Source organism: Ktedonobacter racemifer DSM 44963 (genome assembly GCF_000178855.1).
GTDB classification, from domain to species: Bacteria; Chloroflexota; Ktedonobacteria; order Ktedonobacterales; family Ktedonobacteraceae; genus Ktedonobacter; species Ktedonobacter racemifer.
The window spans coordinates 286,968-344,638 of sequence record NZ_ADVG01000003.1 but is presented as its reverse complement, the minus strand read 5'-3'; the positions used below and the strand labels follow the sequence as shown (position 1 = coordinate 344,638).

Genomic DNA, 57,671 nt, shown 5'->3' with positions numbered 1-57,671 from the left:
GCTCTGTTCCATTGGCATCAGCGAGAATAAGGAAGGGCGACTGATCGCTCTCCTCAGCCACGGCGGACAGCAGGCGGGCAACCTTGAGCGCCTCGGCTTCCCCAACGGCATGCATACTCGCATCTTTCAGCGCCACCGGTACGAACGCACCCACCATACTCAGGTTGCGTTGCTTCAACTCTAATTGCAATTGTGCGGGAACAGTGGGCATAAAGCCCCAATCGCCAAGTTCGGTCCCAACGTAGCCTGTATCACACAGTTCATCAAGCATTCGCCCGTAGGTGATACCTTGGCCCTTCACATCGTCAAATTCGAGTGCTCCCCACGAACAGGGGGCGTTAGCAATACGCATCTTCGTCCCTCTCACGTTTCTAGAACTCTAGAACTTGCGTGACCACTCGCGAGGCCAGCGCTCAACCACGACCTTCTTCTCGGTATAGAACTCAATGGCATCGCGCCCCTGAGCGTGCATATCGCCGAAAAAGCTATCCTTCCAACCCGTGAAGGGGAAGAAAGCCATTGGGGCCGCTACGCCCACATTGATACCGATATTGCCCACACGCGCCTCATAGCGGAACTTACGGGCCGCGGCGCCGCTACTCGTAAACAGGCAGGCCATGTTTCCAAACGGAGAGGCATTGATCAGCTCGATGGCGGCATCGATATCCTGAACATGTATCAGGCTGAGGACTGGCCCAAATATCTCGGTACGCGCAAGCTCACTTTGCGGCGCGAGATTATCAAGTAGTGTCGGGCGCACGAAATACCCGCGCTCATAGCCTTTGACCTGTGCATTGCGCCCATCGACAAGCAGTTCCGCGCCCTCCCCAGCGCCCTTCGCGATAAGCGACTCGATACGTTGCTTGCTCTCAGGCGTAATGACTGGTCCCATCTCAATCTCTGAGTCCAGGCCAGATCCTACTTTGCGTTGCGCTGCCGCGTCAACCAGGCGCTCGCGAAACTCTCTGCGAGCTTCGCCTACCGTAATCGCGACCGAGGTAGCCAGGCAACGTTGCCCGGCACAGCCAAACGATGAGTCGGCAACGATACGTGTCGTCATCTCCATATCGGCATCGGGAAGCACAATAACGGTGTTCTTCGCGCCTCCCTGGCATTGAGCGCGTTTTCCATTGGCTGCCGCCCGGCTATAGACATACTTTGCCACAGGCGAGGAACCCACAAACGAAATAGCACGTACCAACGAATGATCGAGAAGCGCGTCAACGGCCTCTTTGCCGCCATTGACCAGGCTCACGACCCCCGTCGGCAGGCCAAGTTGGTCAATCAGTTCGAAGACGCGCGCCATCGTCAGCGGCACTTTCTCCGATGGTTTGAGGATAAAGCAGTTACCGCAGGCGATAGCATAGGGTAGGAACCAGAGCGGGATCATGCCGGGAAAATTGAAAGGCGTTATGGCGGCGACTACCCCGACTGGCTGGCGAAACATATGTTCATCGATGCCAGAGGCGATATCCTCAAGGTTATAGCCCATCATCAAAGAGGGAATACCTGTCGCGACCTCAACATTCTCAATGCCGCGCAAGAGTTCACCCTGAGCTTCCGCCAGCGTTTTACCACACTCCTGCGTGGTCAGGTGAGCAATCTCTTCGGAATGCTCTTCCAGAAGCCGCTTGAGCTTAAAGAGGTATTGGATACGTTCGGTTGGCGGCGTGCGTCGCCAGCCGTCAAAAGCGGCCTGGGCAGCCTGTACGGCTGTATCTACCTCGCTAGCAGGTGAAAGGGGCACATGTGCCAGGACCTCATCTGTTGCAGGATTGCGTACTGGGAGATATTCAGCGGCTCGCGAGTGTGTCCACTGGCCACCAATATAGTTCATGAGTTGCCGATACTGTGTCATACTTGTCCTCCATCCCGAGTAGGGTGCTGATGATGTAGGGTTTCAAGCCCCGCCTCAAATTCTTGCGCGGCCTCGGCTAGTTTTTCGCCAGCGCTGGCGTCGGTGCGCGCGAACTCGGCCAGTTCGTGATGTCATAGGAAGTAGCGCTCCTGTTGGCGCTTTTCCTCCCACTGGGCGCGGGCTACTTCTACTTGCGGCTTTGTACTGACTTCCGCAACTGGTACATCCCACCAACTTTCGTAGCCTGGGACTTCTTGATAGCGATCATTCTGCACGTAGATAACTGTTGTACGCTCAACTGCTTTGGCGGCTTCAAGCGCGGCGACAAAATCCGCGTGACTTTTGCACTCAATGACATGTGCTCCAAGGCTACGCGCATTCGTTGCCAGATCAACAGGCAGAGTACGAACCTCTGTGTCCTGCGCGTCTCCGGGCAAGACACCATTCTCCGGATAGGCATAGCGTGTACCGAAGCCTTCCTGGCCCAATGACCGGCTGAGGCTACCAATACTCTTGAAACCATGATTATCCAGTAACACAATGATCAATTTATAGTTTTCCTGAATGGAGGTAACAATCTCACTGTTCATCATGAGATATGAACCATCCCCTACCATCACGTACACATCGCGCTCGGGCGCGGCCATCTTAATGCCGAGGCCACCTGCGATCTCGTAGCCCATACAGCTATACCCATATTCGAGATGGTAATTCTTGGGATGACGCGTTCGCCAGAGCTTATGCAGGTCGCCGGGTAGACTACCCGCGGCGCAGACCATAATAGCGTCAGGTAAACTCAGTTCGTTGACTGCACCAATAAGTTCACCTTGAGATGGTAACGGCTCATTACGCAGTTCATAAATCCGCTTAACTTCACGATCCCAGGCACTATGAAGTCGCTCGGCCTGCTCCCGATAGTCATCCGCAACCGAATAGCCTCCCAGAAGTGCCTGAAGCTCTTCTAGCGTCGCTTGCGCATCCCCAACCAGGGGGCAAGCCCGGTGCTTGAAGGCATCGAATTCCGCGCAATTGATATTGATAAAGCGTACATTGGGATGCTGGAAAGCCGTCTTCGAGGCAGTAGTAAAGTCGCTGTAGCGCGTGCCGATGCCAATCACCAGGTCAGCTTCACGCGCAAGGCGGTTGGCGGCGAAGGTGCCGGTAACGCCTATCGCGCCAAGATTAAGCGGGTGATCATGGCGCAGGGCGCCCTTGCCAGCCATCGTTTCGCCGACGGGAATTCCCGAACTCTCGACGAAATCGCCCAGCAGTTCCGTCGCCCCCGCGTAAATCACTCCTCCTCCAGCGATAATCAGAGGCCGTTCACTGGCGCGAATCCAGGCGGCGGCTTGCTCTAATGCGCGGCGATCTGGCCGATTGCGCGCTATGTGCCATGTGCGGCGCTCGAAGAACTCCGAAGGGTATGCATATGCCTCGGTCTGCACATCTTGTGGGAGGGCCAGCGTTACCGCGCCGGTCTCTATGGGGCTGGTTAATACGCGCAGGGCCTCGGGCAGTGCCGTCAGGAGTTGCTCGGGGCGACTGATGCGATCCCAGTAACGGCTCACTGGCTTAAAGCAATCGTTGACTGATATGTCCTGTGAATGCTCAAACTCGAGTTGCTGGAGAACGGGCGCGACATTGCGGCGCGCGAAGATATCGCCGGGCAAGAGCAGCACTGGCAAGCGATTGATCGTGGCTGTGGCCGCTCCCGTGAGCATATTGGTGGCGCCCGGGCCAATCGATGACGTGCAGGTAAACGCTTGCAGCCGATTCTTCGTTTTGGCATACGCCACAGCGGCGTGTACCATCGCCTGCTCGTTACGCGATTGGTAGTAACGAAAATCGGGCATTTGTTGCAACGCCTGACCGATACCGCCGACATTTCCATGGCCGAAAATGCCGAAGCATCCAGCGAAAAAGGGGCTTTCCACACCATCGCGCTTGACGTACTGATTCTTGAGAAAGGCGATCAGAGCCTGGGCCATTGTCATCGTCGTCAACTTACTCATAACATCCTTCCCGTGAGCACTAGAATCCGCCGTGGTCCTGAATAAAAGCCATCACCTCATCGTAAGTAGGCATAAAGTTCGCGCAACCATGCCGGGTCACCAGAATAGCTCCGCAGGCATTTGCCAGGCGCACCGTCTTATACCAATCCCACCCATTGACCAGGCCATACAGCACACCAGAGGCAAAGGCATCGCCCGCACCCAGGATATTCTGTACCTCCACCGGAAAACCTGGCACTGATAGTGGCACGGCGAGGCGATCACTGGAGGTAGAGTGAACGAGAGAACTTTCAGCCCCCCGTTTCTGGATGACCCATTGTGGCCCCAGCGCCAGCATGGCCTGGATAGCGGCCTGGCTATCACCGCTCACCCGTGCATCCGAAATCTGAGAATGGGTGAGCCGTATCTGACTCACATCGGTCAGCATGACCGCGTTGATTTCATCTTCAGTGCCTAAAACGACATCCACCAGGCGTAGCACCGAACGCAGCGTCACTCCAAAGGCGCGCTGGTCGTGCCACTGGTCAGGGCGAAAGTCGATATCCAACAGCACGGTTACTCCCGCCTGATGTGCGACCTCAGCCGCGAACAAGGTTGCGCTCCTGCTCGGCTCCTGGCTCAGGCCTGTGCCACTGATCAATAGCGCGCGGCTGTCGGCGATGGGGGTTGCCAGCACATCATCGATAGTCAAGGCGATATCGGCGCAATTTTCGCGATAGTAGGTCAGCGGAAAGCGGTCCGGCGGCTCAATGCCCAGTACAACCGCGCTAGAGCGTCTCTCTGGTTTACGCGGAATGAAACGCGTCTCGACCCCTTCGCGCATGAGAAAATGTAGAATAAAGTCGCCTACCTGGTCTTCTCCTACCGCCGTGAGCAATGCGACGTTCAATCCCAGGCGGCGCGTGCCCACGCTGATATTCGTTGGACAGCCGCCAACGTAAGCGGCGAAACTCGTAATACCCACAAACGGGGCACCGATATCATTCGAGTAGAGGTCAATCGACGAGCGCCCCATTGTCACGACATCGTATTTCTTGCCCGTATTCATGCCTTTCTCCTGCACTATAGCCTATGCTTGATCTCGTAGAGCGGTATACGTTCGTCAAGCCCTTTGTAGTTTTCCTTGACCCATACGTAGCGCGGATCTTCGCTATTCGCCAGAGATTGGGCGCTACCAGCCAGGGCATTGAGGTAGTACGTCGTGTAGCCGGGCGGGCTCGCAACGGGATGGTACCCTTCTGGCACCAGCACTGCGTCATTATCACGCGCCATCAAGAGGGTATCGATGGGAAAGCCAGCCCGGTGCAAGGGCGACTCAGGATCGGTATAGATACGTTGATAGGCATACCCTTCAGGGCGGCTCAGTTTATAAAAATACACCTCTTCGAGATCAGCCTCCACAACTTGACCGTATATGTCCGTCTTATGGATATCGTGCTTATGCGGAGGATAACTCGACCAGTTACCGCCGGGCGTATACACCTCTACCACGACGAGCCGCTGGCAGGAGAAGCCGGGCGGGATGATATTGTTAATCTGCCGCGTGGCATTATCACCGCCCCGAATCTCGGTAGCGATATCGTGTGGCGTGATCAGGCGTGGTGTGTAATCCTGGTCTGCAGGAGCAGAAATAACGGCATATTCGCACTCCGTTTCGGCTCGAACATTCAGTGTTGTCTGGCGCGGCAGGTAGAGCGCGTGTGGTAGACCTGTAAAAACACTCTCGCGTTCCCCAATATGGGACCATTGACCGCGATTCGATTCAACCTGAATACGACCTCCCAGGACTACCAATGCCAGTTCACGCTCACCTGTGGCAAACGTCCATGTGTCCCGCACAGACAGGTGATGCGCCTGAAAATGGAGGTAATCCCAACCCGCCATCTCCGCTGTTACCTCGACGATAACATTGGCAGCATGGGCATTACCGGGATGAACGACCAGGTTACTTGCATCATATTGCCGCATACATTACTTCCTTTCTCTTATACGCTTGTCTGCTTATATGTATTACAGGTCGACAGGCAAGCCAGTCTGGTAAGATTGCATGGCCGCGATACTAACGATACTGCTCTCGCAATGGCGCGGTGCTGCCACGTAACACAAGAGATGGAGGCAGGCTATGACTTTTGCCTGGATGATCACTCAATAGGTCTAACATTACCTGAGTCGCAAGACGTCCTAGTTCTACTCTGGGCTGGTGAATAGTAGTCAATGGCGGCGCCATGCAACTGGCGATCTGGATATCATCAAAGCCGACGATGCTCAGATCTTGTGGCACCGCGATCCCTTTTTCGTGACATGCTGTCAGCATGCCGATAGCGATCATATCGTTATAACAGAAAACAGCAGTAACACCTGCGTCGAGCAAATCGAGCAGGGCGTTCTGCCCCACACTTATATCTTCATCTTGCGAGGCTTCATCACATGGAGGCTGGATCACCCATGCTGCTTGCCTCTGTATCCCAGCCTGATCAAGTGCGTCTATGTATCCCTGAAGCCGTTGTTGATTTGAACCTGGGCGACTCCTACTACCCAGATAGCCTATAGCGCGATGTCCGAGTTGCAGCAGGTGGTTGACGGCAAGCTGCGCGCCCTGGTGATCATCTACTGCAATCCAGTGCAACTGACTGGCCTGTAACTCGCCCTGAGCATTGATCAAGACAGTGGGAATGCGGATATGGGGAATCCGGTGACTGTAATTGGTAGCAATACGCGATGATGCGACCAGGATACCATCGACGCGCCGACGTTGATAGGTTTCGATGATATCTGTAGCCTTATGAGGGTCATTATAAGAGGCACTGAGCAAAACACTAAAATGCGCGGCACGCGCCACTTCCTCAACGCCTTTGACAACATCGCCAAAGAAGGGATCAGCAATCGAGGTCACGACCAGGCCGATAGTGCTGGATTGCTGTGTTTGCAGGCTTTGCGCGATAGCATTGGGTGTATAACCCATTTCATCGGCCAGCTTCTGGATGCGCTTGCGTGTACCCGCACTGATGAGCGGATTCTGTCTGAGCGCACGCGAGACGGTCGTGTGTGAGACGCCAGCAACGCGAGCGATATCGGCAATAGAAACTTCTTGTCGGCGCAACGCTTGCCCCCCTTTACGAGAGATCCTCACAAGAAATCTTTATGCACACGTGTGCATAAAAGAAAAAATAAAAGCGCCTGCATTCGGAGTAATTTTTGCACGATGGGGAATATATTCACTGATATAAAGCATAAGAATTAAATTCCCCTTTGTCAAGTGCTCGCGCTAACCTGATATGACAGAGAAGAAGCCGCCGCCTTACCGCTGGGCTGCAAGCCCCAGCGGTGAGGTGGGTTTTTCGTGTGCTTGAGCCCTTGCTTCCTGTTTTGGCCGCGCGTTCGCCTTGCGGGAGGTACTCGAATCAGGGATGGGATTGTGCGGTGGGTTAATCTTTTGTGCGCGGATCGAAAGCATCGCGCAGTCCGTCCCCCAGAAATGAGAAGGCCAGCACAATGCCTGCCAGCACTCCCGAAGGAAGCAAGGCTTCCCAGGGGTGTGTACTCAACAGGGTCGCGCCATCTGAGATCATCAGACCTATGCTCGCACCGGGAGGCTGAACCCCTAACCCCAGCAGGCTAATACCAGCTTCGCTAATAATGGTATTGGATATATTCAAGGTCGAGACGATAATAACCATGCTGAACAGGTTGGGAATGATATGTCGCACGATAATGCCAAAGTCGCTCGAACCCGCTGTTTTGGCTGCCTCAATAAACTGTTGTTGCTTGATTTGCATGGTTTGCCCACGCACATAGCGCGCCATGAGGGGCCAGGAGGTGAGGGCCAGCGCCATCGAAACCAGGATCAGACGCGCGTTACCGTTTGGCCCCAGGATAGGGACGCTCGACAACGCGACGTCGGCCTGCGTCCCAAAAATGCCAGTCAGCAGGATGACGAAGAGGAGGCCGGGAAAGGCAAATATCAGGTCGGCAAAGCGGGCCAGGAGAAAATCAGTCCAGCCCCCATAGTAACCAGCAAGGACGCCCACGATGAGGCCCAGTAGCACATTGACGACCTCGACCAGCACGGCGACCAGGATTGATATCAACAAACCTTGCATGAGCCGGGCAAAGAGATCCTGCCCGATACGATCAGTTCCCAGCCAGTACTGCGCCGATGGCCCCTCATCGAGGCGATTAAGCTCCTGGTGCGAGAAGCTATGATAGACCGTAGAAGGAACTTTCCCGTTAATAGGGCTGTTGTAGTCGCCACCAACGTGCTGATAGATAGGAGGCCCTACGATGGCAAGCAGCACGAAGAAGACGATGATCCCCAGGCAGATCATGGCCCGTCTATCGCGGCGTAAGTGCCTGAGTGAATCCTGTAGAGGCGTAGGAGGCTTCTGAAGCGGTGGTAACGTGATCTTCTCCGGCGTACCTTCACCTTCAACCTCCAGCAGATCGACAGAAGGCGGAGCCACAGTTTCAACAGATGGTGTTTCTTCCAGGCGTTGTGCGACCTGTTCTTCACGCTCCTCGCTGGCTTCCCTATTGTCCCTGGTATCCATGTCCAATTTCTTTACCTCGCGCTTCTATTCCGCTCTGATACGTGGATCGACGACCGTGTAGAGGATGTCTGAGATCAGATTGCCGAGGACCACACTACACGCCAGCATAACCGTTGTTGCCTGGAGAACTGGGTAATCCAACGAATCAATCGCCTCCAGGGTCAGATTCGCGATGCCGGGAAGGTTAAAGATTTTTTCGGTAAAGAAGGCCCCAGTTACCAGGAACCCAACCGAGACGCCAAGCACTGTCACCAGTGGTATTAACGCATTGCGAAAGGCGTGGCGATAGACAATGGCATTTTCCAACAGTCCTTTGGCGCGAGCCGCACGGATGTAGTCCTGGCGTAACACCTCGAGCATGCTGGTACGAGCGAGACGCGCATAGTAGGCCATGCCTGCCGCCGTATAGACCAGTATAGGGGCGAGCTTATACTGGATATCCTGCCAGGTGTATTGCCATGGCGTCCCCCATTGCGTAACGGGCCAGTGCAAACCAGTCTGCTTGTCCATCCAGATGATGAGCAATTGGAATAGCACACCAACGATAAACACTGGTATGGCGTACAGGACTAGTGCCAGGCCCATATTGAACGTGTCTATCCAGGTGTTTGCTCGCAGTGCGGAGGCCACCCCGAGGGGGATACCAAGCAGTAATTGCAGAAAGAGACCCCATAAGCCTAACTCAAGAGAAACTGGTACGCCATCTTTGAGAATATCCCAAACGGGGCGATTGATGCTCCGAAATGAAAGCCCAAAATCAAGCCTGATCAGGTGTCCCATATAGTTGAGATACTGCTGATATAAGGGAAGGTCCAGGCCATACTGATGTTTGAGCTGGGCCTCCAGCACCGCGTTCGGGTGGTCGCCAAGCAGGACGCGAATGGGGTCTCCGGGCGCGAAATGACCCATAAAGAAGGTGATAAGTGTGACCCCAACAACGACAAATAGCAGGCCAATGAGCCGTTTTAGTAGAAAGCGAATCATAAAACACTCCTGATACTTCTTCAGGGTCTGTTCGTACGCTGCGTCATGAGCGCTCCCTGGCGCTCGCGTGGAGGACGGCAGAATAGTCGTGCGCGTAAAAAGCGCATAGGTCGCGGTTGCCATTCGCAGTAGCCTAAGGGATGTGTTCTGCAAACAGCAACCGCCTGGTGACGCATCCTATGTGAGAGAGCTTTCCATCGAAAGTTCCAGTGCATAGAAACGCGAATGGTACCGGACCTGGTAAACGTTACTGGGTGATGTAGATTTTGCTCCAGTCATCTGGCGGAATCAATTGCTGCGAATTGAGCGAAAGATTCTGCACACTTGTTTTGACCAGATACTGGACCTTCTCCTGCCAGAGAGGAAGCCAGCCAACATCGTTTATTGCCTGCTGTTCGGCCTCGTTGTACAGTTGCATACGCTTGGTAACATCCTGCTCCTGGTCAGCCTGCTCCAACTTCTTCTGCGCTTCTAACTGAACGCTGGTATCTTGCACCTTATTCTGACCATAGTTGGACTGGTTGTAGTCCTGCCCCTTGTCGAAGAAGAGCGTTAGCCAGTCCTGAGGATCGGGATAGTCAGCGTTCCAACCAGCCTGCCACATCTGAAGGGAACCGTTGTTCTTGGTGGCGGTCGTCAGATCGAGTAGCTTAGGGCGCGTGACAATGTTGATGTTCACCTTGATGCCCAATGTCGTTTGCCACATTTGCGCAATCGCGGTGAGAGCATCCTTAAAGTTCTGGTTGCGTGGGTAGAACGTGAGCGTAATAGGTGGTAGCGCTGAGACACTGGCGTAGCCCGCATCTTTGAGCCCCTCAGCCAGGACCTGCTTTGCTTTATTCGCATCGCCCTGGGTACCCGTGCCAAGCGGCCCAGTAAGATTCTCGTTATAACCAGGCATGCCCTTGGGAATAACATGGTTTGAAGGCGTAAAGGCATTCTTCATGGCGCTCTGCACGATCAGATCTTTGTTAATGGCAAGCGCGAAAGCCTGGCGAATTTTGATATTATCGAAGGGCTTCACCAGGTAATTCATCGCAATATAACGAATGGTCAGGATAGGTGTCTCTTTAAAGCCAGGCGTGCTACGCTCCTGCTCCAGGTTTGTTGACGGAACAGGCGTGAAGTCGAGCTGCTGAGCCTGGAAGGCGCGGTACATTGAGTCCTGGTCCTTATAGAAGATCACTGAGAGTCTCTTCATCTGAGGTTTCGCCCCATAGTACGCATCATTACGTACCAGTTCGAGACCCTTGTTGTGGGTGTACTTTTCAACCTTCCAGGGGCCAGCGCCGCCACCTTCTTCAACATGGTCGGTCCACTGTGTGCCATATTTCTCGACCAGTTTCTTGTTGACCACATAGGAGGTCGGATAGGAAAGGGTCTGCAAGAAGTAAGCCGCCGGCTGGCTAATCTTAATGACCACTGTTTGAGGATCGGGGGCCAGCAAACTCGTGCCAATCAGGGTCTTCACCTTGCCGCCGCTGAAGTCCTTATAACCCTTGACAAGCTGAAGGTAACCAGAGACACTCGACTTCGTGGCGGGATCGATCGCGCGATTGATGCTATACACGACGTCCTCTGAAGTGAGCTTATCTCCATTGCTAAAGGTCAGATTGGGCTTGAGTTTGAAGGTCCAGGTCAGTCCTCCATCGGACTGCTGGTAGCTCTCGGCCAGTTGAGGTTTTACCTGTAGATTGGCGTCCAGGGTGACCAGGCCCGTAAAGACGGCCTGGATAGGGAAGTTGGAGTCAGTATCCTGAACGAGAGCCGGGTCAAAGGTGTTAATATCTGGATCACCTACAACTGGATAACGCAAGGTTTGCTTATCATCCGAAGCCTTTGTTGAGGAGGGTCCAGAGGAGCCACTACCGCATGCCGCTAACAACATCGTTAGCAAGCATAGACAGGTAATCAGGAACAAGACCGGTTTCTTTCCAGGTTCCAAGCTTTTTTCTCCTTGAAAAATAAAAACGCCTACAATGAACCAAAGCTTTAAAGGATGGGGCCAGTTCTTTGATTCGAGAGAAGCCTATCTATATTTTTATTCGCGTTACTACGGTAAAACCGAACAAAAATATAGTCACAGTAAGGGAGAAACAAGTAACCATATAAGATTACGCTTTGAATTATTCAAATCTCACAATATAAAAGGAGTATTTACGTTTGAATTATTCTTAATTGAGAACTGGGATCGTGGTAGGACTCCATTAACTGGTGAAAGTGGGAGAGGCTTGCAAAAATTAGGCTCCATTGACAAGATATGGATATGCAAAAGACCATATTTCCCTCAATGGAGCCATCGAAACAATTTTGCCCTCATTCGATGTGTTGCGCAAGAGGGCAAATCGGGGCAGGCAACATCGTCATTCATGATCGCAAGCGAGAGCGCTATCGCTGTACGCGTTGTCGCAAAACCTTCAGCGCGCGCCGAGGAACCATGCTTGAGGGACTGCGCAAGCCAACCGAGCTCATTGTCATTGTGGTGACGCTGCTCTCGTATGGCTGTCCGCTTCAAGCCATCGTTCATGCCTTCGGCCTCGATGAACGCACCGTGGCCAGTTGGCGAGATCGAGCCGGAATCCATTGCCAACAGGTCCATCAAGACATCGTTGAGACCGCCCAATTGGATCTGCAACATGTGCAGGCCGATGAGATCCGCGTCAAAGGCTGCAAGATGGTCGCTTGGATGGGTCTGGCCATCATGGTCAAGACACGTCTGTGGGTGGCCGGGACCGTCTCACGTACCCGTGATCGCGCCCTGGCTGATCGGCTCTTGCAACAGGTACGACGCTGTGCAGAGCCCTTGAAAGCGCTGCTGGTCTTGACTGATGGCTGGTGCGCGTATCCGGGCAGTATCAAGCGAGCCTTTCGTGAAAAGGTGAAAGCGATGCCAGGGCGAGGACGCGCTCGCTTGGTCGTTTGGTCAGAGTTGCATATTGGGACGGTCATCAAGCGGACGCAGAAGAAACGGGTGGTCGAGGTCACGCGTAAGATGTCGCATGGCTCACAAGAGGAGGCCGAGCGGCTCCTCCAGCAGTCACAAGGAGGCAATGTGCTCAACACGGCTTTTATTGAGCGCTTGAATGCCACCATGCGCCAGCGGCTTGCCACCTTGACGCGCAAATGTCGTCAAAGCGCTCGCCACCTGCGTCCACTGGAAACGGGAATGTACCTGCTTGGGACGACCTATAACTTCTGTTGGCCGCATCATGAGCTCGGCAAGCCAGTCCATGAGGGCAGAGCCTGCACGCCTGCCATGGCGGCTGGGCTGACTGATCATATCTGGAGCATAAGCGAACTCTTGCACTACAAAGTGGCTCCTCCTGCATGGGTTGAACCCAAGCAACGAGGACGGCGAAAGAAACAGGCACGTGAGCCGCTTTCTGTAGCCGAGCCTGCTCGCCTTCGGCCGCTGGTTCGGCTACGCAAGGGGGTCCTGTGCTCAGCCACCGGTTAGCGGGGTTCTACCACTTAAGCCTAAACACGTAAGAAAAAAGTGGATCATTCAGGCGTGCGAAGTCTCCATCTAAGGTTGACAATCAGATCACAAGGAAGGGGATTGCGTTTTTGCCGTCTGTCCTAAGCGTTCGGTAGTTTTGAGGTATGCAATGAATCGCTTGCGTACACCTTTCTTACTATGTGCTATCGTCTTGATTTGTATCGTCGTACTCATTGAAACGAGTATGGCCCTCCCGGGCGTGCTTCGCAGCAACCCGGTTCCAATCACAGCCTTCCAACTGCCTCCACAGCTCTCTGCAGCTACTACCGGCCTCAACCGTGACCAGCAAAATATGGTGGCACAGCTTAGCAGTCAGGGGTATCCACCAGGTCTTGGTCTCCCCGACCTGGCCCTCCTTGACAGCATCATGCTTTTCACCGTTACCCTTATGGGTGTTGCCTTATTCATTCCAGCGCGCCTGCATGGCAGAGTACAGGGAATTGCCACCCTCATCTTCTCACTCCTGCTCATGGGCTTCGCTCTGCGCCAGATCTTCATCGCCCTTAGCCTGCTTATGCTGATGATCTCGCTGCTCCTATCCATTCCTTTCGGCACGCTTATCTACCTCATTGTATACGGATCCTTTAACCGGGCAGGCGCATATGTGGTATTGAGCGTCATCATGTTACTCAAGTTCGGTTTCTCCGGTAGCCTGTTCTTCGCTCAACAGCGCTTCCTTGAAAGCAAAGGACTTCTTCTGCTTCTTCTTACTTCTCTTCTTGGCACTGTTCTTGTTAGCTTTCTTCTTGGTATCGTTCCGGCATTCCTCGTCAGTATTACTGACGCGATCGCCGCTTTATGCATTGGTATCATTACCATCATCTGGGGCATCACTTTGCTCATCGGCTCCATCACGTCCATTATTAAAACTGTTCGGCTTAATCGTGCACTCACTGCTTGATTCAGGCATGTTTCAAGAGCAGAAATTCGCTACTTGCATTACACATCAACCAGCGCCTCAGACACTATGCTGAAAGTTGGCTCATGTGGCGACTCCCCACGCCTAAAGGCTGACTGGCCTTGACCCACTTCTGTGGAATAATCAAAGTGGAAAGCATGTTCTCCTGATAGGCTTTGAATGTGTTAACCACTTTGTTTTCTGATTTGCACTCTCTTTTGCACTCTCTATAGAAGCGAGCCAAGGTCAGCTCTTTTGAAGATGCTCCTACTTTGGTAGAATTGTTGGGGTGGCGTTTGTGGGAATGGGAGGTGTGCCACCAAGCTCGTAGGTGAAGACGCCATTAAGCTTTTGCTGGGTCTTGTTCTTGAAATCATGCATCATGATACTGGCCTCATCCTGACTCATCTGGTTGGTACTGGTCAGTTTATCTATCCCAGTCTGAAGCGCGTTGATTTCGATGGTATGCAGCTGGTCTACCGAAATGCCATGCTGGGCAGCCACGTCTTCTATTTGCAGGCCGGATTGGACTTGTTTTGATAGTTGATCAAGGGACAGGTTGAATTTCTCAGCCAGATGGCCGAGAACAGTTGAGACGAACTCCTGGTTGCTCCAAGGCGAGGAGGTTTTCTGGCCTAGATTGCTCGAATCCCCTGTGCTGTTGTCTCCGGGTATCGTTGGCGTCACAGCATCCTCTGTAGCTGGGGAAAGCGAGGGAGTTGCTGTTGTGTTCAGGCTCGAGAAGAAGCGAAAGCCGAAGACAGCCATTAAGCCGACGAGCACGATACCCACTCCAGTAAGCAGGATGCTCCACCAGGAGGTCTTTTGACGGTATCTACGCTGTCCCCTAGCAGGTTTATTCGATTGTGGTGTTAGACGTTCTTGTGTGGTGGATGTGGACTTGTGTGGATGCTTGTTCCGTCGAGACATATGTGCCTCTTTCTATGTTCTCAATTTCTGGATAATGTAGATAGTGTAGGCTGATTTATTCATAGCGCAGGGCCTCACTGGGATAGAGCCGCGCTGCCTGATTGGCTGGTACCCAGGTGGCAATAAGGGCTACGAGATAGCAGCCGAGGAAAATGAGAATGATCATTGTTATAGGAATGGGGAAGGTTGGGCCATAGGAAGCCGTGATCTGGTAGGCAGACCATAGAGCGAGGGCAGTGCCAATGAGCAGGCTCAGCGTAATGATAAAGCCAGCTTCCATCAAGAACGAGAGCGCAACAAGTGTGCGTGAGAAGCCGAATGCGCGCAGCATCCCGATATGTTGTCGTCGTTCGACAACGGCCCGGCTCATGATGACTGCTAGGGCTAGCGCTCCGAAGGCCAGTCCTAATCCCAGGTAGCAACTATAGAAGATAGTAAGGGTCGCCTGGGTGGTCGCGCCAGCACTTGACGTAAGCGATTGTACTTGTAGAGTATATTGCGCTCCGAAGGCTTTCATGAGATCGCGCGTGGTCTGCTCTTCGCTCACTTCAGGGTTGAGGCGTACCAGTTCCATCACGTGGCTGCTCTGTGGCGCAGCTCCATAAATGGTCGCAAATGTGCGCTCCGATGTATACAGGTAGGACCAGGCAGTCGTGCTCGCAGTGAAGCCGATGACCGTGAGTGGATGCACATGCCCGGTGTCATCCAACGCATGAACAGTGAAGGGCTGGAAGCCGTTTTGAGTGGAATTGATGCCGCGCATTGTCATTTCATAGCGCAGAACTGTGTATTCTGGATGTGTGCGTACCATCTCCCACACTGCCTGGTCTGAGTTATACCCGCGCGCACGAGTTTGCAAGGCCATGGTATTCTCGCGGAAGAAATTATCGCTCATAGCTGCGATGATTGCGGAGAGCGTTTGCGGGCGCTGACCTGGGACGAGCAGTTGTCGCGGATGCGCCGAGGATCTTCCGACTGTATGAACAGTTGCCATTGTCGCTATGTCTTGGCGTAGCGTCGCATTGGTCTGGATGCGCTGGAGAAAATCCTGTGGGAGTGCCTGAGCGCTTACTGTCAGATCATAGCCCCCAACTACAGTATCACGATGTGCCTCTTGTGCCGAGCCGAGGTTGAGCGTGACGACAAGCATAATGAGAAAGACAATCGCACCTAACAGCGAGATCGTCATGGTCGTGCGAAAGCGATAGGTGAGTGGGTAGGACAGACTCATGCGGCTGATTGAGGCTATACCGCGTATACGTGAGAAGAGCGCCGTGAGCAGGATTACGAGCACGTCGCAGTTCGCGATAATGAACACGACGGCCCCAGAAATCAGGAAAAGGTCAGTCAGGACAATGGTAAGCGCGTTCATATTCAGGCCCCCAGATCCAGCGACCCGTATCAAGATCCCATTGTTTGCAGATGGTGGTTGAAAAATGCTGAATAAGGCCCCGCCCGGTTGTATGCTGGACGCCAGCCAGCCGATCCCTATCAGACTAAAGCCCAGACGGCTTGCCAGCGTTGTCGATGGGGCTTTCAGTGTGGTGAGAACGATCCGTCCAAGCCAGCGTACACACAAGCCGATGGCTGCGATAGTTAGCGCCAGGCTGATCTGATGAAGCCAGGTTTGAGCTGAAAACCTGGCAAATTGGAACAAGAGGAATACCAATAGAAGCAGAAGGGGGCCGCGTGTGTTGAGGCCACATATCAGGCTCCAGATTGCGGAGATGCGGCGCATGAGCTGATGTCTTTCGCAGGTAGAGACAGGCGACTGGTCGATATTGGGCGCGATGACAGCTCTCATCAGGGAGAGGAGCGACTGGTGTGCTTTCCCTGACTCATTCAAGTTGCGGATGGCGGCGACAATGTTGAGACGGCTAATCCAAATGGCGGTACAGAGCACGATCAGAAAGGTTGTGAGTATACTCAGGCAGAGCGAGGTGAGCAGGCTATGCCAGTTGAGCCAGACGTGCAACGAAAGGTGCATCAATGCCGATGATTTAGGGCCAGCTTGTAAGGGTATGAAGGAGAGTACAAACAATTCCAGCGCGACCAGTCCGACGCCAACAAGCAGTCCCGGAATGGCCGCGATAATACCATAGCCTGTCCCCTCGATGAGCAGAGACTGTATCACATGCGAGCGTTGGAAACCAATCGCGCGACTGACGCCCAGTTCCACACGACGTTCTGTTGCCAACAGGATCAGGAGCAAGGCGAGCAGAAGCATACCTATGCCAACAAGTAATATCGTAAGGGCCGGAACCAGTTCAGTGAATTGGAGCGCCCCTTGCGCCCCAAGGCCATTGGTGAATGATTGTGGCCCCAGGTAGTAGATGAGATCGGGATTGATGACATGGACTTGCCGGGCGACATAGGAAGGTGAACTGGAAAGCTTCTTCCATCCATCGGCGCGAGCGTTGAAGAGTTGTTGTAGGAAACGTGAGACTGTCGGGCTATCGTCCTGCTGTCCAACGTTTCTAACGGCGATGGTGTTCATTACTCCTTGCTGTTGCGTGACTTGCTGATAGTACGGCAGCGAGAGCGCCAGAAGTTCGGAGTTATCAAAGAGAATATCACTCGCATTCGTCGATATATTCGTGGCAAGGATGGCGCGAACCGTTCCCGTGACACGTCTTCCTGAGAGCGTGAGCGTGAGTTGATCGCCAACATGGGCTGAGAAGTTTTGGGCCAACGTGGCTCCCAGGTAGAGGTCCCCGGCATGCAGGTTCGCGAAGCGCACACGCTTTCCATCACTATCCCTGGCTGGACCAAATACCTCGTCGAAGTCCGCTGGTACGGCGACGACATTGAGCCGGTCTCGTGAAAAGCCCGTCCGTTGTGAGGTAATAGAGGCTGTTTGATAGCTCTGTAGCAGACCAGTGGCGGCCTGTATGTGTTCATTACGCCTGATGTCCGAGAGATAGGTCGTGGCCTGTTCGGCTGTGAACGTGCCGGTTACCGTTTCGTCAATAGTGCCGATGTTGCCGAGAAGTTGTGTGTTTGCTGCGTATTGCAGGCTGTCATTGAGCACAAAGGACGCGGTGATGAACGCCGACGAAAGGGCGAGTCCCCCGAGTAGCAGCAACATTTGGCCACGTCTCCTCAGCATGTTTCGCAGTCCGATGCGTAAGAGAGTCCGTTGGGTAAACCCGATACCTGCTATGAACAACAGGATCAGAATGGTAAGTGAGATGAGGAACAGCTCTATGCTCTGCTCCTGTCCAAAAAAGAGGCTTTTCATAGCTACACTGTGTTTCCCTTTTTGCGATGAACAATAGTATGCCATTTAGGTGTATAGTGAGTCTGAAGTGCAAAAGCATAGAAAGCGTTAGTAGCTTGTCTATCCCTTGAGCAGGGCGAGGTCTTCAGTGATAAGCCCATCGCTCATTGTGATGAGACGGCTGGCTTGTTGTGCCACCTCGCGCGCATGTGTGACCCAGACGAAGGTAAGTTGCTGCTCTTGATTCAAGCGAAGCATCAAGTCGATGACTTCCTGACTGCTTTTACTGTCAAGCGCTCCTGTTGGTTCATCTGCCCAGACAATAGAGGGGTGGGTGGAGAGAGCACGTGCGATAGCGACACGCTGCTGCTGTCCGCCTGAGAGTTCCGCCGGACGGTGGTTGGCCCGTGCTTCTAGTCCAACCTGCGCGAGTCTCTCTAGTGCTTGCTCACGCGCTTTCTTTGGCCGCTCACCACTGACCAGCAGAGGGAGCTCAACGTTTTCGACAGCAGTTAATACTGGTAGCAGGTTGTAAGATTGGAATATAAAGCCCATTTCTCGAGCACGCAGGGCAGTCAATTGCCTGTCTGAGAGGCACTGGATATCTCGTCCAGCTATTTTGATCGTCCCTGATTTGATCGTATCCAGGCTACTGAGGCAGTTGAGCAGGGTCGTTTTGCCGCAGCCGCTTGGCCCCATAATCGCGACCACTTCTCCAGTGTGAATAGTGAGATTCACCCCTTGAAGCGCCTGTACCTTGACCGTGCCAGTGTTGTACTCTTTGCATACATTCGTTGCGACGATGACGGCATTGCTAGTTTGTGTTGTCTCTAGTGTGAGTATTTGCTGCAAAATGCACTCCTTCCTTGATCTCATAATCTTGCGAGCATACGCAGTGACTCTTGTAGACTTGTAGTACGTTCGCAGTATAACCAGGCTAGAGCGGCATTACATCGTCCAACTGGTGGGCGAAGCGGTGGATGGAGAGAGCGTATTGCAATTGGTCGAAGAGCGACAACCAGATGTGGTGCTGATGGATCTGCGCATGCCCAAGATGGATGGTCTGGAAGCGCTCAAACGTCTCCATACGGCATGGCCGCAGGTCGCGGTGATTATGTTGACGACCTACAATGAAGATGATTTGATGATGAGCCGCTTACGTGCAGGGGCGCGAGGCTATCTTCTCAAGGACGCGGATTTATCTGTGGTGCTGAATACAATTCATGCGGCAGCGCGTGGAGAAATGCTTATGCAGCCAGAAATGATGGAGAGGATTCTTACTCGTGCGGAACGAACGCTCTCTCCACCTGTGGCTTCCAAATCGCACCGCTTGAGCCTGACAGCGCGCGAGCGAGATATTCTGGCAGCAGTAGCCAGGGGGGGAGCGGAGTAAAGAGATTGCAGTTCGCTTTGCGGTTACTGAGCGAACTGTAAACGCTCACCTTGCCTCCATCTATGCGAAGCTCGGCGTTGACTCACGCGCTGCTGCAGTTGCGGTTGCCCTGGAACAGGGGTTACTCTCGTTTGAGGAATGACTGATAGAGCGAGCATCCTATATTCTACCTTTGGGATATAAAGATACAATAAGTCAGTGACCTCACGCCTAAAGGCGGAGGCTTGTGTCCGTGCTCCACCGCAATTCACGAAAGCGTTGCCGCCTTCGCGCTTTGGCTTCCTCGCACGACACATCAGGGGATACCGGTAGGGTAGACCGCCAGCGAGGTACTCTATCCGTTGCACATTAACAATCGAATAGCGTCCTTTTCCAACGGTCTCCCTCAGAACCGTGCGGGCACGATTTCCATGCACACGGCTCGCCAAGAATACCTTTGGTCCTCTTTAGCTTGGAATGTACGCTAGATCCGTCAGTTTTACAGCGTCGTATTCACCTCGGTGGATTTTTCCGTGACAGATTCCACAGACAGGGATTTGTTTTCGGTTAATTGCTCGGAGTATCCGGTTGAAGCCCATTGGTTCTCGTCGGTGAGAGAGCTTTCGTATATGCCGGACATGATGCATGACAATTTGCTCTGCGCTTTCTCCGCAAATGCAGCACGGCTTTCCTAGCTTGGAGCGTGTTTTCATCTGTGTCGCCATCCGAACTCGGTCTACATTTAGAGCAGTTTTGTCCTGGAAGGCGTCTCTGTTCTTTGACCAGTTCTGATTCGAGTAGAAAGAAACTTCTCTGTCTTTCTTTCCATCTTGGCCTTTGATGACGATACTCAGCTTTTTTCCAGAGCGTTTAAAGACTTTGGAAAGTGAGATTTTGTACTTCCTTGCCAGAGTTTTTGCTAACGAGAACCTGAGAATGTATTGGATTCGCCGTACTCTGGACCAGTTGTCGGTAAATCGGTAATAGTTCTGTATGCCTCGATTAACGCTGCTGTACAGACTGATAATCTGGTCTGTGTCCAGGTAGGCCCAGCCTGCTTTTCCGATGGGGAAGCCTTTCGCTGTGCAGAAGCCTCTTTCACTCAATCTCCTGATAAGCTTGGGTATAGGTGTTATTATCACCGTTTCCCAACCAGTAGATCGCCGTTTGACTTTCTTTCCTGACCTGCTGGTGGACAGCGTTATCTTAGCCGTCCCTCCGTTTCCGATCTTGAGGATCGTTCCCAGGAAGAAAGCTTCTTCAGCTTTGGCATTGGTGATGCGGGTCTTCTCTTCGCTCAGGGTAAGTTTGAGTGTTTCACTCAGGAAGTTTTTTATTTCCTGTTTGATTTCTTCTGCCAGTTCTTGACTTCCGCATATGCCGATGATCCAGTCGTCGGCATACCTCAGGTATTTGAGACGGATAAAGTGTGGATCGTTCACTACCCTAGATGGGAGTGTCCGCATTTGTGCGACCACTTTTCTGAATTCGTCGGTTTTGGTTCTGCCTTGCTTCACCATGACCCGCTTTTTCTCAGAAAGTCTATGGTAGAGGGGATTTCGGGCTTTTGTCTTTCCCTTTTCATGCCTCGTTTGGAGTTCTTCAACGAATTTGTCAAGTTCGTGGAGGTAAACATTGGCGAGAATGGGGCTGGCAATTGAGCCTTGTGGGGTTCCTACAAGGCTATCCTTCCTGGTCCCATGGAGGTCCATGTATCCTGCGTTCAGGAGTTTCCAGATGAGGTTGATAAACCGTTCATCCGTAATCTTTTTGCGCAGGATGGCGACCAGGGGCAAGTGATCCACTTCGTCGAAGCAGGCGCGAATGTCCCCTTCGATGTACCAGTTGATGGCTGGCCAGTTTTCTCTGATTTCTCGTAACGCCGTGTGGCAACTGTGATTGGGCCGGAAACCATGACTGGTTTCCTGGAAGTAAGGAGTGTGAGGGCTATCATAGATCGCCTCCAAGATCATGTAGATAGCTTGTTGTACGATTTTGTCTTTTGCGCTGGGGATGCCGAGTTTCCTCATTTTTCCGTTCGCCTTTGGGATAAAGCTCTGGCGGACAGGTTTGAATTGGAAAGATTCGGATCTCATCGCTTCAATGATCTCTCTGATGGTTTTGAGAGAAAAGCCGTCAAGGGTTTCTCCGTCCGTTCCAGGAGTCATGTTTCCAGGTTTTGACTTGATCTGTTCGTAGGCGATGATGTATAAGTCTTCCTTAAACATCAGCCTATAGAGATCGTCGTTTGTCCACTGTCTGTTGCTGTTGAGTTTCCGTAAGGTTTCCAGTCTCTCCGGGATCTTTTGACTCATCCAAGCCAACCCCTTTCAAGTGGAATGTATTCTCTAGAGTCCTTCCCCCTGTCTCGCCCATTACGGTGAGCATTTGGGGTAGGGTAAGAGGCCGGGTCCTGATGATTCAGGAGCACCAACCCCTCCCCTCCGAACGCAGCATGCACCTTTCGATGCACTACGCTCTCCAGAGGCCAGTGTCTTTTCAACACGACTCCCACAGCGGTCTTTTGACACATCCATGTCAACCGCCACTTTTGAGTCTGGCCTCCTGCGACCCTTTGTCAGATAAAATCCGACTCGTATGGTCGCTCCGTCACCTTGCGCTTTACAGCGTTTAGGCGATCCCTCAGTTCCTCCAAATGTCTCAGTCTGTACGTAGGTGCCCATTTCGTCACTTCCTGCTCCTTGCAGGCTGGCTCCAACGAGAGCTTGCAGGGGAAGTAGTACCGTTCCCCTGCACGTTGAACACAGGCGATAGTCCCTTCTCCTGTGGGCTGGCGTTTTTCCGCCATGACTTGGATTCAGCCAATCAAGACTTCACCTTATACAGCTTCGCTTGACTTCCCTCTGGCTCCTGGGACTGGAGCTTCACCAGCATTTTACACGACATGCTACTTTCCCTTCAGTCCTTTCGGTTGAAGGTATCTCCGTCCACTTACGTGGGCGAATAAGTCGCTGTGTTACTCACCTTGCTCTAGTGAGCTTACCCCGACGGGTAAGAGAGACATTTGTGGCACAAAGGCGCACTACTACGACTCCTCCGTCGCCATGCGTCTCGCGACGTGTAGGCGATCCCCAGGTTACACAGCGAACTCGGTTCGTACGTAGGTTCCCGCTCGTCGTTTCCTCTTCCCTAGAGGCCGGTTTTGATGGAAGCTCCACGGAAGTTCTTGTCTTCCTTCGTAGCATCAAACAGCAGGCATCGGCACTCGTTGGGCCTGCGGATGGGGGTGGCATCACCACGACTTGGGTTCAAACAATACAGTTTTCGCCGTATACGACCTAACTGACCAACATTTGGCTCGTAGTGCTCGAACTTCATTGGCCTTTTCGCACCATGCTGTTGTCCCCTCTGATCTTTCGATAGAAGGTAAGGTGCTGTTTTAGCTACTTTGCTTCAGTAGCGCCGTCCATTGACGGCAGAGTTCACTGCGCCTCTCTGGGCGCACACAAGATCCCCGTGCTCACCCAGTCCTGCCGAGTGAGCAGCGTTCGCAGCGCCACATTCCTGGCACCGATCAGATCCGCATGGAGCCGATACCCACACTCCTGGCACACAAAGAGCAGCCCCTTATTGGGGCGGTTGTCCTCAGAGGCATGGCCACACTTGGGGCATGCCTGACTGGTCTGGTAAGCATCCACTTTGATGGCCATGCTCTCCGAAAGCAGTGCCTTATAGGCGATGTAGCCATGGAGTTCGGCGAACGCCCACGAGGAGGCGTGACGATTGGCTCGCCGCTGCTTCTTGCTCGCCTTCTTTCCTCGCTTGCGCTTCGTGCGCTCGCGAATGTGGGTCAGGTCTTCCAGACCGATGAGGCTCTGGGGGTGGGCATCCACGATGCGTCGACTGATCAGGTGGGTGCGGTCGTGTTTCAACCGTCTCTCTCGTCCGCTGATGGCAAGCAAGCGTCGCGTGGCGGAACGAGTGCCTTTCTTCTGCAACCGCTTTCTCAGGCGCACAGAGTGGTCTGCCGTGGCCCGGACCTGTTTGCCGGGGAAAAACGAGGCTTGCCCGGTGGGAGTGGCCGTCACGGCCAGGTATCGCTGCCCCACGTCCACACCAACGACCTGGGAATGGGTCTGGGGTGTGGGATCGGCCACTTCCAGTTCAAGGGAGACCAGCAGGTAGAATTGTTTGTGCGGCTTGTCATACCAGAGCTTGGCGGCTCCAATGCTGGCTCCCTGCCCGATGAGGGCCACATGCTTCTCGTAGCCGCGGTAGGGCAGCACGACTCGTCCCTGCAGGGTCAGGATGCTGACCTGCTGCTCTTGCTTAAAGCCGTAGTCGCGCTGGTAGTTGTAGGTCAGGGTCGGAGAGACATATTTGGGGGGCTGATCGAGTCCCTTGTAGCGTTTTTTGGTGTGACCGGCTTTGCGGGCTTGGGCATTGTGCTTGGCTTTGGTCCAGAGGGTTTTGTAGGTGGCCCCAACCTGACGGGGGACATTACAGGCCATCTGGGCAGGCAAGCCAAACAGCAGGTGGATGTCATCGTAGCAGGCATGCTGCAGGGCGCGCTGATTGCTGGTCTTGCCATGGGCAAAGCTGTAGCGACTCACGTGGTTCAAGGCATCACGGTAGGCCAGTTGGGTCTCGCGCAAGGCCGCGAACTGGGTGGGGTCGGTCTGCAGTTTGAGCTTGGCGGTGATGACGCATTTCATGTGAACAAATGTACCATATTCGCTGATAGCTGTCAATGCCTTCCTTGTCTGAATATGCCCCTCTCCGCCTCCTCTCCAACAAGGAACGCCGCATTCCTCCCCATGCCTCAAAGGCAGGGGACTCCTGCGGCGGTTTGTTGAATAAAACTAATAAAACACTTGCCTACTAAAAAAGGAATGTAGAATATTTGTAGGATTTACTGTGCAAAAAAAGCTAGAACCGTAAACAAGACTGGAGACGGGAGTGATTCATCCAGTTCTACTCTGGGAGAAAGAATCACTTGGGCAAGACCGCAATAGTCTTCTTGTGGGTGCGAAGCTCACGGGTTGCGCAACGAGTTTTATCTCCCCAGTGAATGGACTTGAGAGCATCCTTGCTAACGTTCCTGGAATGGCGAACATGTAGTTCGGTTGCGGCCATCATGCGCGCGCGTAGCGCATGAGCACAACGCCTGATGGGAGTGGGCTGGATTCGATCAGGCGCAGATGAACGCGCAGCCCCTCAGGAAAAAGCTTCTTGTCTCCCTATGCCTGAAATAGCAGGCGCTCCTGGAAATCCGGCGTGTGCTCAAGCCGGGAGGAAGGCTGTCAGCTCTCGTCTGGTCGAAGCCGGAACACAATCCTCTTTTTGCTCCATATGTCACTCTTGTAAATAACTTATGGGAGGTAGAGCATCCGCAAGAAAAGGCGTCTGATCCTTTCTCACACCAAGTTTGCCAGTTCGCCCTTCTTGCTGCATAGTCTGAATCTGCTGGAGACGCTAAATCCTGGCCTTCTTCTCTGCATATTGCAGATACTCACCAGGGTTCGCGTGTTTCCCCGATCAACGCTCAGACGGAGAACTGTTCAATTTGCTGATATTCAGCCTCGCTCAGATGGAAATCGGCAGCGATAGCCAGTTCATCGGCTTGATACGGGTGGCGCACGCCAACAATGGCCGCTGTCACTGCTGGGTTATGTAGCGCCCAAGCAATAGCGACCGTTCCCGCTGTGACGTTGTGTGCCTTTCCAATCGCCGTGAGGAGATCGGCGAGCGCCAAATTACGCGTCAAGCGCGGCTCCTGAAACTCCTGACCCTGTTTGCGCCAATCACTATCTGGCAGTTGCGCAATGCGCTCACGGGTCATGTGCCCAGACAAGAGGCCCGACGCCATAGGGGAATAGACGATCGTACCAATCGTGTTTTGCTGGCAATAGGGCAGAATTTCGTGCTCCGCCTGACGATTAATTAATGAGTACGGTGGCTGTAGCGTTTCAACTGGCGCTATCTTCTCCGCGCGCTGCAGTTGCGCTACGTTGAAGTTTGATACACCTATATGGCGTACTTTCCCTTCCCGTTTGAGTTCGGCAAGTGTATTCCACCCTTCTTCAATCTCTGGATCGGGATTGGGCCAGTGTATCTGGTACAAATCAATGGTCTCGATATCGAGTCGTCTCAAGCTCTCCTCAACTTCATGACGGATCGAACTAGCTTTCAGGCTGCTCCTTACCTGCATCCCCTCATCCCAGATCAGTGAGCATTTCGTGAAGATATAGGGTTGTTTGCGCCCCTTAATGGCTCTTCCCACCACCTTCTCGGATCCTCCCAACCCATAAATAGCAGCGGTATCAATCCAGTTGATGCCCAGGTCCAGAGCACGTTGTATCGTTGCTATAGACTCCTGGTCGTCCTGGGGACCCCATTGATTTCCACCAAGTGCCCATGTTCCCAGCCCGATAGCTGTAATCCGCATATCTGTTCTGCCAAACTGATGTGTTTGCATGGTGAGTGATCTCCTCATTTTTTCATTGGTCGTGACTATTCAGTGCCTGTTTGCCGAAGACTTCTCAGCACCAATGGTACTTTACATGGAACAGGGATGTAACGTATTCCATCTCCACCTCAATCTTGCCACTTGCACAGTGACGAACGAGGTTGAGACGAAAAGCGACCCTTTGTGCCACATCCAAGAAGCATGGGCAAACAAGAGAGTGGAGTTTATTTTATGTACTGGTTGGTATAGGCGTCCGAGACCTTCTGGATGGGACGTATCATCTTCTGCGCAACCATGAATTGCTCCATAGCTTGCCAGGCCACCTCATCATTGGTACCAAGCGTTCCATTCCCTTGCCAAATAGGAATGGTTGCCTTCAATATCTCCAGCGTCTGTTGGGTATTGGTCATGCCGGGAACATAAGGCTTACTCAGCGTGATCGCATCCTCAGGATGATCGATCACATATTGTAGCCCCTTTAATGTGGCTTGCACAAACTCATGGACCACCTGCGGCTGTTCCTGAAGTGTGGTTTCAGGGACAATAATCCCTTCTGAGATGAGTGGTTGATAGTCAGAGACAGCGAATGTGCGAACCTGTACATTGCGCCTGGCAAGCTGTAGTGGTTCGTTATTGGAGTAGCCTATAATCGCATCCACGCGATGAGTGAGCAAGGCCGCAACCTGTGTAAAACCTATTGATTGAAGCTTGATATCAGAAAGCGAGAGATGCTCCTTGTAGAGAAATGCTTGCAGCGCAGTATAGCTTGACCCATAGGGACCGGGTATGCCGACAGTGTGTCCCTTTAAATCGGCTGGAGACTTAATTGGTGAGTCGGCAGGAACAATTAAGCTGATGGGGTACTTCTGGAAGATTGTTGCGACATTTTTTGCCTGTATATGCTCATTGCGAGCGGTAAGCAATTCATCGCCACCAGCCATAACAAATGTATTCTTTCCGGCCACCATCGAACCGATGAGGTCTGGAACGATACCATGATGAAAGGTAACATTCAGACCTGACTCACTGTAATACCCCTTTGATTGAGCAACATAAAAAGGTGCGAACTGGATGTCTGGTATATACCCTAGACCAATAGAAACCTGTTGTACTCTATTTGAAGAGGTCGTTGTCGTGGTTGTACTTCCTCCGCAACCACTCGCTAACAGGCTGATGGACAACAACCACAAGCCGAATACCAGAAGGGAAAACGAACTAGGACGTCGGAACATTAATTACCTACTCCATACGTGAAATATATGTATATGTGTGTATTTAGCCATGATCAATTCAGCTACCTGGACGATAAGGCGAACGATCAGAGTTATAAACAGAAACACAGTTTAATATTATTCCCCTGGGTGCTAAACATACGTTTTGAGTAAAGAACTTGTCAACCCCTCTGGTAAGAGAGTGAGAAGGTTTATAGGCTGACTTCACCAGGATTGTGCCAGATCCGAAGCGTGAGCAGTCGGCGTGAAAAGTGAGCACTGATACGAATGTACCTGGGAAAAGCGCTCTCCATTCGGTATACTCCCTGTAGGGATTGTAAATTGCGTTCGCGCATCGCAGGCGATCCTTCTCGTGAGAACGCTTCATGTACCGCTCGTAAAGGAGGGAGACCGATGGTCACATCGGCGTTTTCACAGGGCATACAACAAGTAAGCAGGACATGCCGCTCCATCGACTCTCTTCTATTTCAGAAAGAAGGAACATCAAGATGAAATCATCCACAATTTCTTCAGAGCAGGCAGAAATTTCCTCCGCTTACATATTCCAGCGCTCGTGCCTTGCGGCCTGCATTATCCTGGCACCGCTCTCCATCACACTCTACCTCGTCACCTGGCAGGGAAATGGCCGCGCGCCTCTTATCGCCAGTGCGATGGCAAGTCCTACTGCCAACACGCTGCACCTCATCGGTGCCGTTGCTGCCTCCTTCTTCTTGCCCCTTGGCTACCTGGGCATGTCGCTCTTGGGCATGCGGCGTGCGCCGTGGCTCGCCACCATCTCGGCGGCACTCTCCCTGGTCGGCTGGATACCCTGGGCAGCGCTCATCAGCCTCGACGACCTGGCCTACGACATCGACCGGGGCGGTAGCACCCCGCAGCTTGCCGCGCTCTGGACGCGCTTCAATGGCGACACTGTCATGACAACCTTCCTTCTCATCTACATTATCGGCCATCTGCTCAGTGCTGTGCTCATCGGCTTCATGCTTGGCCGACTGCACCTCGTCCCTGCTTGGGCTGCCTGGGCCTTTGCCCTCACTAGCCCGCTCACCATCCTCCTCTTTCCCGTGCATATGCCTATCGTCTTCCAGGATGTGCTCATATACCTGATCTGCGCTCTCTGGATCATCGGCACCATCCCCGCTGCCCTCGCCATGCTCAAAAATACAGACTTGGCACCACTAGCGTCACTACGTGCATAAAGGCAACGCTCCGCTGCTCAGAGGAAGTGACTAGATGATGAATTTTAACGACCCAAAAGAGCACACACCGGCGACATCTTGCCTCTTCTCGTCAAATCACTCCTCACAGGCCGCTTGCGGTCTTTCTTTACAGAGAAGGTGGCGAGAAAGCCCCGGTCATTGATGCCGGGGATGAATCGCCACCCCTGCGTGAGCGTGAGGACCGGATAAAGCCAGCCTTCTAGAACTTGCGTTCTTCTCGACTCTCTGGTACAATAGGCGTGCGAGGATCGATCGCACGTATGAGATTGAAGGAGGAGCAGGCATGCCAAAGAAATGCCTGGGGCAATGCAAGAAGAAGGAACAGCAGGAGAAACGGCCTGCCACCCCCACCTTTCTGCTCGAACTGCCCCTGGTCGTCAATGCAGGGCAAGCCGCCCGCCTGCGTGCTCACCTGGAAGCCGCTCGTCAGCTCTACAACGCCATCCTCTCCGAAGGACAGAGGCGCCTGCGCCGCATGCGGGCTGACCTCGCCTGGCAAGAGGCTCGTGCCCTTCCTCGCATCCACAAAGCGGAACGAGCCGCCGCCTTCTCCGCTTTGCGCAAGAGGTATAGTTTCTCTGAAGCCGCTCTGCATGAAGCGGTCAAAGGACTGCGCGTCGGCTGGATTGCGGAACATAACGAGGCGGTGCTGGCTCAAACCCTGGCCACCCGCGCCTATCGCGCCCTCAACCGCGTCTGCCTGGGCCAGGCGAGACGGGTGCGTTTTAAGAGCCGAGGACGCGGTTTCTCCAGCATCGAGAACAAACGCAATGATACCAGTCTCCGCCTTGTCCTGCAGCCACCCGAGGCCGGAAATGCAGGGTTTGTGCTCTGGAACGGAGACCAGCTGCCCGTCCTCATCGATTGGAAGGATGAAGTGGTGACCCATGGGCTCAGGCACCGCATCAAGTATGCCCGCCTCATTCAACGTCCCGCCAGCAGCCCCAAAGCGGCTGGCGCTGATACACAGGGCTATCGCTACGCGCGTCCAACTGGCCTTGGAAGGCAAGCCCCACCACAAACCCAAGCACAAGGTTGGGCAAGGTATCGTTGGGGGGGATCTCGGTCCCTCGACCCTGGCCCTCTTCCCTCAGGAAGGGGAAGCGAGCCTGGAGGTGTTCTGCGCGGAACTGGCACCTGATGGCAGGGCCATTCGCCGTTTGCAGCGGCAGATGGAACGACAGCGGCGAGCCGCCAATCCGGAGAACTACGACGAGAAGGGGCGCATCAAGAAGCAGGGCAACAAGAAACTGCGGTGGAAGCAGAGTAAGCGCTACCAGGCCACCCGGCGGCGCAAAGCGACCAAAGAGCGCAAGCTGGCAGCGCACCGCAAGAGCCTGCATGGCCGCAAGGTGCATGAGGTGGTTGCACTGGGCAAGACCATCATCCTCAAAAAGATTTCCTACAAGGCATGGCAAAAGCAGTTTGGCAAGAGTGTGGGACTGCGAGCCCCAGGGATGTTTATAGAATGGTTGAGACGCACCGTTGCAAGCACGGGCGGCACCCTGGTGGAAGTTCCCACACGCACGACGGCGCTGAGCCAATGGTGTCACGGCTGTGGCAAGCGGGTGAAGAAGCCGCTCTCTCAGCGTTGGCATCAGTGCTCCTGTGGCGTGGGTTCTGTCCAACGTGACCTGTATTCGGCGTATCTTGCCGCCTCCCTTGATCCAGCAGACCCTATTCCCTCGTGTGCCCGATACCAGGCGTATTGGGAAGGTGCGGAGGCGCGCCTGCGGGCAGCACACGAGCGTACAGCACAACGCGCGAAAGAAGGGCAGAGCCTGCCCCGAAGCTTTGGTCTGACCAGAGCCGGAGCGCGTCTGCCCAAAAGGTCAGGGGAACCACCACTAGAGCCAGCTCATCTCCTTCGGGGTGAAGAGCGGGAAGCGTGGGCCGAACCCCTGGAACCCCCGCTGCTTTAGCACGGGGAGCTCTCAGTTGCCGCCAAGCACGTGTGTCTTGAACCATGCGTTGCGAAACGCGCCGCGCGGGTCGAGCCGCTCCACCAAACGGACAAAGTCGGAACGGCGTTGGTAGAGCGGAGCGATTGCCGCTGCATCCGCATAGAAGGCCTTGCCCCAATGCGGGCGCGCCTCGAACGGGGTCAGAGCGTCCTCGATCTGGATGACCATCTCCTGGACCGCGTCTGGCTCGCGCTTCCAAGTGAAGTGGATGCCAACGCAGTCTTCCTCGTAGTTCATGCTCATCCACAGCCGATCCGCGGCCACTCGGCGAATCTCACTCACCTGCAGGAGCGGTTGGATCCTGTCTGCGAGGGCGCGTAGAGTTTCTATAGCCACGAGGGCGTGCCGCCGGGGGACGAGATACTCCGACTGGATTTCCTGGCCGCTGCTGGGCGTGTAGCCCATGCGGAAATGCGGCAAGCGGTTGGACCAGAGACCGGGCCGCCCCAACTGCGGTGTACAAGGGGTCGGATCGAGTCCAGCGATCGGGTGCCGATCAACCGTTGCGGCAATCGCGCCGAAGAGGTCACCCTCCACCCGGTCGGGTTCATCCATCCGGCTCTTGACCCAGACCTGATCGTTCGTCTGGCCCCAGCGGGTAAAGATGCTGACGCTGTAGCCGCACGAGGTGATCTCATCGAAGTGGTCGTAGAGTGCCTTCCAACTGAGTCCCTCGAACACCTGCTGTTTCATCTCGTAGGCTGGCTGCACGTCCAGGGTGATTCGGGTGACCACGCCGAGCGCGCCAAGTCCGACCACCATGCCGTCGAAGTCGGGCTCACCTCTGGATGCCTTGATGATCTCACCGCTGGAGGTTACCATCTCCAGTCCGGCGACCGCAGTCGCGAGGTTGCCACAGGTGACGCCCGAGCCGTGCGCCGCCGTCGCCACGGCACCAGCGACGGAGATGTGGGGAAGTGAGGCAAGGGTGTGCAAGGCCACCTCCTCGTCGTTCAATGTCTTGATCAGATTGCCGTATGTTATCCCACCGCCTAAGGAGACCGTATGTGCTTCATGTTCGACGAGCACATTAGCAGGCAGGTCCTCAAGCGTGATCAGCTCCGAGGCGTCGGCGATGCCGTTGAACGAGTGCCGCGAGCCCAACACATGCACGCTGGCCGCCTTGGCGACGATCTGCTGTACTTGTTCAATCGTCCTCGGTCGGTGCAGCTTCTGTGCCTGGTACGTGTAGGTGCCAGCCCAGTTTCTTTCTGGCACAGATATCTCAGCCATTGCCTTCCTTCTTCCTTCATTCCCGATCTCCAAGCCTGACGAGGAGGAGAACGGGCTTCTTTGGGGAAACAATACCTCATGTCTTCCGCATTGTACCACTACCTTGCCATGTGCAGTGTCTGGCGTTGGATTATGAGTTGTTAAAGAGGTCTCCAGAGATTGAATGGCCGCAAGCGTCGCTGAAGTGAAATGATTGCCGACAGCCGCGTTTTTGAAAGCCTGTCCAGCAGTGGTATATTGCGACTTCTTCCATTAGCGAACCCGCCAGATCTGCACGGTGTGATCGGCGCTGGCGGAAGCGATATACTGGCCATCAGGGGATCAGGTAATGGAGTAAACATAATGATACCAGGCTGTACCAAGATATGCGTCAAGTGCGTGTTTCTTACCAAGAGAATGTCTTCGGTACTGAATATTCCAGAAAATCTCTTTAGTGATCCAGTTTCCTTTGGCTCATGCGGTGCTGTTCAATGAGTATGATTATTTCCGCACGCTGAAAATGCTGTGCCCATCCCAATGCTGTTGCCTCAAATTCGCTATCCTTGAGGTCAAGATCATTGGGAACGGTGAGCAGAACTTTCGCGAGTTCAAGATCGCCCCGTTCGACCGCGATATGAAGGGGGGTGAGCTGCCTTTCTCCGCGCTGAACGTTGACCAGCTCTGGATGCTCGATCCGCAACCGGTGAACTTGTTGTTTCCATCCCATATCCCATGCGGAGAGAAGATCAAGAGGCACTCCGTGGCTGACGAGCCAGTCCACCGAGGCGGGTTGCTGGCAGTGAACTGCGATATCCAGGGGCGTCAGCCCATTGGACAGGGGATCGTGGAAGAACCTGTCTTCAACACGTTTGCCTCTCTCGTCGAGGGCCATGACCTCACCTCGTCCGGTTGCTTCCAGAAAGAGTATCTGATCGTTTGTTGGTGGGGGAGCCGCTAGCGTCTGCGTGCGCAGATGCCAGCTTGGACCGTATCCCATGGACTGAAAGCCGACACGCCGGTACACCGGCTCTCCCATGGGCGTTGCATTGAGCACGACATGATGGCATCCCATCTGCCGTGCAAGGTCGCATGCCTCCCACGCCAGCGCGGTCCCGATCCCCTGGTTGCGAGCCGAAAGCCCCACGCCCATCGCAAACATCCCCCCTATCCCCCATTCGCCGGTCGTGATATTGAGCATACATCGCCCCACTATCTGATTCTTCTGGAAAGCGACCAGGCTGCGCACATGGTGCGGAAACATCTGATGTAGGGCAGCGCGAGCTTCTCTCTTCTCTGCAGGGTAGGAAGAAAGATCATCTATCTGGTAGGCTGGTTCGTCCTCGATAGCCTGAATGTCAAAGGCGGAAGAATGGACATGCTGACCCGAGAGATCACGAAGGTTGCACCACATCCAGTGCGGTTGCCAGTTTGGTTCAAACCCACGAGCGAGCAAGCGCGCGGCAAGGTCACCTGGAGGAATCGCGGTGAGATACCAGCAGATCGCCCCCTCCATGGGACGTTGAGCGCGATACCACTCCAGCGCACGGTCTAGCTGGTCGCCAATCTGGAGAGGATTGACAGAAGAAATAGCCAGGTGCCCGCTCGTCCACATGATGCCTTTTTCAGAAACCACTTCTTTCGCCCTGGCTTGCGCACAGCGGGCAAACCAGCCCTGGTTATTTAAGCTCAATGCCTGCCACTTTTGCTCAAAGGTTGGGTCATCTTCTAGGAAGAGTTCTTGACGGTCTCTGTAATCCATAACTGACTTTCATAGTAAATTCAGGGTAATTAGCTCTTCAATTGTCACAAAGTTGACAATACCTTATCTTTTGTTCAATGCCTGTGTATCATACTGCAGCTGAGCAGCAATTATATCCTTGACATTTGCGTTGGACCACTCTCTGATCGGCGCAATCAGTTCACGGAGACTTCTCCCCAGAGGCGTTTAGGCGTTCGCCTCCTTTTTCCCTTGCTCAAACATCTTCTGTGTGACGACATGCTGCTTCAAGGGCTGGGAGAACGTAATCGAGGTTGAAGGTTGACCATAGACCGCGAGTTGGTCAAGGACGCTGTCCAGGTGATCGATAGAGGTTGCGGCTACCTTGACCAACACCTGATCATTGCCTGCCATGCGATAACACTCAAGTACCTCTGGGAGTTCACTGACAGCGGAAGCCATGTTCCGGCAGTGGAGTCCCGCCGCTGGCACTAAGCGAACCAGAGCCACGATTGGCAAACCGAGCCGAGCAAGGTCAACCTCAACATGATAGCCCGTAATGATTCCCTGCTCCTCCATCTTTCGCATGCGCTCAGCAACGGCGGGCGCAGTGAGTCCCACCCGTTGTCCCAACTCGCTGTAGGAGAGGCGTGCGTTCTGTTGCAACGCTTCAAGCAGTTGCCAGTTTGTCTCATCAAGGAGCTTTTTGGTTTCTAAAGTCATGCTTCGCTTTTCCTTTGGTATCTGAAGTTTTCTAGGACCATTGCTTCCATTTTATTCTCTACTTTACCACAAAACGATGCTACACTAGAAACGCAGAGGAAGCAGATCAGGAAAGCCCTTGAGAGCATCATTTTGCGCAGGTGTGTCCTCCTTTTGCTCTCCCACTTCTCCTTGTCTACCAGGGAATCTTCGGCACCATGACTGGCCTGTCCTATCTGATTGCCCCGGCTCTCGGAGGTGTCATTATGCAATACCTGGGGGCGGCAACTCTCTGGCGCGCCTGTTTGGTGATCGGTCTGCTCATAGCCTGCGCTTATCCGGTGTTGGGCAAAGTGCAACAACCCCTTAAACAGAGACAGGCACTCAAGCAGAGAGTCGCTGGACCCGCCATAGGCGAGGCATGGGGCGATGATTAGACTCCTGTTGGTTGTAGCTAGTTGTGCTGTTTCGATAGTACAAACGTGACAAAATGAACCATTGTAAGACAAGAGAAGGAGAAACCGATGAGAGAACAGAATGTTCGTTTCTACATAGTTGACGTCTTTGCCCAGGAGCCACTGAGCGGAAATCCGCTCGCTCTGGTGGTGAATGCACAGGGTCTGAGTCAGGCGACCATGCAGCAGATCGCGCGCGAGTTTAACCAGTCGGAGACCACCTTTCTGCTTCCGCCGACCAGGCAGGAGGCCGATTGGCGTCTGCGTTCATTCACCCCAGTGGGAATGGAGGTTGGGGGCGCCGGTCATAATGCGCTCGGGGCCTAGTGGTGGTTGGCCGAAGCGGGTCAACTGGAGTTGTCTGGGCCACAGACCGTCTTTCAGCAGGAGATAGGGGAACTGGTCCTCCCAGTGGAAGTGTTGGCGGAACGAGCGCGAGAGGGAGAACAGTGGCAACCGACCACCATCGGGATGACACAGACTGCGCCGTCATTTGGAGTCACCCACCAAGATTCAGCGGCGTTGGCGGCAGCTCTTGGTCTGGAGGCAGTCGATCTGTCTGTAGAGGGTTTACCTGCACAGGTCGTTTCCACGGGGGCAGCACATCTGCTTGTGCCAGTGCAGAGCTGTGAGGCACTAAGGCGAGCTCAACCAGATGCGAAACGTCTCTTCCAGCAACTTCGCTCAGTTGATGGTCGGGGCTGCTATCTGTTTAGTCTGGACACGGTTGATCCGGTTGCCGCAGCCCATACACGCTTCTTCAATCTCACGGAGGGGATTGTCGAAGATCCGGCCACGGGAACTGCTGCCGGTCCACTCGCCTGCTATCTGGCGAAGTATGGCCGGATCGTATCTGAGGCAACGGTGACGATTGAGCAGGGCTATGTACAGGAAAGGCCAAGCCGTATTGAGATACGCTTGCACGGCAATGAGGTGCGCATCTTTGGCGCTGGCGTGACGGTGGCAGAAGGCGTTCTACGACTCTAACAGAGACGGGAGAACAAGCAAGGCTTCACGCTCCAGTCTGGCCTTGCCCTTGCACATCCGCCAGCCGATCACCCGTCAAATCTTGTGGGCAAAGGGCATCCATTCCGCATCCGCGTAAGGTTTCCAGCCGTCGGCTCCCCCACTCTTGCACGCGATTCATCCAGTGATCGGCTTGCGAAAGAATATGGGCCAGCCAGACGACGCTCAACTCGCCCACGCTCAGTCCTTTGCGATGGCCGTGAGTGGGAATATGCTTGTTCAGCAACTCGCTCAGCCTCATGCGCTGCATGTGCGTGATCAGCAATGGGATGTCATCCATCTGTTCAATTTCAATGCTCAAGGCTTCTTTCATACCTTGAGCTTATCAGAATCTTGTTGTTGCGTCCAATTTAAGCGAACGGCAAGCAATTTGCTGGACTTTAATTTTTTGCAATACTACTGTTATCTTTATCCCAGATACTAGTCTGCCAGCGAATAGGGCTACGCACCACATGCCCCTACAGCCGCTTGTGGGCCACAGAGTTGGTTGCCCATACCTATGCCAGCAGAAAAGTGCAACTGGTTTCCGGGTAGGAGTGTCAACGTCGCGCCTGAACCAATGGGCTGTACATTCCCAGCTGTAATTGTTCCATAAGCGACGTTGCCAGATACCCTGGAAAACTGTATATTTTCTGTGTAACCGTCGAGAATACCTCCCTGTAACGAATCACACGGCTGCTTTACCGCAGGACCACACCAAGTGTAGGTGCGCGCTCCAAAATGCGCCTGACCATCCGCGTTAACGACCAAGTCTGCTCCATGAGCGTACCAGAAACCAACAAACCTGCTGAAATCAGGTACCTTCTTCGGCATGTGGGAATCAGCCGCTATTGAAGTTGAACGCGTAGCGGCGCTGGCAGTATTGGTGGTATATTCTATGAGCGGTAGCAGCGCAAACAGCCCACTTAACATGGTCAGAACAATAGCTTTTGTAGAAAGTCTCACTAATGCAATCGTCCAAAAGAAAGTAGGAAAGTAGCCGATATGAGAAGGTATGCAACCCATTTTCATTCGACCACTCACCGAATCCGAGCGAGCCCATATCGAGGCTCACTTACGCTCCGGCTCAGCCTTTGTGCTACGCCGTTGCCAGATCCTTCTGGCTTCAGCCCGTGGAGAGCGAGCCATCGCCATTGCGCGGCAGCTGGGCTGCGACGACCAGACAGTGCGCAATGTGATCAAAGACTTCAACGAGCAGGGGCTCGACGTGCTCAAGAAGGAGTCCTGTCGCCCTCATCGGCTACGCACCAGCATTGCCGACGAGAATCTGCCAGCCTTGCGCGATCTGCTCCATCGCAGCCCGCGCGATTTTGGTATCGAGCGCAATCTCTGGTCTCTCCCACTGGTGGCGCAAATCTGCTTGTCACAAGGACTCGTAGCTGCCCCGACCACTGCTGCCAGTGTCCGCCGCGCGCTCAAGCGCTTGGGCGTCAGTTGGAAACGAGCCAAGCACTGGATTACCAGCCCCGATCCGCAGTATGCACGAAAAAAAAGGCTCGTGACCGCTTGATCGCGTACGCTCAACCCCGCTCTGATTGGGCCATTGGCTTCCTCGACGAGGTCTGGTGGAGCCGATTTGCTCTTCCACGCCTTCACACCTGGCAAGATCCAGAGTACCCAGTCCGTTTGGTTGAGCAATCCTGGCAAAAGAATGACCCTGACCCAAAAGCATTGGCTTGCTATGGTGTCCTCTGGCAAAACGGAACCACGGAGGAACCCGTGCGAGAGCAGATGTGGCTTCGTTTTGTCACAGGACGCCCGGTGAGTGAGATCACCATCCAGTTTCTGGACTGGTGTTGTCAGCAATTGGCCGCACAAGGCAAACGTCAGTGGCTCCTCATCTGGGACAACGCCTCCTGGCATGAAAGCCGCGAGAGTGCGCACCTGGATCAGAAAACACAACCTCGCTGTCAAACAAACGGACGAAGGGGTACGGATTTTGCCTTTCCAACTGCCCACCAAAAGTCCCTGGCTCAATCCAATTGAGCCCAAGTGGGTGCATGGCAAACGCAATGTGGCCGAAACCAATGGGCTGCTTTCGGCTCACCACCTCGCTGAGCGAGTCTGTGCCTATTATGGGTGTGCATATGAGCCACATTTATCTCTTCCCGAAAAGGTTTCGTAATCTTGCACTAAGTTCCCCTTTTTGCTTGAACATATTAAAATATCCTAATGCGTTTAAATCATAAAGATACAACCAAGCTTAATATGAGCAAGCACTACAAAAACGCTTTATCTCCGCATGCTTGTATTTATATCATTATAAACAAACTCAAACAGCTAGAAAAAGGTTTGAAGTGGAGGAGAGAGGAACCAGGAAGGGAGGACGAAATGACTGCTGAAGCCGTTTGCTTTCTCTCACCGCGTGTGATCTATCTGGGGAGCATGGGACAAGGAAACGGCCACCAGGTCATACTGACGTAAGCGCGGTGGGCCTGGGACAATGCGGCGGAGGATGCCTTGAGCAAAACCCATCGTCACGCGAGGCTTGCGAAAGATCGCCTGAAAATCCTGGCGCGTTTGGAATTGTCCGATATTCACGGCGTGGTACCCATCTAGACTCATGAGCAGATTAGCGGAGACATATCCTGGTTGCACACGGACGAGGCGTGTTAGGCGCTCAAAGTAATGCACGAAGTCATCGCGTTTGCTTGGTGTCAGACGAAAGACGTTAATGAAGTGAAACAGTCCATCGGAGAGCGCAAGACGTGACGCCTTTTGGCCGGTGATGTGGTCCACCAGAACGATCTGGTACACGTCCTGCTTCGGTGGCTTGAGGAGCGTCGGCTCAGCTTGATCGTAGGAACTCTGGTTGAGCCACTGCGTCAACACCGCCACATCCCCCTTGCCGATGGCGCGAAAAATGGCGCAACCTAGCATGCCTGCATCCGTTCTAGCATGTCTGGCGGTTGCTTCTGCAGTCTGGACGAGGGTGCTCTGGTGTGGTTGATCAACCTGGAAGACACTCAGACCCGTCACTACATTCCCTGGCGCGAGGGTAAGCATGTGCCTCTCGCTCTTTTCGCCCGTCGATGGTATTTTGTCCTGCATAGGTGCTTTTCCTCTGACCAACGTGATCTCTCACGCAAAAGCGGTCGTCTCCCGCGTTCCAACGGGAACTACCGCCTCGCGACGAAGAACGCAATTTACACGTTCCAGTCAGTGCTCTCTCTTCACGAGCTAACGGAAGGCGACATCGCGATTGCGTTCGCGTGGAAGTTGATACCAGACATCATCACATACTTCTAGCATCTGTTCATCGAGGACCAGATCAACCGCTGGGAGGGTCTGGTCGAGTTGCTCTGGTTTGCTAGCTCCCACGATGGCCGACGTAATTGCAGGTTGAGAAAGGACCCAGGCCAGCGCAAGTTGCGCCACCGAGAGATTGCGTTCCTGGCAAAACTTCTTGAGTCTTTCCACTGCTTGCATTTGCGCATCTTGCCAGTATCGGGCTTGATAGAGTTTTCCAGCATTGTTGAGCGTGAAACGTGTCCCCTCGCTCGGTTGTTGCCCTGGTTGATAGCGTCCTGTCAGGACTCCTCCAGCCAGAGGATTGTAACTTATTACCCCTATTCCCTGGTCAAGCGCAAGTGGGAATAGCTCGGCTTCGATATGGCGGAATAAAAGATTGTAACGTGGTTGTACGCAGTCAAAGCGAGCCAGGCCCCATTTATCGCTGGTCCAAAGCGCCTTCGTCAACAGCCAGGCTGGATAATTGGAGCAGCCAATATAAAGCACTTTGCCGCTGTGAACCAGATCATCTAGAGCGCGTAATGTTTCATCAAGGGGCGTTTCGGGATCAGGAGAATGCATCTGGTAGAGGTCGATATAATCTGTTTGCAAGCGACGCAAACTCGCCTCTACGGCCTGAACAATGTGTTTGCGTGATCCGCCTTGCTCATTAGGCCCCTGCCCCATCTTGCCAAAGAACTTGGTCGCCAGGACAATCTGTTCTCTGCGACCTTTGAGCCAGCCTCCGATATATTCCTCAGTGCGCCCAACTGTTTCCAGGGACGCTCCCAGGGGGTACGCATCGGCGGTATCAAAGAACGTCACTCCTGCATCAAAGGCTTTTTGCATAATGGCACGTGAGGTTGGCTCGTCGCACTGGTTGCCAAAGGTCATGGTACCCAGGCAAATTTCAGAGACATGTAGTCCCGTGCGGCCCATTCGCTTGATTTTCATTGTCGAATTCCTCCTGTTCCTCGAATGATGAGAGATGGGATTCTGGCATTTCTATTCCCCTCTAAGAATTCTTTGAGGGTGATGTGTGGCCTTATTGTACTTCTTTCGTTTGAGAGAGAGCAAACCGCCTGACGAAAAATCATTTATTGCGGAGGCATACAAGGTTGGCGGAACCGATATCCGACGCCAGTGATGGTTTCAAGATACGTAGGATGTCTGGGATCGTCTTCTAGCTTGAGGCGCAGTGTATCAGATAGAATCGACCAATTTGATGGTGAGATTTCACTAAAGAATGGCTCCTCCTGTAGGAACTTTGCTATAGCGTCAAGGCACGGTTGACGCTCCTTCATGAGAGAGAAGAGATGCCCACCCTTAAAAGCGATCAATTGCGAGCCTTGTATTTCGACATGCATCTCTTGAGCTAATGGATAGGGGGCAATGCTGTCCTTTTTTCCATGGAGAATAAGGGTTGGGATGTGCAATTTATGCAATTGGCCAGTGCAATTGTAGGTGGAGGATGCCTCCCGCTGCCGAATATGAGCGTGATGGGTATCTCTTACTTTACGAGGCAGAGTCAGGATGGGTTGTTCCTAGAGTTGGCTTGATTGCTTCCTTTCATGTTGTCTGCTAAGTAGATGCCATTGAAGACTATGAGGATGTTTCTTTCTAGTCACGAATGTTTGGAGTTTTATCAGTTTCTTAATCGGGATTCTCGCTGGGAATTCTTGAATTGTTGATCACGAAAGTGAGCCGCCTGGTCTGTTGCGGTTGATGTTGTTGCGGTTTTCTTGGGGGGTAGAGTGATAAAAGGAAGATGTACTCTCTACTTAATGAGAAATCCTCTCACGAGAAGCTATCGCATGCTTCTCAGTGTGTCAGCTGGGGCACATTGTCTGGAAGCTGAAGGCCACACTCTTCTCGTGCAAGAATGCTATGAGGCAGGAGATGATGAGTAGAGGCATGATACGTATGAGAAGAGTAAACCGATATCTTTGGCGCCATGGGACCAATACTCAACGTTTGGCCACCAGGAAGAGAAGGTGGCACCAGACTTTTGTCGGTTATGGAGTTGGGCTCGTTCTTGTCCTTCTTGCCGTACTCCTGAACCACTTTCTCAAAATGCCACACTTTATCTGGACGCCTTTTTGTCTGATTGCTGTCATTGTCGGATTTATGTGGGGTGTTGGTCCCGCATTGTTTACCATGGCCATAGGGTTCTTTGTCTTCAGCATCTTTGTCGTTCCTCAATATGACTTATTTGGCTTAAATATTTGGTATGATTTCACTCTCCTCATTCCCTTCGTGTTTGCGCAAATCGCGATTGCTTTTCTTGCGGCTCAACATCAAGTGCAATACAAACGTGCCCTTGTCGCAAGACAAGAGGCGCATGCGTACGCGCAGGAACTGGCAGCGGCTATTCAGCAGCTCGAGAGCGCGAACCGTCTCAAGGACCATTTTCTCATCCGGGCAGCCCATGAATTGAGGACCCCGCTTACCACGATACTTGGAGAGGCGCAACTTGCCCTGCGTCGCCTGAACAAAGGAGAAGGTGCAGCGACAGAGCCGCTCATATGGAAGAAGCATTTTGAAAAAATTCTCGCGCGAGCATTCGCTTTGCACGCCTTGATGGAGGAAGTGATTCACCTGAGCAGTTTCCGGTCAGGTGATATTCAATTACGGCTGAGTTCGTGCGATTTTTGTGACCTCTGTCGCGAAGTCATCGAGGATCAGCGCGCATTCTCAAAGCGCACGATTACGTTTACATGCCCACCATTCCCTCTCATCCTGCAAGCCGATTGCGAACGGCTTTCCCAGGTCGTCATTAACGTTGTCAGAAACGCCATTCAGTACTCGCCAGAACATACTGCGGTCAATGTCTCACTGAGGGTAGAACTTCCCAATGTACTTCTTCAAGTCCAGAATGAGGGGCCTGTATTTACTCGAGAGCAGCAGGAGCAGCTTTTCGAACCTTTTTATCGCACACCTTCCGCTGAAGCCACAAACAGAGAAGGGTGGGGGCTTGGCCTCACGATCTGCAAAGAGATCATTGAGCGACATGGTGGACGCATATGGATAACCTCTTCTGAAGCGCAAGGAATCATTTGTTCTGTGCAGATTCCTTTTCAATCACGTCAGGACGCGCCGAATGTACCCTATGATTGATTTCTGTCTTGTGTGTAAGTGTAAAGGCTTTAGCGTGGGGAGCTTTCGGTTAGGGATGGGAGGATCTGGCGCAGATATCCCTGAATGCCTTTCTCTTTGTTCCACTGTTGCGGATAACCAAGCGAAACCTCTTCAAAGTGCACACCATCTACCACATCAGTACGAGGGATGTGTAAGTGTCCATAGATGACCATCGCCGTCGGAAAACGCTTATGCCAATCATGGGTACGCCGTGTTCCACACCAGAGAGAGAAGCGTGGAATACGCTTAAGGCGCACAAGGGGCTCGTAAAGGGGAAAATGGTTGATCAGGATCAGGGGTGTGGTAGGCTCTACTACTTGAAGGCGCCTTTCGGTATATGCACAGCGTGCCGCGCACCACGCCGCTCTGGAGGGATAGGGGTCGGGGTGGAGTAGATACTCGTCAGAACAGAGGATATCGGCCTCAAGCGCCCATTCGAGCGCCTTCTCTTCGGGAATCTCGGCTGGCCGAAAGCTATAGTCATAGAGAAGAAAAAGTGGCGCAAGCAGGTATGGAGTTCCGGCTCCGGGCCATTGCACATAGGGATCTTCGGGGGTCAGCACTCCATAGCTTCTACAAATGGAGACCAGGGCAGCGTATTTGGCGTCACCACGCAAGTTGTCGGAGGATGTTTTTTGAGATGGGATAGTCCATAGATCATGATTGCCAGGAACCCAGATAACCCGGGCGAAACGCCTGGTCAACAGAGACAGGGCATAACGCAGATGATCTAAGGTCTCACCGACATCACCAGCCAGAATCAGCCAATCGTCCGGATAAGAAGGAAGTTCCTCCAGCGCCTGCCTATTGGTGGCATGCCCAATGTGTAAGTCACTAATCGCGTAGAGCTTCATCGTCTTATTTTACCAGAGTGGCACCCAAAAGTCTCTATTTTTGCTAATGCCAGCAGGGCTTCCCAATTCTAGGCATCATGAGCATGTCCTCTTTCTCTGCCAGGGGAAGCTGACGTTAACCTCCGAAAACAGCACGCTGCACAAACACAGCTATCTTCTCGTGGCGAGCAGCTATTCGAAGAGGAGGAGATGGGTGGTTAGAGGCTATCGTCGGGGAGATCCAAGCCGAAGTCGGCGATATGATAGAAGCCATCGGGCGAGCGTTCAACTACGCAATAGGGTTCGAGGGGAGGGAGATCGTGGGAAGGCTGCTGCTGTGCGAGCCAGGCAGCGAGGGCCTCAGGTAGGTCCGGCATCTGGTCGTGAAGCCAGGTGAGGAAGGCAAGGGCCTGTTCTGGAGTCAGGCGGACGACGCGCCCATCTGAGAGCTCTATGTCATGCGTGTTGTCTATGGGGTTCACCTGCTTTCTTTGTGCTGTTGAGAAGACCTGGTGGCTTTGCATGCTCTACAGAGAGTATACCGCATAAGGCGCGTTTTTTGTGGAGAGGTTGCCCCTGGATGATCAGGGAGCGTGGTGGTGGCGAAGGCAAGGCAAGCGTGCAAGGACATCCCTCTGGCAACCTCTGGGATGACCGTGGTGTCGAGGTCAGGCAAGAGACGTTCAAGCACGCTCATCATGTATTCAACTCACTCAATGGGTACCAGTCAACGCGCGGAACTGTCCTGCGGCTTCTTGCCAGGCTTCATGCTGGGCAGCCTGTGGCTCAAAGAGACGGGTAGCGGTGCGTTGGGCCACCGTGCGCACCTCTGCCAGGCTCTGGAGATCTCCCAGGCCTACTAGCTGCATCAGGGCATTGCCGTACGCAGTTGCTTCGTGTGGTCCAGCGATCACAGGTATTCCAAGCGCATTAGCCAGCCACTGATTCAACCAGGCGTTGCGGGCACCTCCACCAAGAACATGAACACCCTTGATGTCTTTGCCTGTCAGAATACCCATCTGCCGAAACACCTCGCAATAGCGTAAGACCAGGCTCTCCAGAATGCAGCGGGCAAAGGCCGCTGGGGCCTGAAGCGGCTCTTGCCCGTGTTCCTGGAGATACGCGTTCATGGTGGCTGGCATGTTCATTGGAGCGAGAAAGCGTGGATCGTCTGGATCAACCAGTGCAGCAAAGGCTGGTACTCCTGCCACATCGGTCGATAAGGTTTCATAATCCAGTGTATGCCCATCTCGCGCCCACTGGCGTTGGCATTCTTGCAAGAGCCAGAGCCCCATCACGTTTTTCAGGAAACGTGTGGTGCCAAACACGCCCCCTTCATTCGTATAATTGGCGGCCAGCACCCCTGGACTGATCAGAGGTTGGGGCAGTTCGACCCCAACGAGCGACCAGGTTCCCGAACTGATGTACCCCCAACTATCCGGAGAGGAGACTGGCGCGGCCGCAATGGCCGACCCAGTGTCATGAGTCGCAGGAGCGATGACCAACGCGGAACCCAGATCGTCCTGCCATTCTGCGAGAACCGGACCAAGCGGTGTGCCCGGCTCAACCACCAGAGGAAGCATGCTTGTAGGAAGACCCAGTTGCGTCAGAAGATCCACGTCCCATACGCCCGCCACCGCGTCCCAGCATTGTGTCGTCGAAGCGTTTGTGCGCTCACTCACCATTGATCCGCTTAGCCAGTTATGAAACAGATCTGGAATCATGAGTAGGCGGTGAGCCTGGGCAAGGGCACCTGGTTGCTGATACTCGTGTGCCGTGAGCTGGAACAGGGTGTTAAAGGGCAGAAACTGAATGCCGGTGTGGGCATAGATGCGCTCACGTGGGATAAGGGCACAGACCTGTTCCATAATGGTCGACGTGCGTTGATCACGATACTGAAATGGCAAACCGAGTAAGAATCCGTTGCGATCCACCAGCCCGTAATCGACCCCCCAGGTATCGACCCCGATGCTGTCCAATGATCCAGCCCGTTGGCGAGCTTTGCGCAGCCCTATCAGGGTCTCGTCCCAGAGGCCAGGAATATTCCAGAAACGATGTCCATGGATGGTGACCGGTCGGTTGGCAAAGCGATGCACCTCTTCCAGGAGGAGCTTCTTGCCATTGAAGCGTCCCAGGATGATGCGTCCGCTCTCGGCACCAAGATCAACCGCCGCGACGTTGCGTGTCGTCATACATGTCTCTCCTCTCTTAGCGCGGATACGCGGCAGAGACGCCTCCATCGACGTTGAGCATATTGCCGGTGCTCTTGCTGGAGCGCGTTGGCGAGGCAAAGAACGCTACTACTTCCGCAATATCTTCGGGCAAAATATTGACGCCAAGCGTGGTTCGTTTGCGATAGACCTCTTCCAACTGGTCAGGCGCAACCCCATAGGTCGCCGCTCGTTCCTCTCGCCAGGCGCTTCCCCAAATGCGTGAGCCAGAAAGCACTGCATCAGGATTGACCGTGTTGACGCGAATCCCGAATTGACCACCTTCTTCGGCCAGACAGCGTGCCAGGTGGGCCTCGGCTGCCTTGGCAGTCGAATAGGCGGCAGCATTTTTGCCCGCCACCAGCGCGTTCTTACTGGCAACAAAAACGAGACTGCCTCCACGTCCCTGTTGCTGCAACAGCTGGAAACCAGCGCGTGCCACCAGAAAATAGCCAGTGGCGAGCACGTTCCAGTTCTTGTTCCACTCGGTCAGGCTGGTCTCGGTGATGGGCGCGCTGGAGGCGAGTCCCGCGTTGTTGACAATAATATCGATGCCACCGAACCTTAACGCAGCTTGCTCAAACGCTGCCTGCACACTCTCCTCGCTGGTCACATCCATTTTGATGGCGAGCGCTCGCCCTGGACCGTACTGCTGATTGAGAGTGGTAGCCAGTTGTTCCGCGCTGGCAAGATCGATATCGGTGGCCACGATATGTGCTCCATCCTGTGCGACACGCCGGCAGATGGCTGAGCCAATGCCGCCAGCCGCACCAGTTACCAGTACCACGCGTCGCGCAAACTCGCGCTCAGGAGGAGCGAGCTTGAGTTTATACTGCTCTAGTGGCCAGTACTCGACCGCATAGCTTTCCGCGTCCGAAAGCGAAATAAAACCGCCACAGGCTTCAGCCCCACGCATGACGGCAATGGCGCGATGATAGAGTTGCGCCGAGACCTCAGCCAGAGCCATATCTTTGCCTGTGGTAAACATACCAACGCCGGGAATCAGAATCACGCGAGGATGCGGATCACTAGCCGCATCTGCTTCACGAAAGACCGGGAGGGAGGCATCAGGATCAAGGTTCTGGCTGAGGTTCTCTGCAAGATACTGGCGATAACGGGTCACATAGGCCGCGATCCCGGTCTCCACTGCTTCAGCCAGGGTCTCACGACCCTGGTCGGGAGTCCACTCGACCAGCAAGGGCCAGGGTTTTGTATGGACCAGGTGATCCGGGCAGGCCGCGCCAATGGTGGTCAGGCGAGGAGCATCCTGGCTGGACACGAAGGTGAGCACATCTTCGTCATCTTCAAACCGCAGGACCTGGTGTTTATCCACAGAGACCAGTCCACGTAGCGTCGGCGCGATCTGCGAAGCAACGGACCTTCGTTCTTCTGTTGGGAGGGAGGGAACACGCGGGCCACCAAAGAGTGGTCGACGTGCTTCTGAGATTCGATTTTCAACAAACTCACGCGCACGGGCAATGGTCGAGCATGTAGAGGCGTAACACTCCTCGTCGGTCTCGCCCCAGGTGATCAATCCGTGTTTGGCCAGGATGACTAACCTGGCCTCTGGATGTGCATGCACGGCCAGGGCAACCTCGCGAGCCAGCCCGAAGCCAGGGCGACGGTAAGGTATCCAGAGCAGATCATCGCCAAAACACGCGTGAGCAAGCGCTTCTCCGTTGGCGGCACAGGCAAAATAATTGGCCGCGTCCGCGTGGGTATGGTCAATATGGGCGAAGGGCAAAAAAGCGTGCAAGAGCGTTTCGATAGAGGGGCGTGGACGACCAGGATCAAAGAAGCAGTGTCCCAGGTACGCGACCATCTCGGCATCGCTCATCTGCTCGCGCTCAAGTAAAGGCAGCAAATCATCCAGATACAGACCAGTAAACGATGCCTCAGTACAGCTTGCCAGGTCCGAGCCAGAGCCTTTAACCCACAGAATACGGGCCGTTCGTCCGCGGAAATCTCGTTCGTCCGCTTTGGCAGAAGTGTTGCCGCCGCCCCAGTTGCAGACGGAACGGTCAGCACCCAGCCAACGTGATCGCTCGACGAGTTGGGTCAGGGTGGACGAGAAAAGTAAAGATGCCATAATCAATTCCTCGGGTCTTTTAAACAGAAGCAATATCTTCTCAGGAAGCGAAAGTCAGTTGCGCACCAGCTTATGCACCAGGATAGCCGCCTACGCTTTCGCCCAGCGTGCGCTCACGAGCTACTTGCTCAGCGTAGCCACTGGAACGGAAGGCTGCAATGGGATCGGGATCGAGTCCCTGACGCACACGGACTTCTGTGAGCAACGGGCGCACATCGGTTTCATACGCAGCCTGGAGCACGCGATATGCACCCAGAACGTCGCCGCTCTCCTGCGCCTGCTGCAAGGCCACACGATCGACCAGCAGCGCTTTCGCATAGGCCGTCTGGATATGGAGGATACTCTGAATCATCGCTTCAATCTTGGGCTCGATATTGTGCGATTGATCGATCATATACGCGATGCGACCGGCATTGGCATTGCTCTCGTGCTGCGCACCAACAATCTCATGGAAAATACAAAAGAGTTCAAAGGGGTTGAGTGATCCAGCAATCAGATCATCATCGGCGTACTTGCGGTCATTGAAATGAAACCCACCCAGACGATCCTCATCCAGCAACTGCGCGACAATCTGCGGGATATTGGTTCCCTGGGGATGATGGCCGGTGTCCACGAGCACCTCGGCGTTTGGTCCCAACTTCTGCGCCATAAGTAGCGACGTTCCCCAATCAGGCAGATCCGTCGAGTAAAAGGCTGGCTCGAAAAACTTATACTCAATCAAGAGACGCATCCTATCAGGCAAGGCAGCATAGATGGTCTGGAGCGAATCAAGAAGACGATGGCGGCGGTGGCGCAGGTCATCCTGGCCGGGATAGTTGGTACCGTCAGCCAGCCATAGACTGATCACATTCGAGTCTATGCTTTGCGCGATCTCAATGCAGGAGAGTACATGCGCAATCGCCTGGGAGCGCACTCCCTTGTCGAAATGACAGAGACTCCCAAAACGATAAGCATGGTCCTGGAAGAGATTAGGATTGACCGCACCCAGGCGCAAACCCAGATGCTCGGCATACGCCTTGATCTCTTGCCAGTCATCAACCTGGTCCCAGGGAATGTGCAGCGCGACCGTTGGGCAACAGCCAGTGACGCGCTGAACCTGGGCGGCGTCAGCCAGCTTCTCGCGCAGGTCGCGCGCCGCCCCTGGCCAGGGAAACACTTTGAAGCGCGTCCCCGAATTGCCGTAGCCCCACGAAGGGGTCTCGATGGAAAATGTCTGTATGTGCGCGATCACCTGTTCAATGTCAGTGCCCTGTTGAGCCAGTGTCGCACGTATCTGTTCAAAGTGTTCGGCCATAGCTTTGCTCCTCTTCTTCATCGAAATCCAGATGCAGCATGCCTCTGAGAACGAGTGGAAATGTTCTGAAAGCCCTATGAGCAGAAAATAAAAAACTGAACCAGTTCACTTGAAACGTTTCAATTAGTATAGGAGATGAAGTGTGCTCTTGTCAAGAGCACAGAAGAGGAGGCATTGCCCCTTCAGAGACGTAACAAACCCTCCCCCGAAGCTGATGCTGCCAGCTGGCCCCTTTTCGATCGGCCTTCGGCCTGCTATACTACAAAACACCAATGAAACGTTTCACTGGAAATGACGCAACACGCAGAGGGGATGAGATATGCTCTTGTCAAGAGCAGGGAAAAGAAAAGCGCATGGTAAGTATTCGTGATGTTGCCGAAAAGGCGGGAGTATCGTTGGGAACGGTCTCCAATGTGCTCAATCGCCCGGAGATTGTCGCGGAGACAACGCGGCAGCGTGTGCAGGCAGCAATCAAGGAACTGGGATTTGTGCGCAATGCCCCAGCGCATCAATTGCGGGCTGGGAGTAGTCGCTACCTCGGCCTGGTAGTTCTAGATGTAACCAATCCTTTTTTTACCGAAGTGGCGCGTGGTGTCGAAGACGCGGCAAATGAGGCTGGCTACATCGTCATCCTCTGCAATTCAGATGATTCGCTGGAGAAAGAGCGCAGCTATCTGCATATGCTCGAAGAGCAGCGAATTGCAGGAATCTTGATTACTCCGGCCAGCAATGACCTGAGCGATCTCCAACGCTTGCACCAGCAGGATATCGCAGTGGTGCTCCTTGATCGACCAGACCAGACGCAGAGTCTTTGCTCAGTTGCTGTTGATGATCGACAAGGAGGGGCGCTAGCCACAAACCATCTGCTGGAACGTGGGCACCGATGTATCGCCTTTGTGAGTGGTCCGCTCAGTATTCGTCAGTGTGAAGAGCGGCGAGAGGGCATGTATCAGGCGATCAAAACAGCAGGCCTTGATCCCAACCAGGTGATAGTTGAGATTTCTGCCGGAACGCAGAATACTCGTGCTGGCGAGCAAAGCGTGGAGACATTATTGCACCATGAGCGCAAGCCAACGGCTGTCTTTTGTGCCAATGATTTACTGGCGCTCGGCGTGATGCGCGGCTTGCTCCAGCGTGGCATCCAGATTCCCAATGAGATGGCCCTGATCGGCTATGATGATATCGAGTTTGCCAGTGCCCTTTCGCCTGCGCTGTCCTCCATTCGTCAACCGAAATACCTGCTGGGACGAACGGCGACAGAACTCCTCCTGGATGAGATGGCAAATCGTGAAAAACATCAGCATCAGCACATCATCTACCAGCCAGAATTGATTATACGGACCTCGACCTTCCTGATGAAAAACGAGTCTGCGTTCTGACAAGAAAAAGGGTGCATTTCAGCTGGGTGAGGCGGCGAGTGATCCTAGCATTTCGCGTAGTCGTAGCGCGTTATGGATGGCGTATGCCTCGGGATCATTGTTGAAATAGGCATAGATTTCTCGTCCCTGTTCCGCATCGTGTGCGAGTCGTTTGGCCCAGATGGACAGCTCATCGTCGCTAAGACCAATGCCGTTGGCCCCTGCGTGAAAACGCACGTATCCAAATGATCCCAGGGGAGGAAGGTCGAGGGGCGTTGGGAGCGTTCCGCCAATCGCTATGGCTAGCGTAGTGTTGCTGGTAGGTGTAAATAGCTGCGCTATCCTGGTCGCCATGTCTGGTGCGAACCAGGAGACATCGCGGACCTCAATAGCTACTTGAAGCTTGTGTGGAAGCTGGCTGAGAAATTGTTCCAGGCGCTCCGGATTGGCATGCCAGTGAGGAGGGAGCTGAAAAAGGAATGGCCCCAACAGTTCTCCCAGTCCCTCGGCGGCAGTGAGGAGGCGGTTTATCCCTTCTTCTGCGTTCAGAAGCTTTTTCATATGCGTAAGGTAGCGACTACCTTTGACCGCGAAGCGAAACCTGGGATGCGAACGTGTCTGCTCACTCCACGCGTGAAACTGCTCGTATGTGGGCAGACGGTAAAAACTTCGATTAATCTCGACTGTGGGAAAGTGCTGGGCGTAGTATGCCAGGTGCTCACGCATGGGCAGATGTGTTGGATAGAAGCGCCCAATCCAGTGTGGATAGATCCAACCTGATGTGCCAATCCAGATCATAAGCCCATCCTCCGGAATTGTCCTGGTAAAGGTGTTTCTCTTCATTGCAGATCATAGGGTACACGAGGCAGGAGGGTGATTGGTCGCATCGTTCTTGATTACAAGATGGCGCATGTGTATCATGGATGGTTTCCAGATAATAAAAAGAACCACCCGTGTGAGCGGGCGAAACGGCGGTGTCCTATTTTCCCGTGGGGCTGCCCCCAAAGTATCGTTGGAGCTGAAGAGCTTAACTACCGTGTTCGGGATGGGAACGGGTGTACCCTCTTCGCAATAACCACCGGTTCGCCTGCGCATACAAGCGGTTCCGATTGACATGATGCATAATACCATCCTCTTGGTGATTTGTCAACACTTTTTTTGCGAGCTCGGCGGATCAACCCACCGAGCTTCCTGGAGGAGAGTGCGCACTCCTGTCAGACCCGAATGGCTTGTCTGCCCGTCGCCAGCAGATAGGCTTCTTCCAGGCTGGGGTCACTGACGACGGCAGCCTCGTGCGGGCACGTGGCGCTGACGATACGTAGCGTGATGCCGTTCATCTGGTTGACCATCGTGCTGACTTGATAGGTCGCCTGCAACTGCAAGGCAGTGGCTTGATCAGTGGTCACACTCCAGACCGATCCTGCGGTGTGTGCCAACAACGCCAGAGGCGTTGTATCGGCCAGCACGCGCCCCTCCTGCACAATCAGTAGTCGGTTGGCAACGGCCTCCACATCGCTGATGATATGGGTACTCAGTAGAATGATCCGGTTGCTGGTCAGGCTGGCAAGCAGCGTGCGGAACCGCACGCGCTCGGCGGGATCGAGTCCCGCGGTCGGCTCATCAACAATCAAGAGTTCGGGGTCGTTGAGCAGAGCCTGCGCGATGCCGATGCGCTGCTTCATGCCGCCGGAATAGGTGGGCAGCTTGCGATCGGCCTCCTGCTCCAGATTCACAATCTCCAGCACCTCATCGACGCGCCGATTGACGAGCGACCTGGGCAGCCCTTTCATCGCGCCCAGGTAGCGCAGGAACTGTCGTCCAGTGAACTCCGGGTAGATGCCAAAATCCTGCGGCAGATAGCCCAACACCCGCCGGAGCGCCTCGCCATGAGCGCGGATATCCTGGCCGTTCCAGCGGATGCTCCCCTCAGTGGGCTCCAGCAGGGTCGCGATCATCCGCATCAAGCTTGTCTTGCCAGCGCCATTGGGGCCAACCAGTCCCAGCAGGCCTGGTTCGCAGTGTAGCGAAAGCTCACGCAGCGCCCAATGCTGCCCATAGCGCTTGCTCAGACGTTCAATCGTCAATTCCATCATTGTTCTCTCTTTCTTTTTTGAGCGCGTTCCCTCCCTGGAAAGAAGTCACGAGCATCTTAGTGAAGCACGTCGCGGGACCGCTTGAAGGCGAGGGCCGCGACCAGCACCAGCGCCAGGCTGCACCCGCCCAGCAACAGGTGTGGCGCGAACCAGCCCGCAATGTCGGGCATCTTGTTCTCAACGGAGAGAATGAGTTGCTGAAGTTGCGCCTCGTTCGTTATCGTAGGGCCGAGGTTAATGGAATATGAAGGAAGTATCCCAAGCGCGGTTATCCCGCTGGTCGGGTCCCAATTGACGTACCAGGCAGGGGGAGTGGTATTGCCCAACCCGAGGGGGATCACCAGCGCTCCCACGATCCATGCCACCATGATCACCACCTTGACCAGTGTGGACAGACGCGGAAGCAGGGTGCTCAGGGCAAAACCGAAGCTGCTGACCAGGATCGTCGCTGGTAAGACCATGCCGACCCAGAGAAGTAGCACATTGCCAATCTCTGGCACTGGATAGTTGGTGATGGTCAGATGCAACAGCCCGCCCATCCCCAGGATGGAAGCCAGCAACAGGAGTGCCAGCCCCAGGCTTATTACCAGGCCCGCCAGGTAGCGCCCCCAGACATACGCCCAGGTTGGCAGCGCGGTTGTCATGAGCAGTTCGTGGGTGCGCCGGTGTACATCTCGCGTCACGCCATCAGCCGTGAGAAAGGGCAGAAGGAGAACCAGCACCACCAGAACGATTGGCAGGGTATGAAGAAGCCCACCCGTGCTGGTTCCGGCAACAAAGCCGCTGAGCGATTCACCACTCCCTCCCCCTCCGCGACTCACGCCTGCACTAAATTGATCTGGCGCGTGCAAGGCCCATGTCATGAGGAGCAAGAAACCAAAGAGGCCGAGAGCCTGAAACCAGAAGAGGCGGCTGGCGAGAAAGCGACGAAATTCCCAGGCCATAACGCTCAGGAGCGGACTCGGGCGCCCAATCGCTTGGGTTTGTTGGCCGGTGCCGGTCAATGCAGTGATATTCACGATACTCTCCTTTTATGTATTAGAGTTTGAAGGTGCGACACTTGCTGCACGTGCCTCTTACGAGCCAGCCCTCAAAAAGGTTCGCGAACCTTATGGACGAGGGAGTAGGCGGTGCATGTCAGCGTGGAGGCGCAGCAGCGCGATGGCCAGCAGCACGACGCCAATACAGCCCGGTAGTACCGAAAGCTCAGGCGTGAGCAGGAGCGCCTGGAGATTGGTGGTGCTGCAGATGGTCAGGATGGCCAGCCAGCTTCCATAGGCCAGGGAGGCTGCTGCCTGGACCGGGAGGCGGAGCGTCAGCAGCAGAGCCAATCCCGCGACTAGGAGCAAGGGCATGAGCCAGGAGAGCGTCAGCGCCAGCACATGCTCAGCGCCGCCCGCCCAGAGCGCCAGACCCAGCGCCAGACCCAGGCCAACATCATAGCCCAGCACAATCACCAGCCGGGCCATGACTAGCTGTAGCGGCGAGGGCGGGCAGACCAGTTCCAATTCCAGCACCCGCGCTCCTTTCCCGCGAAAAGCGACGAGGGTCCCCAGGTAGGCCAGAAGCGGCCCGCTGGCGCGCAGCACCACTTCCTGGTCGGAAAGGATTTTGCTCAACACGACCACGGAACCCACCAGGGTCACGAGCGCGCTCACCAGCCAGAAGCCCAGGCCGAAGAGGCTGACTTGTGCGCGGGCTGTTGCCAGTAGCAAGGAGACGTTCGCGTGCCGGCGCTGTTGATGCGCGTGGATGGCCTGGCGCACAGGCGAAGGCGCGCGCAGCGCGGGCGTCAGCCGGGCAAGCAGACGCCGGGTGTCTGCGGGTTCCGGCTGTGGTGCCTGCCACTCGGACAGGCGACGCAAGGCAGGAAGCAGATCAGCACGCTCTTCTGGCGAGGCTCCCTGCTCGCGCAGCAACTCTCCTAGTTGCTCTGGCTGCTCAAACGGCCAGGGTGATTGGGGATGGGACATCTAATCCACTCCTTCCTGTACTGGGGCCAGCATAGCGCGCAATCGGTGAACGCCCACCGAGAGCCGCGATTTGACCGTACCCAGCGGAATGTGAAGCGTCTCAGCGATTTCTTGTAAGCTGAAGCCTTGATAAAAACGCAGCACTACCACGATGCGATACTCCTCACGAAGCTGAGCAATCGCTGTCCGCACCTCGCTGTCCTGCTCTGCCGCCAGCGCGCGTTCTTCTGGGCCAGGGGTGCTGTCGTACAGGTGGAGCAGCGTTTTCTCCTCATCCCCCCCTCGCCAGCCCTGGCGTACTGCGGCGGACTTGAAATGGTCGCGTGCCAGGTTGGTGGCAATCGTATAGAGCCAGGGCTTAAATGGGCGAGCAGGCTGGTACGTGCCTTGTCGCAGCACACGCAGCAGGGTCTCCTGAACCAGATCTTCGGAAAGCTGCCGATCGCCTCCGACGAGACGGTAGAGATAGCCGAGTAATGGGCCATGGTGACGCGTGACCAGCTCGGCTAATGCCACCTGATCGCCTACCTGAACCGCTGCCATCAACTGTTCATCGCTTCTTTCTTGCATAAGGCTTGCCTTTGTGGGCTCCTTCAGTAGTATGCTGTTTCCTGTTACGAGCAAGAGCCACAAAAGGTTCGCGAGTGCGAGGCAAGGCAAAAGCCTGATTATCCTCTCGGAAAGGGGTGAGTTTGAGGTCTTGATTGGCTCACCATCGTCTGTTATCCTCACTACAAGTACCTTTGTGCTCACTGCGACCACGCGCTTTAGTGGTCCAGGAGCCAGGAAAACAGAAGAGCGATTCTTCTTGAGAAAGGGTGACGTAACGATGACAGAATGGTCCGAGCATTTTGTTCAGGTCAATGGCCTGACGATTCACTATCATCGTGCAGGTGATACAGCGAAACCAGCCATTATTCTTTTGCATGGCGTCATGGACAACGGACTTTGCTGGACGCCTGTGGCACGCGATCTGCAGGCGGATTTTGTGGTCTATATGCTTGATGCACGCGGGCATGGGCGTACAGGTGGCTCACTGGAAAATTTGTCATATAGCGTGTTGGCGGAGGATGTCGCGGCCTTTATTGAGGCGCTGGACTTACAAAAGCCCTATGTATTTGGTCATTCCAGGGGTGCGATGACTGCGGCTGTTTTGGCCGCTCAGGTTCCTGAACGTGTGCGGGCTATTGTGTTGGAAGATCCGCCTTTTCGGGATGAGCCTCAGGCTGAAAAGCGCGATGATGAACTAGCGCCCGGATTTCAGCAGACGTTGCAGTGGATTCTGAATCTGAGAGCGCTTTCACCAGAAGAGCGACTGGTCGTGGCCAGAAAGGACAACCCCAACTGGGGTGAGGCTGAGCTTGCTCCCTGGGCAGATTCAAAGGTTGAGTTCAACCCCGAGGTATTTCACCATTGGCAGGCAAATATTCCCTGGCGTGAGGTGTTGGCACGTATTGCCTGCCCGGTTCTGCTGGTTACAGGCGATCCTGAAGCAGGTGCCATTGTCACGCCTAACATTGCGCAGGAAGCCAGTAGCCTCTGGCATAACGGAGAGGTTGCGTATATACAAGGTGCTGGACATTGCATTCATAGGGATAGATATAATGAGGCGATGGCTTCAGTTCAGGCATTTTTGCGCCACGCTTGATAATCCTGCACTCCCGCAGTGCGCATGCTCTGTTGCATCTTTTTAGCGAGCTGAGAACGGGTGCATGGGAAGTATTGCTACTTTTGGGGCTGGTTGATACCAGGACGGTGACACCAGAGGGATGCGTCCTGGTATCAACCAGCTTCAGTTTCGCTGCGTGTTCTATTCCTTTAGTCGTCGCCTGGTCAATCCGGTATCTTTGCCCAACCTTCTTCGTAAGGAGCGACAAAAATAGCGCTGATACGTAGGTGCCGGAATTTCCACACCTCGTCTATACGGATAAAGTTATTGTGATAGTGTCCAGCAACCCACATAGCACGTCCCTGAATCGTGGAGGGGTGCCACAATTTCCATTTCCCAACCGCAGTTTCACCGTTTACCGTTATGCATTCATTTGTCAGATAGTGTATCGCGAATGGAAGCTTTTGCGAAAAGCGCTGCCTGATCGCTTCACGCCCCTCGAAACGACCAAGCGTTTTTTCAAATTGTCCGGTTCCCTCCCAGATCCCATCAGGGGTAAAGAGGTTCGAGATATAATCGCCTTCACCTATATTTCGGTCTCGTACCTCGGTGTAGTCGGCCATGAGCCTCCTGATCATGTTCTCTGACTCCAGCGTTTCCAATCTTTGAAGGATATCTTCGCTCAATGGCATCCTATTCTCCTTCTGGAAAAATTTCCTCATGGCTCATCTACCAGCAAAGTCACGTTATCTGAAAAGGGACAGTACTTTGAGTCCACGTAGTGGATCCGTGTCACCTCTTGACGTGGATGCCTCTACTCAAACGAAAGGAGCACCTTGCCAAGGGGCCGATGGTCTGTATAGTAACGTTGTGCTTCTTCAACTTCTGTAAAGGGAAACACTCTATCGACAAGAGGAGTGATCGCGTCTGTTTGCCAGAGTCGCAGAATTTCTTGCAGCGCATGTGCTCGTTCAGGAAGAGGAGTCAGGATCACATTTAACGAGCGCATGCTTCTTCGTTTCGCCATCAACTCAAAGATGGAGAGTGATATCTGAAAATCGCCTGCGGCATTGCCGATGACGACCAGAGTTTTGCCTATTTTTAATGTTGAAAGAGCCTGAGCAATATATGGGCCTCCCAAAACATCCAGCGCTACATCAGTCCCTTCGCTATTCGTGAGCCGCTTGACGCCCTCCACCAGCGTTTCACGGGAGAGATCGATTACCTCATGGAAGCCTAGCTCTTGTGCCTTGTTTGCTTTCGCGCTGCTACCCGCTGTGGAAATCACCTGCTTTGCCCCATAGGCGCGTGCTATTTGTAGTGCGGCGTTTCCCGTTCCACTTCCAACGGCTGTCGCAAGCACAACCTGCTCTGACGCATCAGTGAAAGAAAACCCTCCAATTTCAAGCGCGAGGTACGCAGATTGGTAGGCAGTACGCAAAGCCGCCGCCTGGCGTACATCCTTCCCTTCAGGAAGAAGTACAACATCCTGAGGAGTCGCGACGACATATTCCTGCCACGTTCCTCCATGCGGAAGATGATAGGCTTCACGAAAGATGACCGGTGTTCCAAGCGGGTAGATCTCCTGTTCGCCAGCTGATGCTACAACAATACCAGAACCTTCATTTCCAAGAATGTGTGATGTCACGCCCATCGGCGGCGGAAAGTTTCGGAATAAACCAGCACGAATATTTATATCGCGCATGTTTATGGCGGTATAAGACATTTTTATGAGGAGCTGCCCTTTTTGTAGTTCAGGCTCAGGTTCATCCACAATAACAAGCGGACCACCATACTCCTCAAAACGAACAATTTTCATTGTGGGGTTTCCTCCTGCTATTTCTTCCTATATGATTTGAATTATTCTGCAACTTTGTACTTACACGCTCTTACTGCTGTAAATACTACTTACAAATATATACCACAATATAACACACATTGTACACTCAGCATGTAGTGCACAATGCAAAACTCGAGGCACTGAGCGGTAAATGGCATTTCATGTCATTTACCGCTCAGTGCCTCGAGTTTGAGCGTTTAATAGGAGCATAATTGCTGCCAGCCTGACCATGCCGCGCTAGATGCCCTCATGAAGAATAAAGAATTCTCCTGTTGCTGCCTGTTCTCCAAACCCCGCAAAGGTAGTGCAGATGCTTATCAGCTCGTCTCGATTAATATCCAGCGTTTCATAGCACCCTAGGATATGTATCTGGTCTTCCTCTAAAAGATGTTCTGATTCAGGAAAGGGCCATTGCCAGGTAAAAGCGCCTTGTAGCCGTAACTTTTCTGGACCGCATGAGAGAAGTTGACTCCACGCGCTCCACACGCGATAAAATACTGAGCCACCCGTCTGATTAATTATGGTTGGACCCCACCAGTTCAGACCATAGCCTGTTGGTAGCCCTGGCTTTGCGGGATTGAGTGTGGGTATCCATTGCAGAGAGTCAAAGAAATAGCGCAAGATATCCTCATGTAAACTTACAGGGGCGTCACACTGAGACGCCAGGTCCTGCCATACTGTATATGTGTATTGATCTTCTCTCAAAAGCCAGAACTTATGTTGCATTC

47 protein-coding genes, 1 rRNA gene and 4 pseudogenes (2 of these 52 cut by a window edge) are annotated in these 57,671 nt (G+C 54.0%); 14 read left to right on the top strand and 38 right to left on the bottom strand.

The features are described 5' to 3' along the window. The 9 genes from KRAC_RS30560 to KRAC_RS30520 form a co-directional block, all read right to left on the bottom strand. Positions 1-352 carry the beginning of a TIM barrel protein gene (locus KRAC_RS30560; RefSeq protein ID WP_007914021.1) on the bottom strand. 572 nt of this gene lie to the left of the window's left edge, so only the first 352 of its 924 coding nucleotides appear in the window; the start codon lies at positions 350-352; its stop codon lies beyond the left edge, outside the window. Between the two features lie 27 nt (positions 353-379). Then, positions 380-1,858 carry a CoA-acylating methylmalonate-semialdehyde dehydrogenase gene (locus KRAC_RS30555; protein WP_007914019.1) on the bottom strand — a complete coding sequence of 493 codons (1,479 nt, stop codon included), beginning with the start codon at positions 1,856-1,858 and terminating at the stop codon, positions 380-382. Positions 1,859-1,989: 131 nt separating this feature from the next. Then, positions 1,990-3,870, bottom strand: a complete 1,881-nt coding sequence (iolD, locus tag KRAC_RS30550) for a 3D-(3,5/4)-trihydroxycyclohexane-1,2-dione acylhydrolase (decyclizing) (protein ID WP_007914018.1) — start codon at positions 3,868-3,870, stop codon at positions 1,990-1,992. A gap of 19 nt (positions 3,871-3,889) precedes the next feature. Next, positions 3,890-4,918 carry a 5-dehydro-2-deoxygluconokinase gene (iolC, locus tag KRAC_RS30545; protein WP_007914017.1) on the bottom strand — a complete coding sequence of 343 codons (1,029 nt, stop codon included), beginning with the start codon at positions 4,916-4,918 and terminating at the stop codon, positions 3,890-3,892. Positions 4,919-4,932: 14 nt separating this feature from the next. Continuing rightward, complete coding sequence (gene iolB, locus KRAC_RS30540; RefSeq protein ID WP_007914016.1) at positions 4,933-5,838, bottom strand: 5-deoxy-glucuronate isomerase; 906 nt, start codon at positions 5,836-5,838, stop codon at positions 4,933-4,935. Between the two features lie 91 nt (positions 5,839-5,929). Next, complete coding sequence (locus KRAC_RS30535; RefSeq protein WP_007914015.1) at positions 5,930-6,970, bottom strand: LacI family DNA-binding transcriptional regulator; 1,041 nt, start codon at positions 6,968-6,970, stop codon at positions 5,930-5,932. A 325-nt stretch (positions 6,971-7,295) separates the two neighbouring features. After that, positions 7,296-8,417, bottom strand: coding sequence for an ABC transporter permease (locus tag KRAC_RS30530; RefSeq protein WP_007914014.1), 1,122 nt, complete (start codon positions 8,415-8,417; stop codon positions 7,296-7,298). Positions 8,418-8,441: 24 nt separating this feature from the next. Next, positions 8,442-9,401, bottom strand: a complete 960-nt coding sequence (locus KRAC_RS30525; RefSeq protein WP_007914012.1) for an ABC transporter permease — start codon at positions 9,399-9,401, stop codon at positions 8,442-8,444. Positions 9,402-9,648: 247 nt separating this feature from the next. Further along, positions 9,649-11,346, bottom strand: a complete 1,698-nt coding sequence (locus KRAC_RS30520) for a peptide ABC transporter substrate-binding protein (protein WP_007914010.1) — start codon at positions 11,344-11,346, stop codon at positions 9,649-9,651. 315 nt (positions 11,347-11,661) lie between these two features. Here KRAC_RS30520 and KRAC_RS30515 point away from each other — a divergent pair, with 315 nt between their 5' ends. After that, complete coding sequence (locus tag KRAC_RS30515; RefSeq protein ID WP_007905179.1) at positions 11,662-12,858, top strand: hypothetical protein; 1,197 nt, start codon at positions 11,662-11,664, stop codon at positions 12,856-12,858. 151 nt (positions 12,859-13,009) lie between these two features. Next, the gene (locus KRAC_RS30510) at positions 13,010-13,801 is read left to right on the top strand and encodes a hypothetical protein (protein WP_007914009.1); all 792 of its coding nucleotides are present in this window, start codon (positions 13,010-13,012) and stop codon (positions 13,799-13,801) included. 264 nt (positions 13,802-14,065) lie between these two features. On the opposite strand, the gene KRAC_RS30505 is transcribed toward KRAC_RS30510, so the two are convergent. The 3 genes from KRAC_RS30505 to KRAC_RS30495 form a co-directional block, all read right to left on the bottom strand. Continuing rightward, positions 14,066-14,728: a hypothetical protein gene (locus KRAC_RS30505; RefSeq protein ID WP_007914008.1), complete on the bottom strand. Its 663-nt coding sequence runs from the start codon at positions 14,726-14,728 to the stop codon at positions 14,066-14,068. Between the two features lie 55 nt (positions 14,729-14,783). Then, positions 14,784-17,816 (bottom strand): ABC transporter permease, encoded by a 3,033-nt coding sequence (locus tag KRAC_RS30500; protein WP_169460967.1) that lies wholly within the window; start codon positions 17,814-17,816, stop codon positions 14,784-14,786. A gap of 252 nt (positions 17,817-18,068) precedes the next feature. Beyond that, the gene (locus KRAC_RS30495) at positions 18,069-18,800 is read right to left on the bottom strand and encodes an ABC transporter ATP-binding protein (RefSeq protein ID WP_007914006.1); all 732 of its coding nucleotides are present in this window, start codon (positions 18,798-18,800) and stop codon (positions 18,069-18,071) included. A 142-nt stretch (positions 18,801-18,942) separates the two neighbouring features. On the opposite strand from KRAC_RS30495, the gene KRAC_RS30490 reads away from it, so the two are divergent. Continuing rightward, the gene (locus tag KRAC_RS30490; protein WP_052568718.1) at positions 18,943-19,341 is read left to right on the top strand and encodes a response regulator; all 399 of its coding nucleotides are present in this window, start codon (positions 18,943-18,945) and stop codon (positions 19,339-19,341) included. Positions 19,342-19,345: 4 nt separating this feature from the next. Further along, positions 19,346-19,483 carry a LuxR C-terminal-related transcriptional regulator gene (locus tag KRAC_RS79775; RefSeq protein ID WP_083815051.1) on the top strand — a complete coding sequence of 46 codons (138 nt, stop codon included), beginning with the start codon at positions 19,346-19,348 and terminating at the stop codon, positions 19,481-19,483. Between the two features lie 304 nt (positions 19,484-19,787). Here KRAC_RS79775 and KRAC_RS30485 read toward each other — a convergent pair whose 3' ends face one another. Together KRAC_RS30485 and KRAC_RS30470 are read right to left on the bottom strand one after the other, a co-directional pair. Further along, entirely contained in the window at positions 19,788-21,635 is a 1,848-nt protein-coding gene (locus KRAC_RS30485; RefSeq protein ID WP_007914005.1) for a reverse transcriptase/maturase family protein, read from the bottom strand. Between the two features lie 1,128 nt (positions 21,636-22,763). Next, a complete protein-coding gene (locus KRAC_RS30470; RefSeq protein ID WP_007914004.1) occupies positions 22,764-23,996 on the bottom strand; it encodes an RNA-guided endonuclease InsQ/TnpB family protein in 1,233 nt (410 codons plus the stop codon). A 549-nt stretch (positions 23,997-24,545) separates the two neighbouring features. Here KRAC_RS30470 and KRAC_RS79770 point away from each other — a divergent pair. Then, on the top strand, positions 24,546-24,737 hold the full coding sequence (locus KRAC_RS79770) for a hypothetical protein (RefSeq protein ID WP_420795841.1): 192 nt from the start codon (positions 24,546-24,548) through the stop codon (positions 24,735-24,737). 89 nt (positions 24,738-24,826) lie between these two features. On the opposite strand, the gene KRAC_RS30465 is transcribed toward KRAC_RS79770, so the two are convergent. Both KRAC_RS30465 and KRAC_RS30460 read right to left on the bottom strand, forming a co-directional pair. After that, complete coding sequence (locus KRAC_RS30465) at positions 24,827-25,759, bottom strand: aldo/keto reductase (RefSeq protein WP_007914002.1); 933 nt, start codon at positions 25,757-25,759, stop codon at positions 24,827-24,829. 215 nt (positions 25,760-25,974) lie between these two features. Continuing rightward, on the bottom strand, positions 25,975-26,982 hold the full coding sequence (locus KRAC_RS30460; protein WP_007913999.1) for an ABC transporter substrate-binding protein: 1,008 nt from the start codon (positions 26,980-26,982) through the stop codon (positions 25,975-25,977). A 488-nt stretch (positions 26,983-27,470) separates the two neighbouring features. Here KRAC_RS30460 and KRAC_RS30455 point away from each other — a divergent pair, with 488 nt between their 5' ends. Both KRAC_RS30455 and KRAC_RS66655 read left to right on the top strand, forming a co-directional pair. After that, positions 27,471-28,178 (top strand): hypothetical protein, encoded by a 708-nt coding sequence (locus KRAC_RS30455; protein ID WP_007913994.1) that lies wholly within the window; start codon positions 27,471-27,473, stop codon positions 28,176-28,178. A gap of 304 nt (positions 28,179-28,482) precedes the next feature. Beyond that, positions 28,483-30,121 (top strand): annotated as a pseudogene (locus tag KRAC_RS66655) (nuclease/transposase family protein). A gap of 12 nt (positions 30,122-30,133) precedes the next feature. On the opposite strand, the gene KRAC_RS30440 reads toward KRAC_RS66655, so the two are convergent. From KRAC_RS30440 to KRAC_RS30430, 4 genes and pseudogenes are all read right to left on the bottom strand, one after another. Beyond that, entirely contained in the window at positions 30,134-31,396 is a 1,263-nt protein-coding gene (locus tag KRAC_RS30440; protein ID WP_007913992.1) for a D-arabinono-1,4-lactone oxidase, read from the bottom strand. Between the two features lie 252 nt (positions 31,397-31,648). Further along, a pseudogene (locus tag KRAC_RS79765) lies at positions 31,649-31,717 on the bottom strand (WD40 repeat domain-containing protein); the annotation flags it as partial. Between the two features lie 109 nt (positions 31,718-31,826). Next, positions 31,827-33,134: a GNAT family N-acetyltransferase gene (locus KRAC_RS30435; RefSeq protein ID WP_007913990.1), complete on the bottom strand. Its 1,308-nt coding sequence runs from the start codon at positions 33,132-33,134 to the stop codon at positions 31,827-31,829. Positions 33,135-33,320: 186 nt separating this feature from the next. Next, positions 33,321-33,815 (bottom strand): Lrp/AsnC family transcriptional regulator, encoded by a 495-nt coding sequence (locus KRAC_RS30430; protein WP_007913989.1) that lies wholly within the window; start codon positions 33,813-33,815, stop codon positions 33,321-33,323. 140 nt (positions 33,816-33,955) lie between these two features. On the opposite strand from KRAC_RS30430, the gene KRAC_RS30425 reads away from it, so the two are divergent. Both KRAC_RS30425 and KRAC_RS30420 read left to right on the top strand, forming a co-directional pair. Continuing rightward, complete coding sequence (locus KRAC_RS30425) at positions 33,956-34,231, top strand: hypothetical protein (RefSeq protein WP_169460966.1); 276 nt, start codon at positions 33,956-33,958, stop codon at positions 34,229-34,231. An 87-nt stretch (positions 34,232-34,318) separates the two neighbouring features. Then, positions 34,319-35,236, top strand: a pseudogene (locus KRAC_RS30420) (PhzF family phenazine biosynthesis protein). Between the two features lie 52 nt (positions 35,237-35,288). Here KRAC_RS30420 and KRAC_RS30415 read toward each other — a convergent pair. Continuing rightward, positions 35,289-35,588, bottom strand: a pseudogene (locus tag KRAC_RS30415) (IS1634 family transposase); the annotation flags it as partial. Between the two features lie 681 nt (positions 35,589-36,269). Between KRAC_RS30415 and KRAC_RS73910 the strand changes: the two are divergent. Beyond that, on the top strand, positions 36,270-36,785 hold the full coding sequence (locus KRAC_RS73910) for a helix-turn-helix domain-containing protein (protein WP_007905169.1): 516 nt from the start codon (positions 36,270-36,272) through the stop codon (positions 36,783-36,785). After that, positions 36,782-37,261 (top strand): hypothetical protein, encoded by a 480-nt coding sequence (locus KRAC_RS73905; RefSeq protein ID WP_244422345.1) that lies wholly within the window; start codon positions 36,782-36,784, stop codon positions 37,259-37,261. The genes KRAC_RS73910 and KRAC_RS73905 overlap by 4 nt, the downstream gene beginning before the upstream one ends. Positions 37,262-37,633: 372 nt before the next feature. Here KRAC_RS73905 and KRAC_RS62830 read toward each other — a convergent pair whose 3' ends face one another. The 3 genes from KRAC_RS62830 to KRAC_RS79760 all read right to left on the bottom strand — a co-directional run bounded on the left by KRAC_RS62830 (position 37,634) and on the right by KRAC_RS79760 (position 39,951). Beyond that, positions 37,634-38,326, bottom strand: a complete 693-nt coding sequence (locus KRAC_RS62830; protein ID WP_007913984.1) for an antibiotic biosynthesis monooxygenase family protein — start codon at positions 38,324-38,326, stop codon at positions 37,634-37,636. Positions 38,327-38,455: 129 nt separating this feature from the next. Continuing rightward, on the bottom strand, positions 38,456-39,460 hold the full coding sequence (locus KRAC_RS30390; protein WP_007913982.1) for an aldo/keto reductase: 1,005 nt from the start codon (positions 39,458-39,460) through the stop codon (positions 38,456-38,458). A 143-nt stretch (positions 39,461-39,603) separates the two neighbouring features. Then, positions 39,604-39,951, bottom strand: coding sequence for an alpha/beta hydrolase (locus KRAC_RS79760; protein WP_075164416.1), 348 nt, complete (start codon positions 39,949-39,951; stop codon positions 39,604-39,606). A 628-nt stretch (positions 39,952-40,579) separates the two neighbouring features. Here KRAC_RS79760 and KRAC_RS30380 point away from each other — a divergent pair. Then, a complete protein-coding gene (locus tag KRAC_RS30380) occupies positions 40,580-41,623 on the top strand; it encodes a sensor histidine kinase (protein WP_169460965.1) in 1,044 nt (347 codons plus the stop codon). A gap of 29 nt (positions 41,624-41,652) precedes the next feature. Here the strand turns inward: KRAC_RS30380 and KRAC_RS30375 are convergent, their stop codons facing one another. The 5 genes from KRAC_RS30375 to rhaI form a co-directional block, all read right to left on the bottom strand. Further along, positions 41,653-42,498 (bottom strand): metallophosphoesterase family protein, encoded by an 846-nt coding sequence (locus KRAC_RS30375; protein ID WP_007913978.1) that lies wholly within the window; start codon positions 42,496-42,498, stop codon positions 41,653-41,655. Between the two features lie 197 nt (positions 42,499-42,695). After that, positions 42,696-42,959 carry a hypothetical protein gene (locus KRAC_RS30370; protein ID WP_244422343.1) on the bottom strand — a complete coding sequence of 88 codons (264 nt, stop codon included), beginning with the start codon at positions 42,957-42,959 and terminating at the stop codon, positions 42,696-42,698. 231 nt (positions 42,960-43,190) lie between these two features. After that, on the bottom strand, positions 43,191-44,669 hold the full coding sequence (locus KRAC_RS30365; RefSeq protein WP_007913975.1) for a rhamnulokinase: 1,479 nt from the start codon (positions 44,667-44,669) through the stop codon (positions 43,191-43,193). Positions 44,670-44,685: 16 nt separating this feature from the next. Continuing rightward, positions 44,686-46,776 (bottom strand): bifunctional rhamnulose-1-phosphate aldolase/short-chain dehydrogenase, encoded by a 2,091-nt coding sequence (locus tag KRAC_RS30360; protein ID WP_007913972.1) that lies wholly within the window; start codon positions 46,774-46,776, stop codon positions 44,686-44,688. A 70-nt stretch (positions 46,777-46,846) separates the two neighbouring features. Then, positions 46,847-48,070: an L-rhamnose isomerase gene (gene rhaI / locus KRAC_RS30355; RefSeq protein ID WP_007913970.1), complete on the bottom strand. Its 1,224-nt coding sequence runs from the start codon at positions 48,068-48,070 to the stop codon at positions 46,847-46,849. 353 nt (positions 48,071-48,423) lie between these two features. Between rhaI and KRAC_RS30350 the strand changes: the two genes are divergently transcribed. After that, positions 48,424-49,449, top strand: a complete 1,026-nt coding sequence (locus KRAC_RS30350; protein WP_007913969.1) for a substrate-binding domain-containing protein — start codon at positions 48,424-48,426, stop codon at positions 49,447-49,449. An 18-nt stretch (positions 49,450-49,467) separates the two neighbouring features. On the opposite strand, the gene KRAC_RS30345 is transcribed toward KRAC_RS30350, so the two are convergent. The 6 genes from KRAC_RS30345 to KRAC_RS30320 form a co-directional block, all read right to left on the bottom strand. Beyond that, positions 49,468-50,226 (bottom strand): DUF72 domain-containing protein, encoded by a 759-nt coding sequence (locus KRAC_RS30345; protein ID WP_007913968.1) that lies wholly within the window; start codon positions 50,224-50,226, stop codon positions 49,468-49,470. Between the two features lie 168 nt (positions 50,227-50,394). Continuing rightward, positions 50,395-50,511 (bottom strand): 5S ribosomal RNA (gene rrf / locus KRAC_RS30340). A 131-nt stretch (positions 50,512-50,642) separates the two neighbouring features. Beyond that, positions 50,643-51,521, bottom strand: coding sequence for an ABC transporter ATP-binding protein (locus KRAC_RS30335; RefSeq protein ID WP_007913966.1), 879 nt, complete (start codon positions 51,519-51,521; stop codon positions 50,643-50,645). 56 nt (positions 51,522-51,577) lie between these two features. Continuing rightward, on the bottom strand, positions 51,578-52,540 hold the full coding sequence (locus tag KRAC_RS30330; protein ID WP_007913964.1) for an ABC transporter permease: 963 nt from the start codon (positions 52,538-52,540) through the stop codon (positions 51,578-51,580). 90 nt (positions 52,541-52,630) lie between these two features. After that, positions 52,631-53,494, bottom strand: coding sequence for a hypothetical protein (locus KRAC_RS30325; RefSeq protein WP_007913963.1), 864 nt, complete (start codon positions 53,492-53,494; stop codon positions 52,631-52,633). Then, on the bottom strand, positions 53,495-54,064 hold the full coding sequence (locus KRAC_RS30320; RefSeq protein WP_007913961.1) for an RNA polymerase sigma factor: 570 nt from the start codon (positions 54,062-54,064) through the stop codon (positions 53,495-53,497). Between the two features lie 259 nt (positions 54,065-54,323). On the opposite strand from KRAC_RS30320, the gene KRAC_RS30315 reads away from it, so the two are divergent. Then, the gene (locus KRAC_RS30315) at positions 54,324-55,142 is read left to right on the top strand and encodes an alpha/beta fold hydrolase (protein WP_007913960.1); all 819 of its coding nucleotides are present in this window, start codon (positions 54,324-54,326) and stop codon (positions 55,140-55,142) included. A gap of 185 nt (positions 55,143-55,327) precedes the next feature. On the opposite strand, the gene KRAC_RS30310 is transcribed toward KRAC_RS30315, so the two are convergent. The 3 genes from KRAC_RS30310 to KRAC_RS30300 all read right to left on the bottom strand — a co-directional run. Then, positions 55,328-55,795, bottom strand: coding sequence for a nuclear transport factor 2 family protein (locus tag KRAC_RS30310; RefSeq protein WP_007913958.1), 468 nt, complete (start codon positions 55,793-55,795; stop codon positions 55,328-55,330). A 122-nt stretch (positions 55,796-55,917) separates the two neighbouring features. Beyond that, positions 55,918-56,922, bottom strand: a complete 1,005-nt coding sequence (locus tag KRAC_RS30305) for a quinone oxidoreductase family protein (RefSeq protein WP_007913956.1) — start codon at positions 56,920-56,922, stop codon at positions 55,918-55,920. Between the two features lie 258 nt (positions 56,923-57,180). After that, positions 57,181-57,671, bottom strand: partial view of a hypothetical protein gene (locus tag KRAC_RS30300; protein ID WP_007913954.1) — the 3' portion only. The gene runs 4 nt beyond the window's last position; 491 of the gene's 495 nt are visible here — the last part of the coding sequence; its start codon lies off the right edge, out of view; the stop codon is at positions 57,181-57,183.

Excerpts from the sequence above, each read along its gene's own strand:
- KRAC_RS30435 (WP_007913990.1), bottom strand. The coding sequence starts at position 33,134 with ATGGATTACAGAGACCGTCAAGAACTCTTCCTAGAAGATGACCCAACC.
- KRAC_RS30345 (WP_007913968.1), bottom strand. The coding sequence starts at position 50,226 with ATGATCTGGATTGGCACATCAGGTTGGATCTATCCACACTGGATTGGG.
- iolB (WP_007914016.1), bottom strand. The coding sequence starts at position 5,838 with ATGCGGCAATATGATGCAAGTAACCTGGTCGTTCATCCCGGTAATGCC.
- KRAC_RS30530 (WP_007914014.1), bottom strand. The coding sequence starts at position 8,417 with ATGGATACCAGGGACAATAGGGAAGCCAGCGAGGAGCGTGAAGAACAG.
- KRAC_RS30365 (WP_007913975.1), bottom strand. The coding sequence starts at position 44,669 with ATGACGACACGCAACGTCGCGGCGGTTGATCTTGGTGCCGAGAGCGGA.
- rhaI (WP_007913970.1), bottom strand. The coding sequence starts at position 48,070 with ATGGCCGAACACTTTGAACAGATACGTGCGACACTGGCTCAACAGGGC.
- KRAC_RS30315 (WP_007913960.1), top strand. The coding sequence starts at position 54,324 with ATGACAGAATGGTCCGAGCATTTTGTTCAGGTCAATGGCCTGACGATT.
- KRAC_RS30335 (WP_007913966.1), bottom strand. The coding sequence starts at position 51,521 with ATGATGGAATTGACGATTGAACGTCTGAGCAAGCGCTATGGGCAGCAT.
- KRAC_RS30515 (WP_007905179.1), top strand. The coding sequence starts at position 11,662 with ATGGATATGCAAAAGACCATATTTCCCTCAATGGAGCCATCGAAACAA.
- KRAC_RS62830 (WP_007913984.1), bottom strand. The coding sequence starts at position 38,326 with ATGCAGGACAAAATACCATCGACGGGCGAAAAGAGCGAGAGGCACATG.
- iolC (WP_007914017.1), bottom strand. The coding sequence starts at position 4,918 with ATGAATACGGGCAAGAAATACGATGTCGTGACAATGGGGCGCTCGTCG.
- KRAC_RS30525 (WP_007914012.1), bottom strand. The coding sequence starts at position 9,401 with ATGATTCGCTTTCTACTAAAACGGCTCATTGGCCTGCTATTTGTCGTT.
- KRAC_RS73910 (WP_007905169.1), top strand. The coding sequence starts at position 36,270 with ATGCAACCCATTTTCATTCGACCACTCACCGAATCCGAGCGAGCCCAT.
- KRAC_RS30375 (WP_007913978.1), bottom strand. The coding sequence starts at position 42,498 with ATGAAGCTCTACGCGATTAGTGACTTACACATTGGGCATGCCACCAAT.
- KRAC_RS30510 (WP_007914009.1), top strand. The coding sequence starts at position 13,010 with ATGAATCGCTTGCGTACACCTTTCTTACTATGTGCTATCGTCTTGATT.
- KRAC_RS30320 (WP_007913961.1), bottom strand. The coding sequence starts at position 54,064 with ATGCAAGAAAGAAGCGATGAACAGTTGATGGCAGCGGTTCAGGTAGGC.
- KRAC_RS30305 (WP_007913956.1), bottom strand. The coding sequence starts at position 56,922 with ATGAAAATTGTTCGTTTTGAGGAGTATGGTGGTCCGCTTGTTATTGTG.
- KRAC_RS30500 (WP_169460967.1), bottom strand. The coding sequence starts at position 17,816 with ATGTTGCTGCTACTCGGGGGACTCGCCCTTTCGTCGGCGTTCATCACC.
- KRAC_RS30505 (WP_007914008.1), bottom strand. The coding sequence starts at position 14,728 with ATGTCTCGACGGAACAAGCATCCACACAAGTCCACATCCACCACACAA.
- KRAC_RS30470 (WP_007914004.1), bottom strand. The coding sequence starts at position 23,996 with ATGAAATGCGTCATCACCGCCAAGCTCAAACTGCAGACCGACCCCACC.
- KRAC_RS30360 (WP_007913972.1), bottom strand. The coding sequence starts at position 46,776 with ATGGCATCTTTACTTTTCTCGTCCACCCTGACCCAACTCGTCGAGCGA.
- KRAC_RS30310 (WP_007913958.1), bottom strand. The coding sequence starts at position 55,795 with ATGCCATTGAGCGAAGATATCCTTCAAAGATTGGAAACGCTGGAGTCA.
- KRAC_RS30465 (WP_007914002.1), bottom strand. The coding sequence starts at position 25,759 with ATGCAAACACATCAGTTTGGCAGAACAGATATGCGGATTACAGCTATC.
- KRAC_RS30430 (WP_007913989.1), bottom strand. The coding sequence starts at position 33,815 with ATGACTTTAGAAACCAAAAAGCTCCTTGATGAGACAAACTGGCAACTG.
- iolD (WP_007914018.1), bottom strand. The coding sequence starts at position 3,870 with ATGAGTAAGTTGACGACGATGACAATGGCCCAGGCTCTGATCGCCTTT.
- KRAC_RS30555 (WP_007914019.1), bottom strand. The coding sequence starts at position 1,858 with ATGACACAGTATCGGCAACTCATGAACTATATTGGTGGCCAGTGGACA.
- KRAC_RS30380 (WP_169460965.1), top strand. The coding sequence starts at position 40,580 with ATGCCACACTTTATCTGGACGCCTTTTTGTCTGATTGCTGTCATTGTC.
- KRAC_RS30455 (WP_007913994.1), top strand. The coding sequence starts at position 27,471 with ATGAAATCATCCACAATTTCTTCAGAGCAGGCAGAAATTTCCTCCGCT.
- KRAC_RS30325 (WP_007913963.1), bottom strand. The coding sequence starts at position 53,494 with ATGTCCCATCCCCAATCACCCTGGCCGTTTGAGCAGCCAGAGCAACTA.
- KRAC_RS30485 (WP_007914005.1), bottom strand. The coding sequence starts at position 21,635 with ATGAGTCAAAAGATCCCGGAGAGACTGGAAACCTTACGGAAACTCAAC.
- KRAC_RS30350 (WP_007913969.1), top strand. The coding sequence starts at position 48,424 with ATGGTAAGTATTCGTGATGTTGCCGAAAAGGCGGGAGTATCGTTGGGA.
- KRAC_RS30460 (WP_007913999.1), bottom strand. The coding sequence starts at position 26,982 with ATGTTCCGACGTCCTAGTTCGTTTTCCCTTCTGGTATTCGGCTTGTGG.
- KRAC_RS30440 (WP_007913992.1), bottom strand. The coding sequence starts at position 31,396 with ATGGCTGAGATATCTGTGCCAGAAAGAAACTGGGCTGGCACCTACACG.
- KRAC_RS30390 (WP_007913982.1), bottom strand. The coding sequence starts at position 39,460 with ATGAAAATCAAGCGAATGGGCCGCACGGGACTACATGTCTCTGAAATT.